Source organism: Streptomyces sp. NBC_01298, from assembly GCF_035978755.1.
Classification (GTDB): Bacteria; Actinomycetota; Actinomycetes; order Streptomycetales; family Streptomycetaceae; genus Streptomyces.
Map to the genome: position 1 here is coordinate 1 of NZ_CP108417.1, position 55,968 is coordinate 55,968.

General features: G+C 69.0%; 55 protein-coding genes and 1 pseudogene (1 of these 56 only partly in view). 22 read left to right on the top strand and 34 right to left on the bottom strand.

What is annotated here, in order from left to right; genetic code table 11:
- Positions 1 to 1,933, top strand: a 1,933-nt coding sequence (locus OG730_RS43525) for a helicase associated domain-containing protein (RefSeq protein ID WP_327310032.1), incomplete at its 5' end; no start/stop codon positions are given.
- Between the two features lie 364 nt (positions 1,934 to 2,297).
- Here the strand turns inward: OG730_RS43525 and OG730_RS43530 are convergent.
- The 3 genes from OG730_RS43530 to OG730_RS43540 form a co-directional block, all read right to left on the bottom strand.
- Positions 2,298 to 3,317 carry a YaaC family protein gene (locus OG730_RS43530; protein ID WP_327310033.1) on the bottom strand — a complete coding sequence of 340 codons (1,020 nt, stop codon included), beginning with the start codon at positions 3,315 to 3,317 and terminating at the stop codon, positions 2,298 to 2,300.
- A 9-nt stretch (positions 3,318 to 3,326) separates the two neighbouring features.
- Positions 3,327 to 4,190 (bottom strand): hypothetical protein, encoded by an 864-nt coding sequence (locus OG730_RS43535; RefSeq protein ID WP_327310034.1) that lies wholly within the window; start codon positions 4,188 to 4,190, stop codon positions 3,327 to 3,329.
- Between the two features lie 239 nt (positions 4,191 to 4,429).
- Complete coding sequence (locus OG730_RS43540; protein ID WP_327310035.1) at positions 4,430 to 4,867, bottom strand: hypothetical protein; 438 nt, start codon at positions 4,865 to 4,867, stop codon at positions 4,430 to 4,432.
- 274 nt (positions 4,868 to 5,141) lie between these two features.
- Between OG730_RS43540 and OG730_RS43545 the strand changes: the two genes are divergently transcribed.
- Together OG730_RS43545 and OG730_RS43550 are read left to right on the top strand one after the other, a co-directional pair.
- Positions 5,142 to 5,402 (top strand): DUF8825 domain-containing protein, encoded by a 261-nt coding sequence (locus tag OG730_RS43545; RefSeq protein ID WP_327310036.1) that lies wholly within the window; start codon positions 5,142 to 5,144, stop codon positions 5,400 to 5,402.
- Positions 5,399 to 5,782: a DUF6233 domain-containing protein gene (locus OG730_RS43550; protein ID WP_327310037.1), complete on the top strand. Its 384-nt coding sequence runs from the start codon at positions 5,399 to 5,401 to the stop codon at positions 5,780 to 5,782. The genes OG730_RS43545 and OG730_RS43550 overlap by 4 nt, the downstream gene beginning before the upstream one ends.
- Positions 5,783 to 5,949: 167 nt before the next feature.
- Here the strand turns inward: OG730_RS43550 and OG730_RS43555 are convergent, their stop codons facing one another.
- From OG730_RS43555 to OG730_RS43575, 5 genes are all read right to left on the bottom strand, one after another.
- Positions 5,950 to 6,363: a hypothetical protein gene (locus OG730_RS43555; protein WP_327310038.1), complete on the bottom strand. Its 414-nt coding sequence runs from the start codon at positions 6,361 to 6,363 to the stop codon at positions 5,950 to 5,952.
- A 116-nt stretch (positions 6,364 to 6,479) separates the two neighbouring features.
- Positions 6,480 to 6,782, bottom strand: a complete 303-nt coding sequence (locus tag OG730_RS43560) for a hypothetical protein (RefSeq protein ID WP_327310039.1) — start codon at positions 6,780 to 6,782, stop codon at positions 6,480 to 6,482.
- A gap of 109 nt (positions 6,783 to 6,891) precedes the next feature.
- A complete protein-coding gene (locus tag OG730_RS43565) occupies positions 6,892 to 7,176 on the bottom strand; it encodes a hypothetical protein (protein WP_327310040.1) in 285 nt (94 codons plus the stop codon).
- 252 nt (positions 7,177 to 7,428) lie between these two features.
- The gene (locus OG730_RS43570; RefSeq protein WP_327310041.1) at positions 7,429 to 8,160 is read right to left on the bottom strand and encodes a ribonuclease FAU-1 family protein; all 732 of its coding nucleotides are present in this window, start codon (positions 8,158 to 8,160) and stop codon (positions 7,429 to 7,431) included.
- 423 nt (positions 8,161 to 8,583) lie between these two features.
- Positions 8,584 to 10,035 (bottom strand): replication-relaxation family protein, encoded by a 1,452-nt coding sequence (locus OG730_RS43575; protein WP_327310042.1) that lies wholly within the window; start codon positions 10,033 to 10,035, stop codon positions 8,584 to 8,586.
- 657 nt (positions 10,036 to 10,692) lie between these two features.
- Between OG730_RS43575 and OG730_RS43580 the strand changes: the two genes are divergently transcribed.
- The 3 genes and pseudogenes from OG730_RS43580 to dksA all read left to right on the top strand — a co-directional run bounded on the left by OG730_RS43580 (position 10,693) and on the right by dksA (position 12,694).
- Positions 10,693 to 11,133, top strand: a complete 441-nt coding sequence (locus tag OG730_RS43580) for a hypothetical protein (RefSeq protein ID WP_327310043.1) — start codon at positions 10,693 to 10,695, stop codon at positions 11,131 to 11,133.
- A 371-nt stretch (positions 11,134 to 11,504) separates the two neighbouring features.
- A pseudogene (locus OG730_RS43585) lies at positions 11,505 to 11,969 on the top strand (transposase); the annotation flags it as partial.
- 362 nt (positions 11,970 to 12,331) lie between these two features.
- The gene (dksA, locus tag OG730_RS43590) at positions 12,332 to 12,694 is read left to right on the top strand and encodes an RNA polymerase-binding protein DksA (protein ID WP_327310044.1); all 363 of its coding nucleotides are present in this window, start codon (positions 12,332 to 12,334) and stop codon (positions 12,692 to 12,694) included.
- 544 nt (positions 12,695 to 13,238) lie between these two features.
- Here dksA and mobF read toward each other — a convergent pair.
- A complete protein-coding gene (gene mobF, locus OG730_RS43595) occupies positions 13,239 to 15,215 on the bottom strand; it encodes a MobF family relaxase (RefSeq protein ID WP_327310045.1) in 1,977 nt (658 codons plus the stop codon).
- Positions 15,216 to 15,452: 237 nt separating this feature from the next.
- On the bottom strand, positions 15,453 to 15,590 hold the full coding sequence (locus OG730_RS43600; protein WP_327310046.1) for a hypothetical protein: 138 nt from the start codon (positions 15,588 to 15,590) through the stop codon (positions 15,453 to 15,455).
- Positions 15,591 to 15,963: 373 nt separating this feature from the next.
- On the opposite strand from OG730_RS43600, the gene OG730_RS43605 reads away from it, so the two are divergent.
- Positions 15,964 to 17,673, top strand: a complete 1,710-nt coding sequence (locus OG730_RS43605; protein ID WP_327310047.1) for a hypothetical protein — start codon at positions 15,964 to 15,966, stop codon at positions 17,671 to 17,673.
- 40 nt (positions 17,674 to 17,713) lie between these two features.
- Here the strand turns inward: OG730_RS43605 and OG730_RS43610 are convergent, their stop codons facing one another.
- Complete coding sequence (locus tag OG730_RS43610; RefSeq protein ID WP_327310048.1) at positions 17,714 to 17,905, bottom strand: hypothetical protein; 192 nt, start codon at positions 17,903 to 17,905, stop codon at positions 17,714 to 17,716.
- Between the two features lie 557 nt (positions 17,906 to 18,462).
- Between OG730_RS43610 and OG730_RS43615 the strand changes: the two genes are divergently transcribed.
- Together OG730_RS43615 and OG730_RS43620 are read left to right on the top strand one after the other, a co-directional pair.
- Positions 18,463 to 19,611 carry a ParA family protein gene (locus OG730_RS43615; RefSeq protein ID WP_327310049.1) on the top strand — a complete coding sequence of 383 codons (1,149 nt, stop codon included), beginning with the start codon at positions 18,463 to 18,465 and terminating at the stop codon, positions 19,609 to 19,611.
- Positions 19,608 to 20,585 (top strand): ParB/RepB/Spo0J family partition protein, encoded by a 978-nt coding sequence (locus OG730_RS43620; protein ID WP_327310050.1) that lies wholly within the window; start codon positions 19,608 to 19,610, stop codon positions 20,583 to 20,585. Before OG730_RS43615 ends, OG730_RS43620 begins: the two co-directional genes overlap by 4 nt.
- 236 nt (positions 20,586 to 20,821) lie before the next feature.
- On the opposite strand, the gene OG730_RS43625 is transcribed toward OG730_RS43620, so the two are convergent.
- The 19 genes from OG730_RS43625 to OG730_RS43715 all read right to left on the bottom strand — a co-directional run bounded on the left by OG730_RS43625 (position 20,822) and on the right by OG730_RS43715 (position 35,587).
- Positions 20,822 to 21,352, bottom strand: coding sequence for a hypothetical protein (locus OG730_RS43625; protein WP_327310052.1), 531 nt, complete (start codon positions 21,350 to 21,352; stop codon positions 20,822 to 20,824).
- Positions 21,349 to 22,224, bottom strand: a complete 876-nt coding sequence (locus OG730_RS43630) for a hypothetical protein (RefSeq protein ID WP_327310053.1) — start codon at positions 22,222 to 22,224, stop codon at positions 21,349 to 21,351. The genes OG730_RS43625 and OG730_RS43630 overlap by 4 nt, the downstream gene beginning before the upstream one ends.
- The gene (locus tag OG730_RS43635) at positions 22,221 to 22,607 is read right to left on the bottom strand and encodes a hypothetical protein (RefSeq protein ID WP_327310054.1); all 387 of its coding nucleotides are present in this window, start codon (positions 22,605 to 22,607) and stop codon (positions 22,221 to 22,223) included. Before OG730_RS43635 ends, OG730_RS43630 begins: the two co-directional genes overlap by 4 nt.
- Entirely contained in the window at positions 22,604 to 23,560 is a 957-nt protein-coding gene (locus tag OG730_RS43640) for an AAA family ATPase (RefSeq protein WP_327310055.1), read from the bottom strand. Before OG730_RS43640 ends, OG730_RS43635 begins: the two co-directional genes overlap by 4 nt.
- On the bottom strand, positions 23,557 to 23,907 hold the full coding sequence (locus OG730_RS43645; RefSeq protein ID WP_327310056.1) for a hypothetical protein: 351 nt from the start codon (positions 23,905 to 23,907) through the stop codon (positions 23,557 to 23,559). Before OG730_RS43645 ends, OG730_RS43640 begins: the two co-directional genes overlap by 4 nt.
- Positions 23,904 to 24,416: a hypothetical protein gene (locus OG730_RS43650; protein WP_327310057.1), complete on the bottom strand. Its 513-nt coding sequence runs from the start codon at positions 24,414 to 24,416 to the stop codon at positions 23,904 to 23,906. Before OG730_RS43650 ends, OG730_RS43645 begins: the two co-directional genes overlap by 4 nt.
- Before the next feature lie 109 nt (positions 24,417 to 24,525).
- Positions 24,526 to 24,951 (bottom strand): RRQRL motif-containing zinc-binding protein, encoded by a 426-nt coding sequence (locus OG730_RS43655; RefSeq protein WP_327310058.1) that lies wholly within the window; start codon positions 24,949 to 24,951, stop codon positions 24,526 to 24,528.
- A 286-nt stretch (positions 24,952 to 25,237) separates the two neighbouring features.
- Complete coding sequence (locus tag OG730_RS43660) at positions 25,238 to 25,573, bottom strand: hypothetical protein (protein WP_327310059.1); 336 nt, start codon at positions 25,571 to 25,573, stop codon at positions 25,238 to 25,240.
- Positions 25,574 to 25,676: 103 nt separating this feature from the next.
- A complete protein-coding gene (locus tag OG730_RS43665; RefSeq protein WP_327310060.1) occupies positions 25,677 to 26,150 on the bottom strand; it encodes a hypothetical protein in 474 nt (157 codons plus the stop codon).
- A gap of 60 nt (positions 26,151 to 26,210) precedes the next feature.
- Positions 26,211 to 26,624 carry a DUF6197 family protein gene (locus tag OG730_RS43670; protein ID WP_327310061.1) on the bottom strand — a complete coding sequence of 138 codons (414 nt, stop codon included), beginning with the start codon at positions 26,622 to 26,624 and terminating at the stop codon, positions 26,211 to 26,213.
- Between the two features lie 16 nt (positions 26,625 to 26,640).
- The gene (locus OG730_RS43675) at positions 26,641 to 28,848 is read right to left on the bottom strand and encodes a P-loop NTPase family protein (RefSeq protein ID WP_327310062.1); all 2,208 of its coding nucleotides are present in this window, start codon (positions 28,846 to 28,848) and stop codon (positions 26,641 to 26,643) included.
- 6 nt (positions 28,849 to 28,854) lie between these two features.
- Entirely contained in the window at positions 28,855 to 29,226 is a 372-nt protein-coding gene (locus OG730_RS43680; RefSeq protein WP_327310063.1) for a hypothetical protein, read from the bottom strand.
- A gap of 11 nt (positions 29,227 to 29,237) precedes the next feature.
- A complete protein-coding gene (locus OG730_RS43685) occupies positions 29,238 to 31,037 on the bottom strand; it encodes a hypothetical protein (RefSeq protein ID WP_327310064.1) in 1,800 nt (599 codons plus the stop codon).
- A 120-nt stretch (positions 31,038 to 31,157) separates the two neighbouring features.
- Positions 31,158 to 31,715, bottom strand: a complete 558-nt coding sequence (locus OG730_RS43690) for a hypothetical protein (RefSeq protein WP_327310065.1) — start codon at positions 31,713 to 31,715, stop codon at positions 31,158 to 31,160.
- 284 nt (positions 31,716 to 31,999) lie between these two features.
- A complete protein-coding gene (locus tag OG730_RS43695) occupies positions 32,000 to 33,748 on the bottom strand; it encodes a DUF2637 domain-containing protein (RefSeq protein ID WP_327310066.1) in 1,749 nt (582 codons plus the stop codon).
- A 248-nt stretch (positions 33,749 to 33,996) separates the two neighbouring features.
- On the bottom strand, positions 33,997 to 34,281 hold the full coding sequence (locus OG730_RS43700; RefSeq protein WP_327310067.1) for a WhiB family transcriptional regulator: 285 nt from the start codon (positions 34,279 to 34,281) through the stop codon (positions 33,997 to 33,999).
- Positions 34,282 to 34,452: 171 nt separating this feature from the next.
- Complete coding sequence (locus tag OG730_RS43705) at positions 34,453 to 34,644, bottom strand: hypothetical protein (protein ID WP_327310068.1); 192 nt, start codon at positions 34,642 to 34,644, stop codon at positions 34,453 to 34,455.
- Positions 34,641 to 34,853 (bottom strand): hypothetical protein, encoded by a 213-nt coding sequence (locus tag OG730_RS43710; RefSeq protein ID WP_327310069.1) that lies wholly within the window; start codon positions 34,851 to 34,853, stop codon positions 34,641 to 34,643. The genes OG730_RS43705 and OG730_RS43710 overlap by 4 nt, the downstream gene beginning before the upstream one ends.
- Positions 34,854 to 35,017: 164 nt before the next feature.
- On the bottom strand, positions 35,018 to 35,587 hold the full coding sequence (locus tag OG730_RS43715; protein ID WP_327310070.1) for a hypothetical protein: 570 nt from the start codon (positions 35,585 to 35,587) through the stop codon (positions 35,018 to 35,020).
- A gap of 392 nt (positions 35,588 to 35,979) precedes the next feature.
- Here OG730_RS43715 and OG730_RS43720 point away from each other — a divergent pair, with 392 nt between their 5' ends.
- The 4 genes from OG730_RS43720 to OG730_RS43735 all read left to right on the top strand — a co-directional run bounded on the left by OG730_RS43720 (position 35,980) and on the right by OG730_RS43735 (position 39,369).
- The gene (locus tag OG730_RS43720; RefSeq protein WP_327310071.1) at positions 35,980 to 36,309 is read left to right on the top strand and encodes a putative quinol monooxygenase; all 330 of its coding nucleotides are present in this window, start codon (positions 35,980 to 35,982) and stop codon (positions 36,307 to 36,309) included.
- Positions 36,306 to 37,562, top strand: a complete 1,257-nt coding sequence (locus OG730_RS43725) for a helix-turn-helix domain-containing protein (RefSeq protein ID WP_327310072.1) — start codon at positions 36,306 to 36,308, stop codon at positions 37,560 to 37,562. Before OG730_RS43720 ends, OG730_RS43725 begins: the two co-directional genes overlap by 4 nt.
- A 203-nt stretch (positions 37,563 to 37,765) precedes the next feature.
- Positions 37,766 to 38,803, top strand: a complete 1,038-nt coding sequence (locus OG730_RS43730; RefSeq protein WP_327310073.1) for an AAA family ATPase — start codon at positions 37,766 to 37,768, stop codon at positions 38,801 to 38,803.
- Complete coding sequence (locus tag OG730_RS43735) at positions 38,800 to 39,369, top strand: phosphotransferase-like protein (protein ID WP_327310074.1); 570 nt, start codon at positions 38,800 to 38,802, stop codon at positions 39,367 to 39,369. The genes OG730_RS43730 and OG730_RS43735 overlap by 4 nt, the downstream gene beginning before the upstream one ends.
- A gap of 7 nt (positions 39,370 to 39,376) precedes the next feature.
- On the opposite strand, the gene OG730_RS43740 is transcribed toward OG730_RS43735, so the two are convergent.
- Both OG730_RS43740 and OG730_RS43745 read right to left on the bottom strand, forming a co-directional pair.
- Complete coding sequence (locus OG730_RS43740) at positions 39,377 to 40,216, bottom strand: DUF1932 domain-containing protein (RefSeq protein WP_327310075.1); 840 nt, start codon at positions 40,214 to 40,216, stop codon at positions 39,377 to 39,379.
- Positions 40,217 to 40,220: 4 nt separating this feature from the next.
- Positions 40,221 to 40,859, bottom strand: coding sequence for an HAD family hydrolase (locus OG730_RS43745; RefSeq protein WP_327310076.1), 639 nt, complete (start codon positions 40,857 to 40,859; stop codon positions 40,221 to 40,223).
- Positions 40,860 to 40,985: 126 nt separating this feature from the next.
- Here OG730_RS43745 and OG730_RS43750 point away from each other — a divergent pair, with 126 nt between their 5' ends.
- The 3 genes from OG730_RS43750 to OG730_RS43760 all read left to right on the top strand — a co-directional run bounded on the left by OG730_RS43750 (position 40,986) and on the right by OG730_RS43760 (position 44,558).
- A complete protein-coding gene (locus tag OG730_RS43750; protein ID WP_327310077.1) occupies positions 40,986 to 41,291 on the top strand; it encodes a helix-turn-helix transcriptional regulator in 306 nt (101 codons plus the stop codon).
- 932 nt (positions 41,292 to 42,223) lie between these two features.
- Entirely contained in the window at positions 42,224 to 43,696 is a 1,473-nt protein-coding gene (locus OG730_RS43755) for a helix-turn-helix domain-containing protein (protein WP_327310078.1), read from the top strand.
- 10 nt (positions 43,697 to 43,706) lie between these two features.
- Complete coding sequence (locus tag OG730_RS43760; protein WP_327310079.1) at positions 43,707 to 44,558, top strand: DciA family protein; 852 nt, start codon at positions 43,707 to 43,709, stop codon at positions 44,556 to 44,558.
- Between the two features lie 119 nt (positions 44,559 to 44,677).
- On the opposite strand, the gene OG730_RS43765 is transcribed toward OG730_RS43760, so the two are convergent.
- Positions 44,678 to 45,655, bottom strand: a complete 978-nt coding sequence (locus OG730_RS43765; RefSeq protein ID WP_327310080.1) for a hypothetical protein — start codon at positions 45,653 to 45,655, stop codon at positions 44,678 to 44,680.
- Between the two features lie 550 nt (positions 45,656 to 46,205).
- Here OG730_RS43765 and OG730_RS43770 point away from each other — a divergent pair.
- The 4 genes from OG730_RS43770 to OG730_RS43785 all read left to right on the top strand — a co-directional run bounded on the left by OG730_RS43770 (position 46,206) and on the right by OG730_RS43785 (position 52,248).
- Positions 46,206 to 46,646, top strand: a complete 441-nt coding sequence (locus OG730_RS43770) for a DUF5959 family protein (RefSeq protein WP_327310081.1) — start codon at positions 46,206 to 46,208, stop codon at positions 46,644 to 46,646.
- A gap of 161 nt (positions 46,647 to 46,807) precedes the next feature.
- Positions 46,808 to 47,638: a non-homologous end joining protein Ku gene (ku, locus tag OG730_RS43775; RefSeq protein ID WP_327310083.1), complete on the top strand. Its 831-nt coding sequence runs from the start codon at positions 46,808 to 46,810 to the stop codon at positions 47,636 to 47,638.
- Between the two features lie 1,198 nt (positions 47,639 to 48,836).
- A complete protein-coding gene (locus tag OG730_RS43780; protein ID WP_327310084.1) occupies positions 48,837 to 51,239 on the top strand; it encodes a trypsin-like serine protease in 2,403 nt (800 codons plus the stop codon).
- Between the two features lie 511 nt (positions 51,240 to 51,750).
- Positions 51,751 to 52,248: a hypothetical protein gene (locus OG730_RS43785; RefSeq protein ID WP_327310085.1), complete on the top strand. Its 498-nt coding sequence runs from the start codon at positions 51,751 to 51,753 to the stop codon at positions 52,246 to 52,248.
- Between the two features lie 459 nt (positions 52,249 to 52,707).
- Here the strand turns inward: OG730_RS43785 and OG730_RS43790 are convergent, their stop codons facing one another.
- On the bottom strand, positions 52,708 to 53,004 hold the full coding sequence (locus tag OG730_RS43790) for a lactococcin 972 family bacteriocin (RefSeq protein ID WP_327310086.1): 297 nt from the start codon (positions 53,002 to 53,004) through the stop codon (positions 52,708 to 52,710).
- Between the two features lie 791 nt (positions 53,005 to 53,795).
- Here OG730_RS43790 and OG730_RS43795 point away from each other — a divergent pair.
- Positions 53,796 to 54,092: a lactococcin 972 family bacteriocin gene (locus OG730_RS43795; RefSeq protein ID WP_327310087.1), complete on the top strand. Its 297-nt coding sequence runs from the start codon at positions 53,796 to 53,798 to the stop codon at positions 54,090 to 54,092.
- A gap of 147 nt (positions 54,093 to 54,239) precedes the next feature.
- Positions 54,240 to 55,968: the 5' portion of a bacteriocin-associated integral membrane family protein gene (locus OG730_RS43800; protein ID WP_327310088.1), read on the top strand. It continues 395 nt past the right edge of the window; the window shows 1,729 of its 2,124 coding nt (coding positions 1–1,729); its start codon is at positions 54,240 to 54,242; its stop codon lies beyond the right edge, outside the window.

The window sequence follows — 55,968 nt, forward strand, 5'->3', positions numbered from 1 at the left end:
GGACGAGGATGAGGCCGGCTCGCCGGGCGAGCTGGTCGCGAGCATGGACGACGACCCGGACGGCCCCTTCGGCAGCCGCTGCTTCACCCTCTCCCTCTCCGAGGCCATCGACCGGGGCATCTGCGCCCCCTACCAGGTCGTCTGCGTGGACGTCACCGACACGGCGCTCCAGGCCGCGCAGCTACTGGGCGCCGAGAGCCGTTCGATCGAGGTGCGCGGGGCGCGGCTCGCCGCTCTGCAGACCGCCCTGGTGAAGGCGTCGGCGGAGGAGGGCTTTCGCAGGACGCTGGTCTTCCACCACGTCGTCAAGGAGGCCGAAGCCTTCGCGGCCGGCCTCCCCGACGTCGCCGAGCAGCTGCACGCGAGCGACCGGGAGCTGTACCCGGCCACCGTGTGGGCCGACTGGCTGTGCGGCGAGCACGCGCCGCTCCACCGGCGCCGGGTGCTCGCCGAGTTCGCCGAGGGGATCGCCACGGACGGCACCATCGTGGAGAAGGGCTACCTGGGCTCCGTGAAGGTCCTCGGTGAGGGCGTCGACACCAAGAACTGCGACTCCGTGTACTGGGCGGATGTACGGGGCTCCATGCCCGACCTCGTCCAGGCGGTGGGGCGTGCGCTGCGGATGCAGCCGGGCGAGGGGAAGGTGGCCTCGCTGGTGGTGCCGATCCTCCTCGGCCCCGGCGAGACGGCGGACAACATGCTCACGTCCCGGGCGTACGGCGGTCTGGCCAGGCTCCTGGAAGCGCTGCGGGCCCACGACGCCCGGATCGTGGAGACCCTCGCCGAACAGCAGGCCCCGAGCCGCTACAAGCCCGTCAGCGAGGACGGCAGCGCCAAGAGCGGCAACGGGACCGGCAGCGGCTCGGAGGCCGTCAGCGGCCCTGCGAAGGCCCTGCTGAAGTTCTCCACGCCCCGCGACCCGGCCACGCTCGCCGCGTTCATCAACCTGCGCGTTCTCAACCCGGAGCACCAGCACTGGCGTCGCGGGGTGGAAGCCGCCGTCATCTACGCCCGCGAACACGGCGACCTCAAGGTCCCCTTCACGTTCCGCGTCCCGGCCGCCGAGGAAGCCCAGGCGTCGGGATGGCCGGCCTCCCTCGCCGGGTTCCCGCTGGGGCAGTGGACCGCCGACGCCCGACGCTTCTACAGCCGCGGGGACATGGACACGGACCGCGTCGCGCAACTGGAGAAGCTCGGCATGATCTGGTCGCACTTCGACGTCGCGTGGGAGGAGGGCCTGGCCGCCGCGCGCGGGTGGGCAGCCCAGCACGGCCACCTCCTGGCCCCGCTGGACGCCACCTATCAGGGCGCGGCAGTGGGTATCTGGCTGAAGAACGCGCGGGTCGCCGCCCGGAAGGCGAAGGAGATCGAAGAGCGGCGTGCCGAGGGGCTGCCGGTGGAGTCGTCAGCCGGGGCCATGACGCAAAAGCGGCGCGAGCAGCTGGAGGACATCGACGCGTCCTGGTGCCCGAGCTGGCCGGTGACCTGGCAACGCTCCTTCCACCTGGTCCGGCAGCACCTGGACGCGGGCGAGGCGCTGCCCACCGAGACGGACAAGGTCGTGCGCCAGGGCGAGGACCTCGGACGGTGGGTGACCTCGGTACGCCTCGGCTGGGACCAGCTCACCGGCGTGCAGCAGTGGATGTGCCAGCAGATCCTCGGGATCGAGCCCGCCACCGAGGAGGAGAAGCCGAAGCCGCGCCCCACGCAGGCCGACAAGTGGATCGCCCACCTCGGCGCCGCCCGGCAGTTCTTCGAGCGCGAAGGCCACCTGACCGTGCCCCGCAAACACGTAGAGACCGTGGCCTCCGCAAACGGCGGGGAGCTCCAGTTCCGTCTGGGGGCATGGGTCAACAACCAGCGCAGCCGGGCAGCCGCGCTATCCCCGGAGCGCGTGGAGCAGCTGTCCAAGGTCGGCATGCGGTGGGCGTGATGACGGTCGGCCTCACCGCGGCCGCCGCGCCCGCGGCCGGCTACCTGCTCGGACGGGTGCGCCCCGGGCAGTGTGCGGGCAACTGGGCGGCCGAGCATGTCCGCTTCACCGGGCCCTGGGTCCGGGGCGGCTCCGGCCACCAGGGCCTCGTCGTCCTGGTCCACATCGCCACCGCGCCCCGCGCCAGGCCGGCGCATGATGCGCGCCCCGGCCGTCCCCACGCAGGCACCGGTGCCCGTACGCCTACTGGCCGACCTCGAGTTCGTGTGGGGGCCGCGCATCCGCGTCAGCCGGTGAGCAACATGGAACGAGCAGCGGGGCCGGGCAGGGTGATCCTGTCCGGCCCCGCTGGTTTGTCCTTACGTCACCCTGAGACCTCGTCGACGGTGGCCACGATGAGGCCCGGGAGGAATTCGATGGCGCGCTTCAGCAGGCTTTCGATCGGCACGGCGTGGTTGTTGTTGTCCACGCTGATGAGTCCGTCCCATCCGGCCGGCTCGTAGCGGGCCAGCATGGAGAGCGTGTAGACGACCGACCACCAGGCCATCAGCAGGTGTGGTTCCCGGCCGGTCGGTGAGATCGCTGGCAGGAACCAGCGCGAGCGGCCGTGGCTCCGGGTGAGGCTGTGATGGTGTTCGCGGCGTTCTTCGACGAGGGCGTGTCCTTGGGGCATGAGCCAGCTGACTCGGAGTTCCCCGCCGCCGTGGTCGTAGCGGGTGAAGTCGGGTGGCCCGTCGGGGTGGGGTGTCCGTCGGACGTACTCGTGGCGCTGGGCGAGGCCCGGGTACTTCGCGAAGAACGCGTTCGTCGTCTCCCGGCCGCCGTTGTCGATGACCCAGTCGGGGATGTCGCAGACGGGGACGTGCAGCAGCGGGTGGGGGTCGCCGTGGATACTGCGATCGTCCGTGTACAGGGCGGGATGCCGGTTCCGGTCCGTGAGCGGGTAGTCGAGGTTGACCGGCAGCATGTCCCAGACATCTTCGAGGCGCACCGGGTCCTTGCCCCAGACCGGGGAGTCGAGCAGCTGGCTCAGTCGCACGAAGCTTGCCCGTGATGTCGAGGGGTCGGTGCGGATCTCGATGTCGGGGAAGGGCTTGTCGAAGCCGCTGGCCTTGATGCCGTGCCCGTCGAGTCGCCAGTCCTCGCCCTTGAGGTCGACCGCCGCCGCGGCGATGGCGCGGCCGGCCTGGCTGAGGCCGTAGAAGACCTGCAGGGGGCGAGTGGCCGGGCCCACCACGGCGGCCGCGCGGAACATCTGCTCTGCCTGCTCCAGTGCCGCCCCGTAGGTCTTCCGGCGCGCTCCGCCGCCGGCCTTGCCGGGCGGGTTCGCCCGGCTGCCGCGCAGCTTCTCCCACGCCTCGTCAGGATCAGCCTTCATGTACATGGGCTGACGCTACTCCTCGGTGCTGGCATCGGTCAGCGAGTTCGTCGTCACCCAGGACGTGATCGTGACGAGGGTCCACCCGGCGCGTGTCCAGCGGTACACGTACTCGCCGGCGTCCAGTGAGCCGAACCAGATGGTATGGAGGCTGTCCGGGACGTTGGGGCTGTCGGACGGAACGAATCCCCGCCGGAGTGCCATGGTGACGTCGAGCTGGCCGCGGTCGGCCCAGACGAAGAGGTGACCTTCGCGGTCGGTGTACCGAGCGAGCTTCTCGACCTTGTTCGCTCCTTGCTTGGAGCTGATGAAGTCATCGACGCAGGGAGAGATCGTGTCGGCCGTATGACGGGCGGTCCCCTCAGTCACTTCGAAGGGGAAGATCCGGCCTGATGCCTTGTCACTCCGTACCCTTTGAGCAGTCACGATCCTGAGGTGAGCGAGCTTTTGAAGCCTCTCCGCGTGCTGCTGCGTGGGGAACTGGCCGGGTGGCGTGCTGTCACTCCAGCCGTACAGGCTGATCCTGTCCACGCCATCCCGCTCCAAGTCCTGGAGAAGTTCGACCAGCGGCCTGGCCGACCGCTTGACGCGCGTCCCGGGGGTGAACTGCACCTGCCAGTCCCCTTGCAGGCCGGGGATCGGTCCGCCGTAGTGCTGGTCAAGGCCCTCCCACAGGCCCTGGCGGTCGGGATCAGTGGTGGAAGACACCTCAAGCACGACCTTCGGCCCGACTCCATCGACCGGGTCCAGGAGAAAGTCCGCCTTACCGGACTCGGTCTGGTCGTCGTAGTCGACCCGACGGGTCCCCAGCACCTCGTTGACCGCCGCCTCCGCCCGGAGCTCGTCCGGCGCCGGCTGCACCGGCTTCTTCTGCTTCATGCCGGTGACGGTAGGGCAGCCGCGGCCCCGGGAACGAGCGGTTTACCGACAGAGACGGGGGTCAGGGTGCGTCGCCGGACCAGTCCCAGCGGCTCCGCTCGCCGGGGCGCGGCTCGTACAGAGCGCAGCCGCCGTCGCCGCACTGCCCGAGCTGCTGCGCGCGGCGGGACGCGGATCAGGTCAGCGGGCGCGCCTCCCTCAGCGGGCCGGGCCGGTGAGGAGCGCTGAGGACGCAGCGGTCAGGGGGTCGACTTGTGATGGGCTTCGTGAAGGAGGTGCGCGCACACGTGGTCCAGGACGTCGGCGCAGTCCTCGTGGGGATCGGTGAGGATCCGGCCGCAGTACAGGACGATCGCCTCGGCGATGCCCGGGGCCGCGGCGGGTCCGGCCTGCGCGTACCAGAGATGGAGGGCGTCCATGAGACACCGGCCGAGTTCGAGGACGTACTCGGAGAGGATGACCGAGGCGTGCGGGGAGACCCCGTCCACGGGCAGGGGTCCGCTGGTGCTCCCCAGGACGATGCGCTGGGCGACCGCAATGAGTACGTCGGCCAGGGTCGGGTCCTGCGCGGCGATCTCGGCTGCGGTGGCGGTGTCTCCGTCCGCGACGGTGTGGAGGAAGTTGCGCGCGGTGATCACGGCGCCGGGGGTCATCGGGGCAAAGCGGATGGTGGGCATCAGTGACCTCTTCGTGAGGAGCTGCACCCTGCGGGGGTGCGGCGGGTGGGTTCAGTGAGGCGGCCCCGGTGAGCCGTAGAGGGCCGGGATCGCTCCGTTTGGTGGGGAAGGCGGGCCGAAGGGCGCCGGGTTCGGGGCCGGGGGCCTGCTGCTCCCGGCGTTGGGAACACCCTGCGGAGTTGAGCCTGTGGATAACTTCCGACGCCGCAGGTCCTTAGTCAGGCTAAATATTCTCGATTCGCACAAACATTCGATCCACTGGTTGAATGGATGGATGTCGCACTTCCCGTTCCCTGCCGACCTGGTCGCTCTCCAGCGAGAGCAGCTCCGCATCTACCGCCAGCTCGCCCTACAGCCCGCTCTCCACACCGCAGAGCTGCGGCGTGCGCTGATCCGCCTGTCCTGCCTGATCAGCGCGCACCCGTACTGGGAGCAGCGGGGCTGGAGCACCGCGGGCCGGGTGGAGCTGCGGCGGGCGGCCGAGGACGGACTTGATGCCGTCAGGGAGCCGGGGCTCGGGGCGCGATCGGCGTGAACGAGCTGGAGGCCCGCCTGGAGAGCTGGCGGGCCGTACGGGCCTATCTCGCCTGGCAGCAGCGCCAGGCCGAGCAGGCCATCCGCGACCTGGAGGCACAGCTGGCCGCGGCCGCCCGGCGCCAGCACGCACCTCCTCGACCCGGGCCCCGGCGACCTCCGCCGCCGTCCGTGGCTGGGGGCATGCCGGTGCCGCCGGACTGGAAGGTGGAATCGATGCGCGGCAGGGACGGGCCGGTGCCGATGTCCGTACACGTGGGCGCCTGCACCATGGGTGAGGGACGGGCGGTCAGCCGTGACGAGGCGCGGCGGTTGATCGCCGAGGGCGTCGAGCCGTGCCCGTTCTGCAGCCCCGAGAACTCGCTCGGCATGCCCGGCTGAATCCGGGGCTGCTCAGCGCCGGGCTGTTTCAGATCCTGGGCCGCTGTCGGCCGAAGGCACGAGTATGTTCGGCGGTACGGGCCGCGGTCCTGGCCACAAGGGGCCGCGACGGGGACCGCGGCCCCGGCCTCCAGACGACCGGCTCCCCGATCGCGCCGGCGCGCAGGCTACTCGGTGGTGCGGTCGGGGTCGGGGAGATCCGGCGGGAAGTGCCGCTCCAGGATTTCCACCCAGCTGTGCAGCCCGACGAAGCCGGTGGTGCCGGCCTGCTCCCGGACCAGCTCGGTCAGCGCGGCGACGAAGGGCTGCGCCGCGCTGTCGGCTGGCATCGCGGCCGCGGCCCGCTCCAGCCGCTCGTGTGCGGCGGGGAAGACGCCCTTGGCCCAGGCATCCTGCTCCCGAACCTGCTCGGCGCCCTTCTGCAGGTCCTCCCACGTGATCGCCTTCGAGCACTCGGGGCTGTGCCAGGTCTCGCTCATCCCGCCGCCCGCCTTGACGTAGGCGATCCGCATGTTGTCGCCGTGCGGCTGGGCAAAGCACTCGGTGCACTCGACGCGCTCCGGCTCCGGTCGATCAGACATGGTGCCCCCTTCTCTCTCGCAGGCCGAGCCTGCCATCCGTGCTCGCCGGTGACCACGGCTTTTCACCCGGGGCGCAGGTTCCAGCACCGGATCTCCGGCCGTTTCGTGAACAGTCGTCAAGGTGTGTCGCCGGAGTAGTACAAGCGGCACACAACACCCGGGCCACCCGCCGGGCGCGGCTCGCGGGGGCGCGGGTCGTACAGCGCCCGCCCGCCGGGCCACCGCCCCAGTTCAGTGATCAGCGCGACACCGTCCTCGATCTCCTCCGGCCGCCAGCCCGTGATGTCGAGCAGCAGTCCGTCCAGCGGCCCGCCGACGAGAACCGCGTACCTCTGGTGCGGCAGCGGGCCCGGGTTGGGGTCGTCGTGGTCACGGCCGTACACCCGGCCGCGCAGCAGCTGCTCGTCACCCTCGTTCATCCCGCCAGCCTCCCAGCCGCCACCGACAGCGGAAGGCCGGCGGCGCCCGATAGTCCGGCCCCTCCCGCCCGGCGGGAGGGGCCGGCGGGTCCCTCCCGCCTGGCGGGCGTCAGGCGCAGGGCAGACGGTCGGTGGCGGGCCAGGCGATGCGCACCCCGCGGCGGATCAGCGCGGTGAAGCTGTCGACCTGGCAGGTGGGCGGCTGGTCCTGGGTGAAGCGGCGCAGCGCCCGGTGCACGCCGTCGCGCAGTTGGCCGTCGGTCATCGTGGGCGCCTGCTCCTGGAGCTCGTCGAGGAGCTGCGCGGCGCGGGCCGCGCGGGACAGCGCGGCGTCGGCGAGCGGTCCTTCGGCGAAGCCGTCGCGGACGGACAGGCCGGGCTCGATGAAGGTCATGGTTGAGATTCCTTTCCGCTCGGCCGGGCGTGGTCTCCCGGGTGGAGACGCGGTCGCGGGACCGAGCGAGCGGGAACGTAGAGCACCGAGTTCGTTAGCGTCGCGTGGTCGCCGCCGGCCCGGGCAGTGAAGTGGACCTCTACCCCACGGCTACTGCGTGGGTAAGAGGTGTCGTCGGCACGGACAGGCTTGCCCAGCGGTGCTGACCGGGCACAACGGGGGGTGTCCGTTTTGCCGGGCTCCCACTCCCGGTCACACCTGCGGTCCCCCGCCGGAAGCAACCGTGCAAGCACCTGTCCAGCCCCCTTCCGGTGCAACCCTCCCGGCCGCCGGAACGGGGCCGGGGAGGCACGGTGTGGGCCAGGCCGGCTCCCATCTCCAGGCCGCCCACCGCTCCGCGTGCGCGAACACCCCGGCACGCTCGGCAAGCATCGCGAGGACTTGGGCGCGGGCGGCGTCCACGGCCTGGTGCTCGGTGTCGGAGACGATGCCCAGGCGCCGCACGTGCGCGTACTCGTCCTCGTCCTTCCACTCCCACCGGGCGAGGTCGGGCGAGACCACCAGGTCCACGGTGAGGTCGAAGGTGTCGAACCCGGCCGGGGTGCGGCGGGTGGGGTGCTCGAAGTTGACGTACCAGTTCCGCAGCCGGCGCCCGTTCCCGTCCGGGACGTAGAAGGCGTTGATGCTGAACCAGGCCGCCGGGGGCTTCCACAGCAGCAGGTCGGTCTCCTCCCACACGCCGGCCGCCAGGTCCCACCGGCCGGACGCCAGCGCCTCGAACGCCTCCGTACGCACCGACCGGTCCCCTTCGGTGCGGGCCTTCGCATACAGGGCGGGCCACCTGGCCTGTGCGCCGGGCGCGCAGGCGGTCACCAGTGCCTCGCCGGTGTCGGCGACAACCCGTAGCGCCTGTTCGCTCCATACCCGGCCCGACCGGTGGACATCGCGTCGTACGACCGTCTGGCCCGTCTCGAAACTGCGCACCGGATCCTCCTTGGCCTCCCCGGCCGGGAGGTCCGGCCTGGTCTGCCAACCTCAGCCCACCCCGGCCTGGGTGGGCAAGCCTCCGTCCAGGGGTGCTTGCCCAGGTGAGCCTTGGGCTTGCCCGCCCGACAGATCGGTCACCGGGGCGGGCATGACCGGTCTCCTTGGCGATCGGTCAAACTGCACGTCAGCGCAGGTGACCGATCCATGCAACTCCCCCGGTGACCGGTCACCCGCCCCCGGTCAGCGCCGCCTCGCTGAGAGACTCCGCGGCAGAGCTGTGACCGATCCCCTCCCCGCTCGGCGCGCTCCGGCCAGGGTGGGCAAGCCCCCGATCCCGACAGCTTGCCCAGGCTCCCCTTGGGCTTGCCCAGGGTCACCTAAGGCTTACCCACGCTGCCGGCGAAGGGGCTTACCCAGACGTCAGGGAGCTTGCCCAGGGTCGCCTTGGGCTTGCCCGGGGCGGAAGCGGGAGCGCCAGCCCCGGGCCTTCTCTGCGGTAGCGGCGGCCTCCGCTGCCAGGCGGTCGCGCTCGGCCTGGTCCGCGGCCTCGATGGCCTTGTCCTGGCACGGCTTGCACAGCGTCGGGAGCCACCGGAGCGCCGGCTCCGGGTATGCCTCGGCCGTCTTCCACCGGTCGTCGGGGAACTTCGCCCCGCACTCCGCGCAGAGCGGACGCCGGGCCTCCTGCTTGGCCTTGTTCTCCTCGGCCACCCGCCGCAGCTGTTCCCGGTACTCCTCCTGTTGGACCTTCATCCGCTCTCGCTCGCGAACGAGGACCGCGTCCCGGCGCGGGTTGCCGACCGCGTCGCGCAGGGTCTGCATCTCGGTACGGCCGAAGCGCAGGAACACCGGTCCAGCCGGGCCGTGGGCGCGCAGGTTGCGCAGGCCGGTCGCGATGATCGGGATCTTCCTGTCGTAGCTGCTGTATCCGCTCGAGGCCCGCTCGCCCGCCCACAACGGCCGGGTCAGCTCCTGGAGACGCGGGAGGGTGCGGTTGGGGTCGCGGGCGCCGATGTGGTTGAAGACGATCAGCACCGGCGGGTGCGGGACCTCAGCGGGGTCGGTGGTGTGGGCGAGCCAGCGGGTGCGCCACATCGGCTTGTCCTTGCCGTCGGTGTCCTTGATCGTTCGTTTGAAGAAGCGGTGGTACTTCGCGAGTTTCGCCGCGATCTCCTCGGCGGTCTCGTGGCAGTTGTCGACCTCGATGAACAACAGCGGGATCCCCGCCTGCGGGGCGGTGAGCACGATGTCGGCCTGGGCGCCGCCCTTCCCCGGAGCACTCCACATGCCGGTGGCCGGGAGCGGGACCTCGGTCGTGTACGAGGCGATCGTGCCGACGCCGGGGCTGGCGTCGACGGCGGCCTGCGCGGCCGCCTTCGCTTCGGCCGGCTCCGCGGTGAGCAGTTTCAGGTCGGGCTTGGGGCGGAGCAGCGCGATGACCGTCTCGTTGACGGCCATGGGGTGGGTGGCCCCGCTGGAACCCGCGCCACGGGCAGTGGCGCCCATCTCCGTCAGCGGGCGCCCAAGCTCGTAGGAGGCGGCCTCCAGGCCCTTGACGGTCAGGTTGCGCAGCGACTCCCCCGCCCGGCTGGTGCCGCCGTTCTCGGCGAGACCGTGCTTGCGTAGATCGGAGAGCGCGCCGGCGTGCGAGGCCGTGCGGGCGGTCTTCTGCTTGGATGCGCTCGACTTGGTGGTGTGGCGGTAGGTCAGGTGGGGTGAGGCGATCCTCTGGATCTGGTCGGCCGTGGCCACCTTCAGCACGCCGAGCACGCGCAGCACATCCCCGCGCAGGTCGTTCGAGGACCCTGCTGGATTCGTCAGCCGCTTGCCTGCCATCAGCTCCACCCCTTCGACGCGAGCGACCAGCCGCATCGGCCTGCCGTGAGGCGGACCTGACTGGTCGTGGAGGGCGCCGGGCCCCCCTGGAACCCGATGATCTCCTCCCATACGGACAACAAGAGGGGAGAAGAGGGTTGTGACGCTGCGGATTTCACGCCGATCTGGGCGGTGACCTGCATGTTTCCCGCCCAGTCGGGTGTCGGGCCCCCAAGTGGGATCCGAAGGAGGTTCCGAAGTGCCCCCTCAAGGAGCCCGATTCGGCTTACCCAGCCGATGTGGGGCTTGCCCGCTCCCCGGGCAGTGCACGGCCAGGCCGGCGGCCGTGGACGGCGGTGGATCGTCGCCATCGTCACATCTCCTTCGTCTTGTTCACCACCCCACACCGGGGCCGTGGAAGGAGAGCGTGCAAAAGGACCCCTTGACTGCGGTCTAACGGTGCCCGGCAGCGAGGCATGTCTAGGGGAAACAGGGTGCCCGCGGCCGCGCGCGGGACCCGGACAAGGGGTCAGCGGCCGGGATCGCCGTCGAGCGGGACGTCAGACAAGGGGGTCCGCTATGGCCCCTTGTCCGCAGGGTTTGTCCGTCCCACGGGGGAGGAGAAATCTCCGGCCGCTGTCCACAGGCCCTCAGCCCGACTCTTCTGGAGACGTCGCCGTGGCCCACACGGCGGCCGTGCGACAGGAGCCTTCGATGCACGAGAACATGCCGATCAACCGCGCGCTGTCCCCCGCCCAGGTACAGCTCGCCTTCGACTACGTACTGGCGCTCCACGCCCGCGACGACGACGCGGTGGACCGGCTCGCGACCGAGCTCCTCCCCCACCCCGGCCTGCTGGTCGCCATCGCCGAGGAACTCATCCTCCCGATAACCGCGCTGCCTGACGACGTCGACGACATCAACGCCGACTCCTTCGTCCTGGACCAACTCGGCGTGCTCTTCATGACGGCGATCCACATGTGGGCCCTTGACTGCCCCTCCAGCGCGGCGCCGACCATCGCCCACTCCATCGCGCACTTCGTCGCCCAGGTCTTCGTCACCGAACCCACGGACGTCGCCCATGCGCTGGAAGTGATACGCGACGGACGCCTGGAACTCGCCCGCGCCGTGCACACGACCAGCACGCACCGGTAGCCACACACCGGCCGTACTGAGTGGAGGCGCACCCACTCGGTGGAGCTACGAGTGGGCGCCACTCGGCAGCCCACTGAGTGGCGCCCACCCGGTGGCCTCCACTCTCTCCCTGACGACATCCACTCGGTGGATTCCACCCGATGGACACTCCCCCGAGTGCACGATGCGCGCCGTGGATGCTGGCGGGTGGAAGTGGCGCTCATCGGGTGGCTTCGGTGCGGTGTTCCGGGTCTCCCGGTGCGGTGCGTTTCCCCTTGACACGGGGCCTGTGACTCTGTTGGCCAATTCCGCTGTTGTCGTACGTGGCCCGGCGTCGTTGATCCGATCATCCGGCGTCGTTGCCGGGGACGGACAGCGTCGGGGAGGCGTCAGTGTCGTTGCGTACGAGCGGGCCGGGCTGGATTCCGGATTCGACGCGAAGGATCGCCCAAGCCGCGTTGCCTCAGGGGAGCCCGGCGATCAGGATGCGTGATGCGCTGGGTGAGCTGTTCCATGACGAGGACTTCGCCGATCTCTTCCCCCAGCGGGGCCGGCCAGCGCTGTCGCCGGCGGTCCTCGCTCTGGTGTCGATCCTGCAGTTCGCCGAGGGCCTCTCCGACCGACAGGCTGCCCTGGCTGCCAGGGCACGTATCGACTGGAAGTACGCCCTCGGTCTGAAACTTGAAGACCCGGGATTCGACCATTCAGTGCTGAGCGAGTTCCGAGACCGACTGGTCGAGGGCAGCGCGGAGACCCGCATCACCGACGCCGTGCTGGCTGCCGCTTCGGAAGCAGGTCTGCTGAAAACTCGGGGCCGCCAGCGCACCGACAGCACGCACGTACTGTCGTCGGTCCGCGGTCCGAAAGGAGCACGCGCCATGACGATCAGGCGCAGCGGCCTTAGGGCGCGGTCATGCCTGGCCGGTGTCCCGCCTGTCAGACTGCGGTGCGATCGGTCAAGGACTCTTTGGGCCGGAAGGATCTCGCCGGATCGCCCCGTACCTCGACTGCTCACACCCGCTGGGCGAGGAAGCAGCCTGCAGCGTGGCGGCGGTCGGAGAGGGAACGCGTGTCCCCTTGACGGGCGGGCCTGTTATTGCTGGGACTGTCAACAGATCGGACGGCCGCGCCAAACGGCCGATCCGCACCCAGCGCAGGAGGAATGTTGTCGGATTCAAACGCCTTGGAGCCGGACAAGGCAGTTGCCGGCGAGGAGTACATGAGTGAGTCCATGCTCACGTACTTCATGAAGCGCCTCGATTCCATGAAGCAAGAGCTGCTGCACAACGCGGACGCGACCACCAATAACCTGAGGGAGGTGGCCGCCAACGCCGTGGACCCGGCTGACCGTGCCAGGCGGGAAGAAGAGCTTGCCCTGGAGCTGGCCACCCGAGACCGGGAGCGGAGGCTCCTCAAGAAGGTCGACAGTGCTCTCCTTCGGATCCAGCACGGGAAGTACGGCTGGTGCGAGACCTGCGAGGGCGAGATCGGCCTCCGCCGCCTGCAGACACGCCCGACCCAAGAACTTTGCGTCGACTGCCGCGAGGTGGCGGAGGAGAAGGTGACGAAGTTCGGGGCATAGAGATAGTCCGGGTGGTCAGCCATGAAGCCGGATGAGGGGCCGCAACGAGGAGCGCGGCCCGCACTGCCCACCCCAGCCAAGCCATCGAACCGGAATCAGGTCGGCCAGTTGTCGCTACTGGCCGATCCGATCCCGGGGGCCGTGGTGCTCAGTACCGGGAAGGTCAGCGTGATGGTGAACTCCGCGCGCAGCCATCGCGAAGGCAGCCAACGAGGCCGGCCGGAGACCGACCAATCAGTCAAAGGATCGACTTACACATCGCGCGCCTTCTGACCTGCAGTGATGATCTCTGGCGGTGCGCAGAATGTCCCCAGGCACCCATGCCCAGACAGGCGACCAGTGGATTGGCCAACAGAGTCACGGGGCCTGTGTCAAGGGGAAACGCGGCGGGGTGCACCGGGGTGGATGCTCGGCATCGTCCCGGCGATGTCGTGCATCCACATCGCGATGTCGTGCACTCCGGGACGATGCCGAGCATCCATGCGGAGAGTGCACGACATCGTCGGTGCGCACGACCGCACCGAGTGCACGGCATCGGGTCCACTCAGTGGCCGGCCTCCCGGCCCCGGTGCGGTCCGGGCTCTGGCGGGCGATGCGCCTGCTGATCGTCCCTGCGCACCGGGTGCGCTGCGTCGGCGTCGTCCTGTTCGGCGTAGCGGGTCGCTCGGGTGCGGGAGTCGCCGGCCGCCTTGGCGAACGCTTCCTGGAGATGGCGCAGCCGCTCGGCGGTGAGGTCGAGGGCTTCGACGTCGGTGCGGGACTCCCGGAGGGCCCGTAGCGCGGTCATGTCGATCGCCCCGGCGCGTGCGGCCTCCGGCTCCTGGTCGTCGTCCTCTTCCTCGAGGTCGGCGCCCGGGGGCACGATCAGCTGCTCGGGCATCGCGGCCTGCTGGTGCCGGGTGACGTCGTACGCCTGGCCCCGCGCGGCGGTGACGGTGGTGGTGCGCAGCTTCTCCCGCACCGCCGTGCCAGCGAGGACGGCTCGCTCGTACTGCAACGGGAGGCGGGGTATCTCCCACTCCCCTGCGTCCGAGCCCGGGGGCCCGGGTGCAGCCGGCTCGCCAGGATCGGCCGGAGGGCGCCGGTCCGGGTCGGGGGCCGGGGTGGGTGGGCGGCGCCGGGCGGGGAGCTCGGACAGGGACCAGCGGGCGGTGTAGAGGCGGTAGTCCTTCTGCAGGCCGATCGTGGTTTTCGGCTCGCTGATGTCCAGGCAGTGGGTGGAGATGGCGGTGGCCACGATCTTCTCGTCCAGGCCCGGTTCGCGGCGGCGGCCGCGCAGGACGAGGGCGAGGTGACGGCGGGTTTCGGCGAGCAGGTGCCTGCGGTGGAAGCGGCCGCCTTCGTTCATCACGAACACGGTCGCGGTGACGTCGACGGCCGCCAGGGCGACGTCGAGGACGGCGGCGACCCGGGCCCGGATCGCTGCGGCCGCGGCGCGGGCGTGCTCGAGGAGGGAGTTGATGACGTCGATGGCCACCCCGGAGTTGAGGATCGCGCTCGCCTTCCACCAGACGCGCAGCTGCGCGAGCGGCCGGGTCTTCTGCTTGGGCGGGCGGGTCTTGCGGGCGGCTATCTGGTTCATCTTGGCGCGGGCGGTCTCGGAGACCACGGGCAGGAACTTCAGCTCGCCGTCGTCGTCGACGGCGGTGACGTACTCGTGCTCCAGCTCGGCGAGGCAGGCGGCGATCTGGTCGCTGCGTCGGGAAGTCCAGCGGATCAGCTCGTGCGGCACCCCGGCGATCTCCATCACGGGCCGGCGCCCCTCGGTGACGGTGCGCGGCTCGGTCGCCAGCCCCAGTGCCTCGCAGACCTCGGCGGCCACGAGCTCGTTGTAGAGCGCGGAGGCGGCCACGGTGTTCTCGTGCAGGGCCGTGGTGTGGATCGAGTTCCACTTCCCGTCCGGGCGCTGCCCCTTCACTGACAACAGAAGATGGTCATGGAGCAAGGGCATCCCGGAGCGTGCCTCGTAGTGGCGGAAGCGCGCGGCGACCAGACCGCCGGGCGGCGGCACCCGGTAGATGCCGTCCTTCCCGTACCGGATCACCGCGACCTCGTCCTCGATCCACTCCAGCACCCGTACGATCGCGCGCTCGTGCGCGGCCTCGATCACCAGCCGGGTCTCCTCATCCCCCAGCGCCCATAGGAGGTAGATCGTCGGCTGCGGCCGGAACACGAAGTCGACGCCCGTGACCATCACCTGGCGTCCGAGGGCGCCGGCCTTGAACGCCTTCTTCGGGGACGCGCCCTGGGCGAGAAGCTCGGCCTCGATCCGGTCCGCGTACGGGTGCCGGCCCCGCTCGCCGAACAGGTTCCGCAGCTGGCCCTCGGTGACTTCCTCGCCCGGCACGAGTCCGAGCACGGCCAGGCCGCGGCCCATCCACCGCCCGACCGGAACACCCGCCTGCTCCTGGGCCTCACGCAGCGGCGTGCGGGCCGGGCGGCGGCCGTCACCGACAACGGTCTGGCGCAGGTAGTAGCGGTACATCTGACCAGCCCGGACAACCCTGATATCCACTGTCATGGAAACCACGTCACACGGCTCTGACCTGCAAGAAAAGACCGATCAGCGGAACGTCCCGCCAGGCGGGAGCAGCGGCCGAACTTTCTTCACCGGCGCCCGCCACACGGGAAGCGGCCACGAGCCAGAAGCAAATGTCATCGCTCTCCGGCAGACCTCACACCACGCCCCGGACGACACCAACAAACACCACTGAGCACCACCAAGTGCCCAGGAACGCACACCACCAACGAGCAGCGCCTACATCAGCCCCCGGTACCCGCCGGGGGCTCCGTCGTGCTGCCCGAAGGAGACCACCGTGCCCACCTTCGAGACCCTCCCGCGCTTCACCACGACCTCCGTCACCTCACCCCCGCCCAGCGCCGGCGCTTCCGCCACGTCGTCCTAGACGCCTTCGTCCCCGACCTCCGCGCCGACCGGCCCTTCCGACCCGGGTTACGGGAACCGCGCGGGTTCCCAGAATCCTGAGCCGCCAAGCAGAGGAACCCGTAAGCGAAACCCGCATCAGCCCTGGGGACGTGTACGGGTTGGCTTAGCCAGGTCGGCTTCGGGGCAGCGCCGCCGTGGCATCCTGTGGTGGCTGGGGCTGAGGCACGAAGAAGCGCCGGAGCCCAGGTGCACGCGGTAATCGGAGACCTGCCTCGGCCAGCACAAGTCGTCCGCCACACGAACCCTGTCGCACCGCCCCTAATGCTCAGTAACTTGCGGCTGCACAGGGCAGTAGACGGTTGCAGCGTGGAATGATTCGAGCATGCGCGTACCGGACGGGCAGGACCCTCATCCCTTCGGCCAGGATGCGGTGGACGCGTTCGAAGACCTGCTCGGCGGGACCCTGCGCCCTCGGCTGCGACGCGATTTCCCTGCCTGGATCCTCAATGCGCCGTTCATCGAGGCGAACCGGGGCGTGTTCATGCTGCGGTTCCTGCCGAAGTGGCAGGAGTGGGCTGCCACCGAGGCGCAGCGGATTGGCATTGTCACAAGCGATGTCCTGACGGGCGAGGCCGGGTGGAACCAGTTAACCCTGCTGTATGACGCGCTGCGTGTTCAGTTGCGGCAGATCGCTGATCGACGTTCCGCGTTGAGTTGGCGGGTGATCACGAGTCGGATCAACCCTGTGGATCTGCTGCCTGCCGCCCGTGCTTCGTTCTCCGTGGCCGTGTTGTCGTTCGCCCTGAGTGAGGTGGGGTCCAGCCGTCGCCCGTCCAGGTCGGCCGAGCTGTTCACGAGCCGGTGGTGGCTTGCCCCTCATGCCCTGACCGATCTGGACGAGCTGTGCTCGGTCGGGATGCTGCTGTTCAACGTGTACAACGCCCGTAGGCGCGTGGCCAAGGGCCAGAGTCTCAGGTTCGGTGGTCCAAACCTGATCCCAGAGGTTGCCGACACGGACGACACCGTTGAGCGTGCGATCTGGCTCTACGACGGCCGACTGAACTTCACCGGAGGCCACGGTAACCACCTGGGCTCGTTTCCGAGCTTGGTTACGGACCGCCGCGAATCTGCGAACATCATCACCTGGGCGGACCTGCGCGGCCAAGACCTCGTCTCACGTGATGACGTCGCACGACTGCTTCAGAAATACGGCCCAGTCTTCCCGCTCGGCACGAACATCGAGGACCTCGCACCCGCGGCCTTCTCCAGCGGCGTCGGTCTGACCCTGGAGACCCAGGCCGCCGCCGCGGTCCTTTCCGCGGCTTGGACCTATCTCGCGGATCGCGGAGCAACCTGGAAGGCCGTTCCCGGAGAATGGTCCCAGTACGGCTATCTGCGCTGCCCGCGCGATTGGTTCATCGCTCGCTTGAAGGACGGTCCGGCACTGCCCGAACTGCTCGGCTCATCATGGCGTGAGGGCGCGTCATTTCGCGGAGTAATTACGCTACTGACCCGCGAGAAGGTGGTGCTTCCGGTCGGACGCTACTTCGTCGTCGATCTCACGGGTGCCACCTCGCTGCTGATGCGCAGCTTCGAGCGGGCCAGAGAAGGGGCCGCGGCCAACCACTGGGGCAGCTCGTTCGAAGCCGCCGTGCAGGAGGCGATCGACACCACGCCCTGGAAACCGACCGGCGCGCTGCGCTTGCTGATCGGCAAGAAGGTCAAGGACGAGAACGGCAATGTGATCACGGACATCGACGCCGTCGCCTTCCACGCAGGAACTCTGTGGCTGGTCAGCGCGAAGGCTTTCCAAGCCGGGCCAGACTACGCGGTCGGTGCCTACGACGCCGTCAGGAGAATTTCGCGCAAGGCGGTGGCGGCGAGCGAGCAGTGGAACGGCTACCTCGAGAGGATCCGCCGGCGTCCATCCGCGCTCGGGGTGGTCCTGCCTGACGGATGCACGCTCGAAGGCTTGGTCGTAATGCCCTTCATCCCGTACGTGCCAGTCGGTTCCTCGGCCGCACAGCCGGTGGGCGACCTCTGCCACGTCTCGAGTATCCACGAGCTCATCGCAGTGGCCTTGCGGGCGTAGGGCCGTCCGGATCCCGGCACCCGCCGCTCCACTCCTAACGTCACTTGGGCAGCTTCGCCGTGCGCTCGGGGTGAGCGGTGGTGACGTAGTGCATGGCGGCCTTCTCGGTGATCCCGAAGAGCCTCATCAGCCTGAGAGGGTCGGCGGTTTCGGCTGCCTCGTTGAGGATGCGGTCCTGGCGCAGGCCGACCAGGGTGAGCCCCTGGGGCACGTCGTCGCGAAGCAGGGTCATGCCGACGGCGGGATGGTCGGGGTCGAGCGCCGATCTCTGGCTGACGATCAGGCGGGGGTTGGTCGAGGCGGGCCAGCGGCGGTGGCGGTAGTCCAGCCAGTCGGCGGCGATCTGGTGAGTGAGTTCCTCCAGGTAGAGGGTGTGCCGTCGGAGGCCGCGGCGGATAACGAGGGTGCCGCGTGCAAGGTCCAGGTCGCAGTGAGGATCGTGCGGAGTTCGTGGACGGGCACGGCGTGGACAGCAGCCAGGACGAGGACCAGACGCCCGAGCGCGATCGTCCGGGGCCGGCCGCAGGCCCCACGGTCTGATCTCGTTAGAGACCTTGACTGCCAACGCGGTCGTCACACCCCAACACAATGGCGCCGGGGCTAGAGCGAGTTCCGCGTGTCCAGGCAGCGCGTCGGACCGCACGTCGTTCGAGCGTACTCCCGGCCCGGCTGCTGTACCACGGGCAACGAACCCCTCACGGACTCGGCGTACGAAGTCGCTGCAGATCCGTACGAATTCGGAGGTGTCTCCTCCGCCATCACATCGGGGACCTAGTAAAGTTCGGCCGCATGAGCATCCCAACCCAGAATGGGGGGCGAGAGAAACTAATCACCTCCCTCACTCCTCAGCTGCGCAGACTCCTGAAGATCCGAGCCTTCGAGCACGGCATGGACATCCAGGACGCCACCGAGCACGCCATCAAGGCGTGGTACCTGACCTCCGATGTACCCGAGGTCGACACCGCCAAGGCCAAGACGTGGGGAACCTTCCTGCCGCCCGGCGAACCGGAGAACTTCAAGTCAGTATGCGGAGACCGCGGGGTCACCTACATCCAGGGGCTCGCCCAGGCCGTGACGCTTTGGCTGGAGCACCATCCCTCCCCCACCACTCCCCTGCACGCGCAGCCGGTGGCCCGGGTGATAGTCGCCAACCAGAAGGGCGGCGTCGGCAAGACGTTCATCTCGTCCGGTATGGCGCAGGCCCTGGCCGAGGCCGGAAGGCGTGTGCTCCTCGTCGACTACGACCCGCAGGGCCACCTCACGGCCGAACTCGGCTTCGAGGACGTGATGTACGAAGACGACGTCGAGACACTCCTCATGCACATGGAGGGCAGCGCGAAGGGCGACATCCGCGAGCTGCTCGTCGCCCTGGACCAGAAGCGGTTTGGTGAGCGGCTGCACCTGCTGCCGGCTTCAGACGATGCGTTCCTCCGCGACGTGTCCCTCTCGAAGGTCTCGTTCAGCGAGGCGGCTCTCGAACGCGCTCTGGAACCGCTGGAGGAGGACTACGACGTCATCATCATCGACGGCCCTCCGAGCTTGGGTCTGAACATGGACACGGCGCTCTACTACGTGCGACGCCGGGACGGGGAGCTCGCCGACCGGTCCGGCTTGATCACTCCGGTCTGGGCGAACAAGGCTTCCCACAGGGCTTTCAAACTGCTGAGAGCTCAGAAGGAAGACCTCTGCCGTAAGGGTCGGATCCAGATCGACTACCTCGGTCTCGTCGTCAACGCCTACGACAGCCGCCGCGGAAAGCTGGTCAAGGAGAACAAGGACCAGTGGGAGAGGAGCACCTCCCCGGCGGTCCTCGCCGTCATCGGCGACCTCAAGGAAGGCCGGGAGGCAGCAGACGGGGAGATCCCGCTGCTCGAGTACGCCCCCGACAGCGAGCACGCCCAGGCGATGCGCGATCTGGCGAAGGAGCTCGCCGTATGACCACCAGCCCCCAGCGAGTCACCCGCGGCTTCGACATCAACGAGGACGGCTCGGAGACCAAGCCGTCCCCGCGGCGTGTGCGGACCCGGCAGCAGATCATGGCCGGGGAAGGGAAGCGGCCGCCAGCGGCGGTGGCGCTGTCCGCTCTCGCGCACAACCCCTTCAACCCGCGCGATGAGCTCACCGACATCGAGGAGACCGCCGCATCGCTTCGGGACCGCGGTCAACTCCAGCCGGTCGCCGTCGTGCGTACGGCGGCCTTCCTCGCCGTCCACGCCGACCAGACTGAAGTGATTGGCGAGGCTGAGTACGTCGTCATCGACGGCAACAGGCGCCTAGCTGCCGCGCACGCGGCCGGTCTAGCCGAGCTACGAATCGACGTCAACGACGCCCTCGCGGCCAGTGCGGCAGACATCCTCGAAGTGGCTCTGATCGCAAACGTCCACCGCGTGGACGTGCATCCGCTTGATCAGGCGAGGGCTATCCAGGAACTCACTGCCGTCCACGGCACCCAGTTGGCAGTGGCCAAGCGGCTCGGAAAGACCGCAGGCTGGGTCTCCCAGCGGCTGGCCCTCCTCAAGCTGCCGAGTGAACTGCAGGAGAAGGTGGATACCGGCGAGCTTCCGGTCCGTGAGGGCCGCCGTATCGGAGGGCTGCCAGCCTCACAACAGCATGACGAGGCCAGCCGCGTGTTGAACGCACCGAAGCCGGCGGCGAAGCCCCGCAGTCGCCGCGACAGCAAGGCAGCCGCTGCTCCCGCTCCTACGGTTGCGTTGCCTGACCAGTCGAAGGGCGAGCGAGCGACCTCCGCGCAGCCGAGCTCAGATGTTTACCCGGTGAACACGGGTGTGGAGTCCGGCGACGTGCCCGACCTTCCCTGGGCCGACCCACAGTGGTTCAACGCGCGGCTCCGGGAGCACATGTCTGCCGAGCACCGCGAGGAGCTCACGCTGTTGCTCATGGCTGACGCCTAGGGTCCAAGAACTCCGGTGTTTACCAGGTAAAGGTCGGAGTGCCGACGAAGACGGGGCTTGCCTGACGGTGAGCCCCGTCTTAGTCTCCTCGCACGTTTACCAGGTAAATATGCAGCGGCTGCGGGTCATAGCGTGAGGGCAACAACTCGCCGACAGCCTCCTGCTGGCCCAGAAACACCAAAAGCCCTGCCCCGGCACGTGCCGGGGCAGGGCTTTTGGTTGGTGGAGAGTCAGGGTCAGGCCGCCCAGGTCGCGGGCACCGGCCCCTGGTCGGGGCTGGGTATGGAAGCGGTTGTCGCCTGGGCGGCCGGGTACCGCATGACGGTGATGGGGATGGCACCGGGCTCGGCGGGCGGGGCGTAGACCAGGCGCCAGGTGTTCTCCCATTCGCATCCGCATGGGTGGTCGGGGTGCGGGTGGCTGAGGATCACGGCGTGGGTGTGGACGGCTCGCGGGATGCGGGGGATGAGCTCTGCCGGGTCGTCGCCGGGGTAGAGGTGCAGGTTTCGCCAGCCGTGGACACGGTCCATGTAGGCGGCTGCGGCCTTGATGACGGCGGCCCAGGGCTGGTGTCCGAGGGCGACGAAGGCGGCCGGGAAGGGCCTCTCGTCGTCGGCCGACCCTCCGATGCCGGTGATGTGCAAGCCGCCCTGGGTGAGGAAGCCGTACCTCTTGGTGTGCTCGTCGGGGGTCCAGATCTGTTCGGCGGGGTGCCTCGTGCCGTCGGCGGCTTCGGTGGTCTCGATCTCGTACAGGGCGCTGGTCATGCGCTCACCCCCGCGATTGCGGCGGCCAGGAGCTCGACGACGTCGGCCTCGTACGGGTCGCTGTAGTTCTCGCGGTTGCTGACGTCGAACGGGGCGCTCTTCGCGGTGACCGTGAACCCGGGGATGACGGTGGCCGCCCTTCCCTCCAGTTCGGTGGTGAGGCGGTCGGAGTCGCGGGAGGCGAGCCAGGTCTGGCTGTACGGGCCGAGGCGGAGCACGGTGAAGCCGGATCCGTCGGGCTGCCGTGCTTCGACGTCGACGCCGTAGTGGGCCGGCAACATGCCAACGTCGTCGGGAAGGTTAAGGCCCGAGGCAGCGTGGGAGAGCGCGGTGTAAGCCGGCTGCCAGAGGCCGAGGATCATGGCGGTCTCGCAGCGGAGCCAGCCCTTACGGGTGTAGCCGTAAACGTAGGCCGCGGCGTGCGGGGTGTCGGGGTGGACCAAGGCGACGGCGATCACGTCGGGTCCGTGGTCGTCGCCCGGCCGGGTGTGCGCCCGTTCGATGTGGGCACCGACCCGGACGGCGACGTCCTGGGCGCAGCCGGGGATCCAGGGTGCGGGGGTGCGCAGGGCGGCGAGCATCGCGCGGAACGCGTCGACGGCGGCCTGGTCCTCAGGGGCGAGGACGGTACCGGGCACGGTGGCGCAGCGTCGGAACAGGCGACGGATCATCGGGAGGCTCTCCTGCTCGGTGCGGTGGTCGCCGTAGTCACGGCGGGGGTCGTGGACGGTGCGGCGGTGCGCGGCAAGGCCGGCGGCCCCGCCCTGTACCGGCAGCTGGCATTCGTCGCAGCCGTACAGCCACCTGTCGCCGGCGGGCAGTTCGGCCGGGGTGAGCGGGTGCGGGTGCGGGCCGTCGTCGGCGCGGCTCACGGCCGGGACCCGCGGATGTAGTCGATGGCGCTGGCGACGTGTGTGTTGGCCATGAGGCTGCCGCCGGTGTCGATCCGGTCCCGCAGCTTGTCGAGCCGCGCCCACGCCGTCGTGAGCTGCTGCGCGAGCCATGCCTCATCGCCGGTGGCGTCCGTACCGAGCCGGGCTTCGATCGCGGCGAGGCGGTCGGTGTCCTGGCTGCCCGCCTCCAGGAAGGTGTCGGCCCGGCGGAGCTCGTCGACCGTGAACGCCTCCTGCAGGCGCCGGGCTTCGTCGGCCGGCGGGTCGTCGTCGTACGCTGCGTAGCCGCGCAGGTGAACCGCGAGGCGGGCCAGCTCCCAGTTGCTCCGGCCCGGCTCCCGGCTTACCTCAAGGAAGGTCATCGCGCGCTCCCGACGCTCTCGCGGAGCACTTCATCAGCGTGCTCGCCGAGCTCCTGGTCCGCGCCGTCGAAGCCGCCGTGAACGGAGCAGACGATGTCCTCGCTGTCGTCCAGGTCGCCGTTGAGCGCGCGGGCGAGGCAGGTGACGCTGTACGCGGGCGCCCAGGCCCGGCCGGTGCATTCGTCGTCGTGGGGGCAGGGGAGCGCGACGTCGAAGCCGTAGTCGCCTTCGCCGTCGACGTTCTTCCGGAGGGCGAGGGTGAGGTACTGCTGGCCGAGGCGGATCTCCGCGACACGGTCACCGTCGGCGGCCTTCGAGCCGGGCTTCCACCGCCACAGCGGGAGGATCTCCTCGCCGAACACCCGGCGGACGAGCAGCATCTCGCCCAGGCCGTCGCCGCCGTCGAGTCCGAGGTCGGCGTTCCGGGCATCGCCCAGGCGCTGAAGGAACGGGAGCAGCTGGCAGAGGCTGTCGGAGAAGACGACCTCGTTGAAGCCCTCGGCCAGCAGCTTCGGGTGGGAGCGGACCATCGCCGTGTGCTGCGCGCGGACCGTGTCGTCGGGCACGGTGCGGTTGGCCGGCCGCGGGCCCTGCCGCTCCACGCACACGGAGACCGGGGTGGAGACCATGACCGCGACGGCGGGCATGTTGTGGCGCTTGGCGGCGGCGACCAGCGGGGCCCTGGTCGCGGGGGTGACGCTCGTGGCGTCGATGACGGTGAACAGGCCCCGGCGCATCCGGGCCTCCAGGAGCAAGTGCAGGGCGGCGACGGCGTCGCCGGTCGCGTCCTGATCGCCCGCCCGGTCGCTGACGACCTCGCGCAGGGAATCCAGGGACAGCACCTGGGAGGCGGGCCAGGTGCCCGCGAGGGTGGACTTCCCGGCGCCGGAGGGGCCGATGAGGACGACCATGCTGTGCTCGGGCATCTCCGGGAAGAACGTCGGCTTGCTCATGCGGGATCTCCTTGCGGGTCGAGGTTGCGGGCGGCCCAGAGCAGGCGCGCACCGGCGTTGTCGGTGAGCAGGGCGGCGGAGTCGTGCAGGTAGTGGGAGGCGTCGCCGCAGCGGTCGGGCTGGACGTGCTCGGCACGGCGTGCGGCAACGGTGACCAGCTGCGCGAGGGCCGGGATGAGGCCGCCGGGCGGGTCGGTGTCCTCGATGAGCTCGCGCAGGATCGCGGCGAGCTCCTCCTGGCCGACGCCGTCGGCGGCGACGTCGTCCTGGATCTGCTGGAGGGCCAGGCAGGCGATACCGACCGAGGCGCGCACGCGCTCCAGGCGGGTGCGGGAACGGGCGGTCACCGGCTGGTCGCCTTGGCGGTGGCGAGCAGCGCAGCGGCCGTCTCCCAGCCGTGGTGCCACGCGGAGTCCAGCGCGTACGCGCCGTTGAGGCCGTGATCGGCCAGGCGGAAGAAGTTGCCCTTGCCGGTCGTCGTCGCGAGCCGCTCAAGGACGCCGCCCGGGACGCGGCGGTCGGCGATGTAGTGGGTGATGCCCGACAGGGCGAGCGCAGCCGCGGCGGCGCCCGGGTGCAGCCGGATGCCCAAGACCCGGGCGCCGGCCCCGACCACGACGGCCTGCGTGGCCGTGTAGGTCAGGCAGTGCCAGGCGCACGCCTTGATCCCATCGCGGGTGCCGTACGCGACGGGCTCGGCGTCCGGGTCGGCGGCGGGCATCAGGACCGGCTTGGCGTCGGTGGCGGCCTTGACCCTGGCGCAGTGGTCGTTCTGGACCCAGTGGTCACCGATGTTGGCGGCGGCGCGGCCCAGGCCGAGGACGGCGGCGAACAGGGCGGGACGGTGATGCGTCATGCTGGGTTCTCCTGATCTCGAAAGGGTGAGGGAGCAGGGCGCCGGCCTCTTGCCGATGCTGCGGCGCCCGTGATCTCGCCCCGGCCGATCCGGCCGGGGCGAGATGCGTTCACGCGGCCAGCCGGTGCGCGGCCGCCGGGGGAGCGATGTAGCTGGCGGGGTCGGCCGGGGTGCCGTCGTGGCACTCCAGGCAGCTCGCCAGGGACGTCGGAAGCACGAAGAAGTACCTTCGGCGGCAGGTGCCACAGGTCTGCCGCGCAGCCATCGCCTTGTCGAGCGCGAACTCCTTGGCGAGGGTCATCGGCCGCACCGGCCTCGCCTTCGCGACCTCATACAGCAGGCCGTTCTTCGGGCCGCGGGTCTCGACCTCGGCAACCGGCTCCTGGCCGCCGGGGCGCAATCCCATCGCCCTGAGCTGCCGTTTGGTCGCGTACCCCGACGGCGCGCACAGGCGCTTGAACACCGGGATCGTCGTCTCGGGTTCGGCCGGGGCGTAGGGGTCGACGTCGACCAGGTCCTCGTCCTGGCCGGCCATCACCGGCTCCAGGTACCGGGCAGGCGGCGCCGGGGGAGCGGGTAGCGGGGGCCAGGGGTGGTGGGGCGCGGGCGGCCGATCCTGCGGCGCGGCCGGGGGGTGATCACGATGAACCCTCCAAGTCGGGACAGTGGCTGGCACGTGCGGGGGCGCCCGCCGGCCCCGGGTCGGGGTGGCAGGCGCGGGGTAGGGCTGCGGCCGGTCGGCCTGCCCGGGTCACCGGAGCCGGCCGCCCCGGGTGCGGGGCGGCCGGGCCGGTGGCCAGGCGGGACGGTCGGAGCTGGGGTCAGAGGGCTGCGGAGATGACGCCGAGGACGAGGGCAGCCGCGCTGCCGAGGACGAGGGTGGCTGCGGCGGAGGCCCAGAAGGGGTGCCCCGTGCCCTTGGGGTCGCGGAGGTCGCTGAGCCCGTCGGCGATGCGGGCGTGCAATCCGATCAGCGGGCCGAGGGAGGCGTACCAGCGGCCGAGGCGGTCGACCTGGCCGGCGGCTTCGGCGTCGGGTATGTGCCCGCCGTGGAGCGTGAGGCGGTGGCCCTCGCTCTCGGCGGCCAGGTCCTCGATGTGGTGCACGACGGGGCTGGTGGTGCGGCAGACGGTGCAGCGGTAGGCGTAGCGGCGCACGGGCGGTGTCTCCTGGTGGCTGGGGTTTTGGGCAGGACAGTGCGACGCCCCGCCGGGAAGGTTCTCCGGGCGGGGCGCTGGGCGGGGCGGGTGGGGTTGGGGGCTACGTGTTCTTGCGGTAGTAGCCGGGCCGGACGTGTTCGATCTTGCCGACCTTGACCAGGGCGGTCAGGGTGGTGGAGAGCGATTCGCCGTGGAGGTTGGTGAGGGTGCCGATCAGGTTCTCGTCCATGTCCACGCCGAGAGCGTCGTGGAGGCAGGCGAGTACGGCGGCTTCCGGGGACGGCTCCACCGGTGGGGTCAGCACCGGGGCCGGCGCGATTGGCCTCCAGTAGTTCCGGACGGCGCCGAGCTTGAACACCCATTCCTCGGTCTGCGGGTCCTGCCACTCGTGCTCGGGGAACACGTAGTAGTGGGCGCGGAGCAGCCCGAGGGCTTCGAGGCAGGCCGAGCGGCCACCGGTGACTTCGATCTGGATCACCGGCTGATGGGAGCAGTTCCGGCTGGGCTCGTGGTCGCCGAGGGCGCCGCAGTTGCACGGCGCCTCGAAGTCGCTGATGCCCTCGCTCGGTTGCATGGCTTCATGAAACCGCAGCCGGGGCCCCTGCGCCCAGGGGTTACTTGAGCCCGAGTTGGGTCAGTTCGCGGCGCGGAGCAGGAGGTCGAGGACCGGGCCGGCCCACCGCTGGCGGTTGTTGAAGCGGGGGAGCTCGTGGGGGTCGGCGGTGCCGAGGGCGGTCATGAGCCGGAGCTCCGCCGCCTTCACTTCCCGTGCCCACACGGTCGGGTCGTAGGCGAGGGCGGCGGCCTGGACGGAACCGAGGAGGCACAGGCCGTTCTGGTCGCAGAGGATTCCGCGGGTCCAGCCGTAGCGGATGATCAGTTCCCGCGCGGTGCGCAGGGTGTGGCGGACGCTGGGCTCCGGGTAGCCGGACGGGGCGCTGGCGTACACCGCCTCGACCTGACCGATCAGCCCCTGCACGGCTCGGGCGTCGGGGCCGGGAGAGAGCGGCCTGGGCGGTTCGGACGGCCGGCGCAGATTTCCGATCATGGTGCGTGTCTCCCTTCTACGTGTTCTTCCGGTAGACGCCGTTCTTGACGCGGTCGATGGCTCCCTTCTTGACCAGCTCGGTCAGGGTGTTGGAGAGCGTCTTTTCGTTGAGGCCGGTGAGGGCCAGGATCGTGGCCTTCGGCATGTCGACGCCGAGGGCGTCGTCGAGGCACTCCAGGACGGCGACGTCCGCGGCGGGTTCCGCCGGCGCCTTGAAGCCGCCACCGGGCGGAGGCTCGTATCCGCCGCTGCCCCAGCCCGAACTGCTGCTGGCCGGGGCTTCGCCGTCTCCGTTCACGGGGGTGTCGGCGATCTCGTGGCGGTCGTCCCAGCCGGTGAAGTCGCGGGGCCAGATGATGGCGTCTTGGTCGATGTAGGGGGCGGCGGATTCCAGGACCCAGGTCCGCATCATCTGCACCGGTTCGCCGGGCGAGCCGACGTAGCCGAGGCCGAACGTCCGCTTCGGGTCGTTGATGGGTACGTCGTCGGACCAGATGAGCGGCTCGTCCTCGACGTTCCAGGCAGCGGGGATGGCGCCGGGGTCGATGCCCTCGAAGCCTTCCACGGTGACGAGGTTGGACTGTGCGCTGTCGGTGCGGAGCATGATCATCGCTCCGCCCTGAATGACGTTGGTGCGGATCGCGGTGTCGCCCCCGAGTTTGGCCGCGTTCACCGCTTGGTTGACGATCAGCAGCGTCATGCCGAGGTTGCGGCCCAGCGAGGCGAGCTTGTCCAGGATGAACGCCGCCTCCTTGCCGGTCTCGGTGGCCACGTCGGTGATCATGTGGGTCTCGTCGATGATCGTCATGATCCACGGGCAGTCGTCGGTCGCCTTGAAGTTCTTCCGGCCCAGGCGCGCCGACTCCGCGATCCGGTGCTTGAGGATGGCGTATGCCAGGCGCAGGGCTTTGATCGCGTCATCGCCGGTCGCCGAGTAGGCAGCCATCTTCTCGACGTCGGGGTTGCTGGAGCCCTTCGGGTCGCCGTAGATGATCGCCATCCCGAAGAGGTGCGCGGCGAGGGCGATGATCTGGACGGCGCCGCCCTTGCCGGAGCCGGTGACCCCGGCGATGAACACGTGCTGCGCGCCGAGCTTGGGATCGATGAGCTGGAGGCGGGCAGGGCGGCCGGAGACGCCGCGCCCGATGGAGATGTACCCGCCCTCCGAGGGCTTCAGCGCCTGCGGGCCGGGGAAGGGCACCCCGTCTTCCAGGGGGTTCTTCTCCATGATGTGGATCTTCGCCTTGCGGGGGTCGGACTTGTTGGGCTGGTAGTCGACCAGGGTCATGGTGGACCGCAGCGCCCCCACGAGGTCCGTGCGGTTGGGAACGGGGAGGGCCGCCTTGTCCTCGTCGGCCACGACCCACGCGACCCAGCCGCCGGTCGCCGGGTCCACCTGGGCGTCCTTGAGGTGGGTGCCGGGCATGACGGTGGGCCGGACCAGGCGGGCCCACATCCCCTCCATCGTGGTGGGATCGAGCTCGGCGGGCGGGGTGCGGCGCACCGTCACGTACTGCTCGCCGGGGTGGTGCCCGGCGGCGAAGGTGACCCACGCGGCCGGCACCCGGTACGCGGAACCGATGGCGTCGGCGGAGACGTTCACCGACCGGCCCTGGGGGGCCTCGATGATGCCCTCCCACCGGTCTCCGGCGTCGTTCACGCCGACGAGGTGCTGGCCGGGGTGCGCGCCGCCCTCGCCGGAGATGTGGTCGGACCACACCTTGTAGAGGCCGCCCGGCCCCGGGGCGGCGGCCGGGGCCGCCTCGGGGGTGGGGGCGGTGATACGGACCTTGCGGGCGGCCAGGGCGGGGCGCAGCTTGATGGCGAGGCTGGCCCACATCGCCCACCACGCGGTGGAGACGACGCTGGACACCGTGAGGGGGTCGAGGAACCCGGTCATGAGGGCGTCGGCGTAGGCGGGGCCGAGGAACGCTCCTGGCACGGCGGCCATGGAGGTGAGGAGGCTGGAGCCCAGCAGGGTGGAGCGCTGGGCGGTCAGGACGTCCCCGATCCCCGTGGCGTCCAGGACGCTGGCGGGGATGCGGCCCACGTAGTGGGTGGCGAACGCCGCCGTCCCGCACACCGTGGCGGCGGCGGTGAAGGCGGCGAGGCCGGGTTCGAGGAGCGGGGTGAGGGCGCCCAGGGCGGGAGGGGCGATCACCGAGACGAGCGCGGGGACCTGGTCGGCGATGTGCGGGCGGCGGGTCACGGTGATCTCGGACATGCTCGGTTACTCCTGTTCGTAGAAGGCGGCTCGGGCCATGGGGACGGTCATCGCACCGACCTGCTCGTCGATGCCCTCGTGGGACTTCTGGGCCTGGGCGTCAGCGGCTCGCGCGGCGCCGCCCACGGTGTCGGCGGCCGACGCCGCGGCGATGGCGACCTGCGAGAGGCCGCGCATGATCCGCGCCGTGTCCTTGGCCTCGCCGGTCGTGTGGGTGTCCACTTCGAGGTTCGCCAGGTCGTCGGCGATCTGGGCTACGCGCTGGGCGTTCTGGTCGGCGCGCTGGCCGATCCCCCGGATCAGCTCGCCCTCCTTGGCAACGGAGTAGGCGACCTTCTGTACTTCCGCGCGCAGCGCACGGTACGTGGTCTCTGCCATCTGGGGGCTCCCTATCGGGCGTAGAAGGCGCGTTCGGCGGGGCTGGTCTCCGGGGAGTCGGCGACGGCCTTGTAGACGCCGCCGTGGCGCACCTCCGCGTTCTTGTTGAGGGTCTGCAGGGCGTCGATGCCGCGCACCGCGTTGGCGTGCATCTTGTCGGCCTCCCTCGCCTGGGCTTCGGTCGCCTCGTGGAGCCTCTGTAGGGAGGCGACCAGGTGCATGCCGCCCTTGATCTTCGGGTCCTGGCACTGCTCGATCAGCTGCTGGATCTGCTTGACGCGGTCCGCGGAGACCTCCTTTGCCTGCTTGCACTCCTCGACGATCTGGTGGGTCTGCTGCTCCTTGCCGTGAAGGAACCTGGTGAAGGCGCGCAGGTTGAGGACCTCGCCGCGGGTCAGGGTGCTGCCGTTGGACAGCTGCACCGTGTCGCCGACCAACTTCGCTCCCAGGGGCGTCACCTCCGGCGGGGCCGGAGCGGACGCGGGGGATGCGGGCGGGGCCGGCGGGGCGGGGGGTGTGGCGGGCACGGGCGGAACTCCTCGGGTGCGGTCGCGGGCGGCGTCCATCTGCTGCTTGTCTCGGGCGGCCTTGTCGCGGATGGCCTGCTGGCCGTCCGCGTAGCCGTCCTTCCACGCGGCCTTGTCCGCTTCGGCGGTGGCCTCCTGCGCCCCGGCCTTGAAACCGTCCTCGCGGGCGGGCTGGGCGGTGTACGGGCCCTTGCGGAGCTTGACCTTGCTCTGCTTGCCGGTGGGAGCGGGGCCGGCCGGAGCCGGAACAATCGGTGCGGCCGGACCAGCCGGCGCGGACGGACCAGCCGGCGCGGCAGGGCCGGGCGCCCGAGGGCTGGATACGGGCTTGGTGCCCGGCTTGTTGGTGGCCGGGTCGGGCTTCGCCAGCGTGGGTTTGTCCCCCGTCTTGACGGGGGCGGGCGCCGTGGCCGTGCCGGGGGCCGGGGCCTTCGGCGGCGTGTTCACGGCGGCGGGCTTGTTCTCCGGCGGCTGCCGCCCGCTCGTGTCGGTCTTGCGGCTGGTCTTGTCGTCGCGGCCCGTGCGGTCCTGCGTGTCCGTGGACGTCTTTCCCGTCTGCTGGCGGGTGTTGTGGTCCTTGTGGTCGTCCGAGGTCTTCGCGTCGCGGCTGTTCTTGTCCGCGGTGCTGCGGGTGTCGGAGGACTTCGCGTCGCGGGTGTTGCTGTTCTTGTCGGCCTTGGCGGTGGTCGCCGCGGTCTTCGCGTCGCGGCTGTTCTTGTCCGCGGTGCTGCGGGTGTCGGAGGACTTCGCGTCCCGGCTGTTCTTGTCGGCCTTGGTGCTGGCCGCCGAGGTCTTGGCGTCGCGGGTGTCGGCGGTCTTGGCGGACTTGTCGCTCTTGCTGGCGTGGGCGGTGGTGGCCGTGCGGTTCGACTTGGTGTCGGAGGTGGCGCCCTTCTTCTCCGCGACCTGGTGGTTGATCTTGCGGTCGGTGGACGATCCGCGGATCTCGCTGATCGTGTGCTGGACCTTGATCTGCTGCTGCGGACGGTTCGCGATGTAGGCCGCGATGCCCTTCCACATACCGGGGCTCGACGTGTTCTTTTCGGCCTTGCCGGGCTTGCCTTCCGTACCGCCGCTCTCCCCCTGCGAGGCGTAGGCGGCGGACCCTCCGGAGGCGTCCCGGGTGGGGCGCGCGAGCGCAACCGGAGCGAGAACCCCGCCCCCGGCGGGGGGTGCCGGAGCCGGGGCGGGGGCCTCCGCAGGGGGCGGGGCCGGCGCGGTGGCCGGGGGTGCGACCGTGGGCGGCTCAGGGGGCATCGGGGGCGGGGCGGGCGGGGTCGTCACTGCGGAATCCTCACTTTCTGTGACTTCCTTCCTTCCTTCCTTCCTGAGGAAAAGGCCCGTTCACGTCCTCTAGGAGGTCGGGAACGGGCCTTCTGCCCGGGAAGTAAGGAAGGAAGGAACTTACGCGGCGTTAGCGCTCTTGTTGGCCTTGCGGACCATGTATCCGACCCCGCCGATCGCGACCACGGCGACGATGAGCCCGCCGGTGACGCCGAACCCTCCGCCCTGCTCGGTACCGGAAACGGAAGATGCGTTGACCGCTCCCCTGGAGCCGCCGAGGTCCACTCCGCCGGGGGCCGGGAACGCCTCGGCGCAGACGTCCTTGTTGTAGCCGGCCTTCTCGATGCACTTCTGGAATCCGGCCATGCGACGCTCTTCCGCTTTCGCGTCCGGAGCGTTCAGCTTGGCCTTCTCCACCTCGAGCTGCTGGGCCTGGAGCGCGAGCTCCTGGGCCCGCACCTCGGCCTGCCCGGAGGACGCGCTGAAGGCCGAGACGCCGACCGCGCTGGCCCCGACGATGACCAGTCCGGCCATCGCGATCAGGGCCTTCGCCTGCCCGGTCATCGGGGCCTTGACGGGCGGGCCGTAGGGGGTGGGAGCGGGCTGCTCCCACCCCGCGCCCGTGGTCAGGTGGGTAAATTTCTGGTCGATGTAGTCGCGTTCACGGTCGTGGGTCACGCTGGGCTCCTCCTTGGAAGGGCGGGTGCTTTGTTGTCATTTGCACGTCTCGGCGAGAGCGCGACAGCTTCGTCGGGACCGGCCGATACCGGCCTCGCCGTAGCCGAAGACAGAGGAGGTCCCAGTACGGGAGACCGGCCTGCTGAAGGCGGTAAATCTGGTGTACTGGGCGGGCTGTGGCTGCTTCCGGCAGTTGCAGCGAGGTCCAGCCCGATTCACGCGGGCTGGACCTCACTGGTGGTGCCGGACACCGTTGCTGACCAGGTCAGCGGGAGATCTGCGGATCAGGCGGCCGGGGTGTAGCCGCCAGCCAGCAGTTCGGCGGCTTCCTGCCGGTATTCGGAGGCGGTGCCGGGGGAGGCGACGGCCAGCTCGTGCTGGATGTCGGCGAGCGGAAGCTGGTCGACGCCGCCGACGGCGAGGATCATCCGGGCGACCCTGCGGACCGCGCGCTCGCGCGGCTTGAGCTTCGCGATGTCCTCGGCTTCGACCGCGCGCCGCTCGATTTCGGCGGTGACCCGCCGCGTTTCGGCAGCAGCCCGATCAGCTTCGGCAGCCTCCTTCTTGGAGCGCGCGATCTGCGCGACGGCCTCCTCTTCGCGGCCCTTCTCCTCCGCCTTCTTCCGGTTGGCTTCGGCAGTGGCGCGCGCCGCTTCGGCAGCGGCCCGCTCGATTTCGGCAGCGGCCCGCTCGATTTCGGTGGCGACCCGGTGCGTTTCGGCAGTGGCCCGCCGGTTCTCGGCGATGGTCCGGGTCTCGATCGCCCGCGCCTCGGCAGCGGCCACCTTGTCGGCCTCCGCCACTTCCTTCCGCTTCTCCGCCGCCTGGAGCTCAAGCGCCGCCGTACGGAGGTCCGCTTCGGCCTCCGCCTCACGCTCCTCGGCCGCCTTGCGGCCGGCCTCGGCCTCACGTGCGGCGGCCTCGGCGACGACCGCGTTGTCCAGGGCCTGCTTCTCCATCGCGGCCGCCCGCTCGGCGGCGCTGACCTGGGCGCGGGCATGCGCTCGGGCCTGCCCGGTCTGGCCGTCGACCTCGGCGCGCACCGTCTCGACCTTGCCCTTGGCCCGCAGCCGGGCTGCCTCGGCCTCGGCGTCGGCGATCTCGCTGCGGGTCTCGGCGTCCCTGCGTCGGCGCTCGGCGTCCTCGGCCCGCTTCTGAGCTGCCTGTTCCTGCTCGTCGGGCATGGCCAGGGCCTGCGCGACGGTGTAGCCGTAGGGCGCCATCCGCATCGGCAGCAGCTCGTCCTCGGTGGCCTCAGCGAGGTCGCCGTCGTACTTGCGCTTGAGCCACTGCTCGTAGGCGATGAGCTCCTGGTCGCGGCGGGTCATCTCCGGGTACGAGTTGACCCCCCACAGCCGCATCCGGCGGAAGATCCTGGCCGTCGCCCCCGGGGCGAGCGTCCAGCGGATCCACGGAATCGAGTCACGCTCGCTCCGCTCGGGCCGCACCATGCGGTCGATTGCGTCCCGGCCGAGCTCCACCACCGCGATGAACAGGACCGGGACCAGGCCGTGCGCGCCGGCCGCAACGTAGTCAAGCAGCTCCCATCCCCGTCCCTTGGGCGCGCCGGAGGCGGCGTTGAGGACGACGGTGGCCGCAGTGAGCAGCCAGACGGGGTAGCGGATCCAGCTGATGGGGCGCTTGAGCCAGGCCATCAGCAGGTCGACCGCGATCATGATCATGATGCCGACGTCGACGCCGATGGCGAAGAGCTGGCCCTTGCCCAGCGAGCCGAAGCGGAGCCTCTCGAACGCGAACACCGCGACATGCTCGAAGGACAAGTACAGGCCGATGCCGGCGAGGACGAGCGCGGCGGCCACGATCGCCCCGGTCGCCCACTTCTGGCTGCCGGTCAACTTCATCCCGGAGGGCTTGCCTTCGGTTCCGTTTTCCGTCTCGGAGACGGGCTCCGGCGCGTCCGAAACGGTGCCGGTCGCCTGCGAAACCGGCTCGGGCGTTCCCGAAACGGCGGCCGGTCCGGCCGGGTCGAGGTTGGAGTCGGCCGCGGTGCGCGGCCAGTCGGTGAGCGTCATGGGGGCCTCCAGGAGGGATCGTTCAGGGCGTGCGCGAAACGGCGGGGGCTGGCCGCGAAACAAGCTGGGCCGGTCTCGAAACGGCGGTCGGCGCGGATCATCGTCGGGACATCGGACACCGGCTCTACCCGACTCAGACGCACGAAAAGGCGGCGGCCCGGGGGGCGGGAAGCCGGGTGCGCGAAGTGCCGTTGGGCGGGCGCGAAACTGGGGACGGCTCCCGCGTGCCGGGCGCGAAGTCGAAGCGGTCAGGCGGCGTCGGCGAGGTGGCCGCGGACGGCGCGTCGCTTGAGGGCGCGGCGCTCGTCCTCGGTGAGCCCGCCCCACACCCCGTGCTCCTCGCCGCGCTCCAGGGCGCCCTCGAGGCAGGACGCGACCAGCGGGCAGGTGGCGCAGATCGCCTTGGCCCGTGCGATCTGCAGGGTCGACAGTGCGTGCACGAAGAACAGCTCGGGGTCGGCGCCGGCACAGGCCGGACGGGGCTTCGGCGCAACGACGGGCGTGCTGGACGGGGTGCGTACGATGGTGCGCATGAGGGCCTCCAGAGGGTCCGTGCGTACGAGACAGCCCCGGGGATGCCGCCCCGGGGCTGTTCTGTTTCTGCGGCCGGACGGCCTGAGCGAGAAGAAGGAGCGGGAGCTCCCGGCGCTCTCCGCCGGCCCCGCCCGGATGAAGGGGCGGGGACGACGGGCAGGGCCGGAGGGTCAGGTGCGGCGCTTCGCGGACTGCCGGGCCTGGTAGGCGTCCTGAGCCTTCGCGAAGACCGTGTGGATCGGTGCTCCAACCGCGCAGGGCTGGCCATGCTGGCAGGCCGTGCAGTCGCGGGTGTGCAGGGTGGAGGCGCTGAACGTCTCCATGTAGCGGATGTAGACCGGGTCGGCCTTCGGCGCGGTCATCGGCCGCTTCCTTCGGACGACCGTCGGTTGATCTCGGCGAGCTTCCGGCTCAGCTCCTCCTGGTCGTCGGCCATCAGCGGGCCGACCAGCTGGAAGAAGCGGTCGGTCTCATCGCGCTCCGGGCCGCGAGCGTTGTCCTCGTCCTCCATGTCGCGGTAGGTGCCGTTCGACGGGGTGGCGGGGAGAGGGCGTGCGATCATGTCGAGCATCAGGTCCTCCATGGGGTCCTGGACAGTCCGAGGGGCGCAATCCCAAGGGCTGTCGCGATCACTCCCCTTGCCGGGGAGTTGGCTGCTGTACGAGCAGCCACGGCCCCGGCCGCCCCTCTGTTGAAGCGGGGTGGCCGGGGCCGTGGTCGTTCGTCCGGGGCGGATCAGCGCGCGGGGCGCTGGGGGTGGAGCGTGTCCCGCGGGACTTCGGGACCGTCCATCGGGGCGTCACCGGCGGGCACCGCCCGGCGCTTCTTGTCGGCGGCGGCCACGCGGAGCAGTACCGCGTTCCAGTCGGCCAGGCGCCCGGCCGCCGTGCGCTCGGCACGAGCTCGCAGGGTCCGGTCGGTCTGCGGGCTGAACGCCTTGGGCAGCACCGTGGTGGCGGTCCGGCTGGCGGTCTCGGCACCGCCGTCCTCAAGCCGCTCCTGCCACTTCTTGACCGTCACGTCGACGGTGACCAGGCGGTTGCTGCCCAGGTGGCAACGGACGGCCGCGTCCTTGCCCGCACGGCCGGTGTCGTGCGGCACGACCTTGGGCTGCTTGGTCTGGAGGCCCGTGATCGGCACCCACGTCCTGCAGTCGGGGCAGACCAGCGACGCGCAGGTCGGCCGCAGATCGAACTGGTGAGGCTTGAGGGTGGAGATGACGAGCGCCGGGCGGGCGTTGACCGTGCGGGAGCGGGTCCGGCTCCGTCGGGTGCGGGCAGTGCGCTCAAGGGTGGAAGCAGACATCTGAACTCCTTAAGGACGGAGTGACGGGGAGCGCGTCGCGATGCTCTCTCTGCCCTCCAGGCCGCACGGCACAAGGCCGGCGCCCGTAGGACAGACAGCGCACAGCGCTGCGACGTGCACACAGTGGTCGCGGCCGTCAGGCTCCGGAGGAGTTCGATGGTGCTCTCGCGCCCTCAGCGAGTGAGGACTACTCCGGCCGCCCCGAAGGGCGAACAACTACTGCGGTGATGCGTTTGGGGGTCGCGCTCATGCCTCGACTCTTGAGGAGCCGAACAACTCGAACCGTACTAGCACTGTTAGTGCGAGTCAATACTCGAAGTGCTAGCTAGCACTGTTGCTTTAGATGTGAGAATGTGTCCATGACTACGCGATGCAGAGAGGAAGGCGGTCCCATGGCCAGCGGATATGCACTGACAGTGCGGTTTTCCTTGCGAGACGCCGAGGCCGCCGGGCTGTTCGACGCCCTCGTATCGAGGACCGCTGAGGGAATTCGCTCCGAGCCCGGAACCCTCGTCTACGTGGTTCACACACCCGTTGGTGAGCCACTGGTGCGGGTGTTCTACGAGCTCTACGCCAACCGTGAGGCCTTTCAGGCTCACGAGGAACAGGCTCACACCCGGCACTTCCTGACTGCACGCGAGGAGTACCTGACCAGCACCGATGTCGTATTCCTGGACGAGCTGCAAGAGCTCAGCAAGCGTCCAGGAGTTGAGGAGTCGTGAAACCGACCGGCAAGGACGTGGATCCCCAGGACCGAGGCTTCGGCCAACGCGTCCAGAAGCTCCGGAAGGAGCAGGGGCGCACTCAGACCGAGCTCGCGGCCACGCTCGGAAAGACAAGCAGCTGGTTGTCGCAGGTCGAGCGCGGCATCCAGCCCGTCCAACGCATGGACTTGCTGCAGCAGATCGCCGATGAGCTGGGCGTTCCCGTGCAGCAACTGCGTCCTGGGGCTCCGTCCGACGCCGGCGGACCGTCGCAACCTGCTGCGCCGTTGTCGTTGTCCAACGATCTGGACGAGACTAGACGGCTGATCTCTGGCCACCCGGCTCTGCAGACGCTGCTGGCCGGACTTGAGAATGAGGAATTGCGTCCCGTTGATCTTCTCCGCAGCGACGTTGACGACCTCTGGGAACTGACCCACGCAGGACACATGGCGCAGGTCAGTGTCCTGACCGTGGAGCTGCTCCCCGAGCTCGAAAAAGCTGCTCGCACAGCGCAGGAAGGATCCCGGAGCGAGCTGTACCTTCTGCTCTCTCGCACGTACCAGGCACTGTCTGCGGCTTTCGTTCGCCAGGACGAGGCTGATGCCGCTTGGGTTGCCGCTGACCGAGCCATCTTCGCTGCGGAACGCTCCGGCGATCCGCTGAACGTGTGCGCCAGCGTCTTCCGCATGGTGCAGGCGTTCGTACGTCTGCGCAGCCTCGGGCAGGCCGAACACGCGGCTCGAACTGCCATCGACGCCCTGGTAGCCCAAGACGGCCGATCGCCAGAGGCGCTCTCCGTCCTCGGTTCGCTTCACCTGGCGCTTGCTCTGGTTCACGCGCGGGCGAGTGCCCGTAGCGAGGCGAAAGAAGAGATCTCCCGAGCTCGCGCCATCGCGGCGCGACTGGGCGAGAACCGGAACGACTTCAACCTGGAATTCGGACCGGTCAACGTCGAGATCCAAGCCGTGAGTACCGCGGTGGACCTCGGTGATGCTGGTGAGGCTCTCGACATCGGCCTCGCCATTGATGCCGCCGGGCTGTCCCCCGAGCGCCAAGGACGGCTGCTGATGGATCTGGGGCGAGCGCACGCGCAGAGGCGACATGGGGGAGAGGCCCTCGACTGCCTGCTGCGCGCTGAAGCCATCGCGCCAGAAATCATCCAAACGCATCGGGCCGCTCGTGCCGCCATTCGCGAGCTGGTCCTCGTTGCCGGCTTGAACGCGTCGCGTGACTTGCTGGAGCTGGCCGAGCGAGCTGATGCCTTGGAGTAGGCCACCGCCCCATACATGTTGATCGTCAACAGCCACTGGATCCCTCCCCCTACGAACGCCCTGTTTCATGGGGCCCATCACACCGGGGTCGGGAGGATCGCAACATCACAACGGCTTGTCGAAGCGCGTGCGCAGATTCATTCACGGGTTTTCAACATCTGCGTACACATGGGTTTTGAGGGGCTGGACCTAGGCTCGCGGGCATGACTACGGCGGAGGGGCAGAGGGTGGGGAAGTACCGAGCGGGGTGGGAGCCGGACCGGCTGCGTGAGCAGCGGGAGGCTCACGGGCTGACTCTGGAGAAGGCCGGGGAACGTCTTCGGGAGGTCGCCGAGCAGGCAAAGTTGAAGGGCATCCCGGCGGCGAATCCGCAGACTCTGTGGCAGCACGAGCAAGGCGAGGTCTATCCGGGTCCGCACTACCGGCGCGCCTACTGCCTGCTCTACCGAGCCACCGAGCCGGACCTTGGTTTCAGAAACGCCCTGCCGGGTGAGGAGACGTCCTTCAAGCTCACGCCCATGGATGACCGGCTCAACGGCGCGCAGGTCCTGGCTGTTGAGCGAGCGATTCATCGGATCGCACCGGGCAGTGACAAGGCGGATCATTTCGATCTTCAGCAGCGGATCATTGACGCCTGGAAGCGGCGCCACACTGGCGGCGACCCGCACCGCCCGGTGCTGATCCTGGTCGGTGGATACGCCGGCAGCGGTAAGACGGAGCTCGCCCGGTTCTTCGTCCAGCTCACCGGTTGGCCGCTGCTCGACAAGGACCCGCTCACACGGCCGCTGGTGGAACGCCTGCTGGTTGCGTTGGGCGGCGACCCTAACGACCGGCACACGGAGCTCTACAGGGAGCGTGTCCGGTCGGTGGAGTACGACTGCCTGATGCAGTCGGCCATGGCCAACGTGAAGTGCGGGATCAGCACGGTGCTCAGCGCGCCGTTCATCGCGGAGATGACTGACCCGGCTTGGATGCAGCGCTTGGCCAACCGCGCCGCGTCCATGGGCGTCGATGTTTTCCCCGTCTGGGTGCGCTGCGACGAGGAGTCGATGCGGGAGTACATCACCTTCCGCTCCGCGGCCCGGGATGCGTGGAAGCTCCAGCGCTGGGACGAGTACATGGCCACGATCAACCTGGACCTGCGCCCTGCGGTTCCGCACCTGGTCGTCGACAACCGGTTGGGCACTGCGGTGAGCCTGGCTGATCAGGCCCGGCAGGCGATGGGGGCGATGTACGCGTGACCGCGAAGCAGGGGGTCGTCCTCTACGGACCTCCGGCGGCGGGCAAGGACACCGTCACCAACGCGCTCAGCGAGCTGCGCTCGACGTACGCGCAGTTCGAGCGGCTCAAGGTCGGATCGGGTAAGTCCGCCGGCTATCGGATGGGCACGGCGGAGCAGCTGTGCGCGCTGGAGGCCGCGGACGCCGTCGTCTATGCGAACTCCAGGTATGGCAACACCTACGTCATCGATGCGCCGGGTCTGGATGCCGCGTTCGCGGCCGGGGTGCCGGTGGTGCACCTCGGGCAGGTCGACGGTATCCATGCCCTGATCAAGGGCTACGCAGCCGACTGGACCGTGGTCCTGTTGTGGTGCCCGCGCGACGTGACCGGGCAGCGGTCCGCGGGCCGGGGCGACAGTGACACTACGGCGCGCTTGTCGGCGTGGGATGCGACCCGCGACGACGTGACCGCGTACCCGGGCATGGTCTGGGACCTGACCGTGGACACCACGACGGTATCGCCGCAGGACGCGGCGCTGCTCATCGACAAGCTGTTGGCGCAGCGGTCGGGGGCGGCGACGGCATGAGCGCGGGTTACGGCTGGGCGAGGCGGTCTAGGGCGTCGGTGAGCGTGAGCTCGCTGTCGTCCTTGACGTCGTTCCACCGTGCCAGCGTGGACGCGGCGGCGTACAGCATCTCGGGAGGCAGCCCAGCGGCCTCGAGCGTGTTGGCGGCTTCCTCCAGTTCTGGTCCCCATCGCCAGGCGCGGGCCGCCGTCTTGGCGATGTACTCCGGCTCTGCGAGGTACGACTCGGTTCGCCGGGAGGCGATGTCGATGAGTTCCTGGTCGACACCGTGCTCACGCGCCATGCCGACCGCGAGCGCGACCAGCACACGACTCGTCTTCTGGAACGACGCGTACGACAGCTTCAGCGCGGAAGCCTTCCCGACCTCCGGGCCCAGCATCTTCGTCTTCACGGCGGTGCCTGCGAAGAGCGCCTCGATCCTCGCCGTCGCGTCGGCCGGGCCGGACAAGTACAGCGTCGGCGTCTTGCCGCGCACGGGCGGGGAGCCGACAACTCCGCCGTCCACAACGGTGGCGGCCGGTTCAAGTAGTTCGGCAATCCGAGACGCCCGCTCGGGGCTGATGGCGTTCGCCTCCACGTACACCCCGGTGAAGCCGTGCGCGGCGATGTCGCGGGCCAGGTCCTCGGCAGCCGCCGGCGGGCAGAGGCTGATGACGACGTCGCTGCGCTCGAGCAAGTCGGACAGCGTGCCCACCGGGGTCAGGCCGAACTGCTCGGCGCGCGCCACGGACGCGGTGCTGCGTCCCGCCGCACACCAGAGCACGGCGGTGGCGTTGGCCGCCGCGCAGGCGGCGATGGCCGCGCCCATGCTGCCGGGGTGGAGGATGCCGACGGTGGGCTGGTCCACGGTGCTACTCCGAGCTCTCGTTGAGCAGGATGGCGATGGCGTCAGTCGCGTCATCGACGGTGTGGTCTGCGGGGGGAAGTCCGTCTGGCCAGGGTCTGCCGCGAATCCAGATGGTGCACAAGCCCGCGTGGTGCCCACCGCCGATGTCCCCGGTCGGGTTGTCGCCGATCATCCAGCCCCCGTCGGTCAGGCGCCGGCCGCAGCGGCTCGCTGCGAGCTCGAAGAGTTCGCGGGCCGGTTTGCGGATCTCCAGGTCGCCCGAGGCTGCGACGCCGTCGACCAGGTCGGTCATGCCGGCTGCGACAAGTTTGGCCCGCTGGATGTCTCCGCCCCCGTTGGTGACGACGCCGATGGTCCATTCCGCCGCTCGCAGTTGACGGAGACCCTCGAGGACCTCTGGCCTGCAAGTGACGGCCTCGGCGATCAGGTGGACGTACTCCTGCCACAGCTGCTCGGCGGGCACCGTCAGTTCGAAGTCGATGCGCAGGCGGGCGAAGTCGCTGAGGTTCGCGCGGTCGACCAGCGCGGCGAGCAGCCATTGTTCGATGGGGGCATCGAAAGCATGAGCGCGGCACATAGCGGTCACGGCATCACTGAACGCGGCCTGACGGTCGATCAGCGTGCCGTCCAGATCGAAGAGCACGAGTCGGGACACGATCTTGGACCTTACCCGGCATCCCCCGCAACGCCGTTCGTGGTACCAGCATCCCCGTTCGCGAGTACTTATCGTGTATATTTCAGGGACCTATTGATCATGGGAGGCTGCGTCATGTCCGAACCGGACCGCCTGAAGCAGGTCGACGACTTGCTCGACGGCCTGGACGATGTCCTGCCTCCACCTCAGGTTCGCGTGCAGCTGCGCCTCGCAGCAGGCTTGACGCAAAAGGACATCGCGGAAGCCATCGGCGTGACGCGAGTTGCAGTAACGCGCTGGGAACTGGATCAGGCCCAGCCCCGGCGCCCGCAGCGCAATCTCTACATTCACCTGCTCCGCGGCCTTGCGGCGCGCTTCCCCGAAGCCGCGAAGGCGGATGAGGGCATGCCGACGCCGGCCTCCGAAGGGGGATCGGGATGACCTAATGGCCATCGACCGCGCGCCAGAGGCGGAATAACCACCCGCTGGCCGTCGCGCGGCCCGTCTACCGACCGGATTAACCACCCGCGTCGGCCGCTCAGGTCCCAGTTAGAGCTGGTCCTGAGCTGCGGCTCACCGAGCCGCTCGTTTTCTCCGGCCCCTAACCAGGGCCACAAGCAACACCAGGCCACTAACCACGGCCACCACAGCTGTAGCTAGCAGTTGCGTCACCCGCGGGCCCCGACCAAGGGGCTTCGCGGTTCAGCAACACCAAGACGAGAGGAGAAATCTCCCCCCACCCGGTCGGTGTCTGCCCCGCTTCTCACGAAGGGGGGCTCACCCACACATCCGATATGGAGGTCGGTCCAGCCCCGAGGGGCCGTGGCCGGTCCAGCTATATGGAAGGCAGGTCGTTCTCATAGTGCACGAGAGTGGTGTCCCTTGTCAGCTTGACCTTGTCCGTTTCACACCGGTTCAGGCCCGGCAGACGTCCCGCTTGTCCGGATCGCGAGGCGGTTCATGCGCGTTTGTGGAGTTCATCCCGGAAATTAGATCTGCGGCACGGGGCTCCAGGGGCCGCGCTTTCGGGGTGGGCTCGGTGCGCGCGGTCGCGATGCCGGCCGCCCCGGTCATGCACCCGCTTGCGGAGCTCATCGACAAGTCCGTCGACGGCGGTATCCGCGAGGGCGGCGTCCCGTGTGGCGGGACGGGTTCCAAGATTGTTGCCCGCAGCGCGGGAGCGCCGAGGGGTACCGGGGCTGAGCGGCCTCTGTCCACAGGCTGCCCGGTGCAGGGTCGGCAGAGATGGATCACGAATCAGCTCCAGACGGAGGTGTCCGCTTTGGCGCGTACACCTGCCGGATGGCTACTCAGACGGCGTTCGGCAGTTCGGCTTCTTCGGTGTTCACCGCTCCGGTCGGGGCGGTGAGCCGGTGAGCGGCGTGGCGGCGACGGCCGCCGTGCTGCTGCCTGCTCCTCGTGCGTCGGTCGACGATGTCGCGGTCACGGTGCTGCCTGGGCTGTTCGTGCCGGAGGCGTCGCAGTGGCTGTCGGCGACGGCGGGCCGGGTCGCGCTGGAGGGCTACAGCTGGATGCAGGCGGTCCACTGGGTCGCCGGGTCCGGCCTCTACGAGCCGCGCCGCTACCGGTCACACGGGCCGCGCTCGTTCGGCGTGACGACGGTGCGTGTCGCCCAGGAGCTCGCGCAGCTGTCGCCGTGCCGTCCGGGCATCAAGTACCTGATGCGCCGGGTCGGCCTGTCGGAGCGGGCGGTGCAGGACCACCTGCGCATGCTGCGGGAGACCGGTCTGCTCGTGTACGTCGTCAAGGGCACCCGGGTCGCGGAGGAGGGTGGCCAGGCGTCGGAGTTCGCGCTGATGGTCCCGCCCGCGTTCGATGCCGCGCTGGGTATCCGTACGGTGCTGCGGGACGAGGCCGCGCCCGCGTACACCCGCGCGATGACCGGGATCGCGGACGCCGGCCGGGAGCTGATGGCGAAGCTGGCGCGCAAGGCGTCCAGGAAGGTCCGCAAGCCCCGGAAAGCAGCTCCGAAGGGCCCGGCGAAGCCTGTCCGGGACGGGGTTCTCGGGGCGTCTGAGACGGCTGTTTCCGGTGAGGCCCGTTGCACCCCAATGCAGGTGGGTAGTTCTAGTTCTTCTTCTGCGGCTACTACCTCGATTCCCTCTGAGACGACAGGCATCGCCAGCGGGAAGAGCGAGTTGTCCATCAGGAAGGTGTCCGGCGACAAGGCCCGTCGTGGGATCAACAGGGTGGGGCGCCGTTACCAGCTGGCCGCTGAGCTGATTCGGGAGATCCCCTGGCTGGGCCGGGCCTCCACGCCGAGGATCGCCTGGGTGGTCCGGCACGTCGCTGATGCTGGCTGGAGCGCTGCAGAGGTCCAGGGATGGCTGCACGCCCGCGGCGAGGTCGACACCGTCCACCGCGCCTCCGGCCTCCTGGCCACCCTGCTTTCCGGCGCCCACGAGATCGTCTCCACCCCCGAGGCCCGGGCCGGGCTGGTCTCCGGCTGGCGCGATTCACGGATCGCGGCCGCCCGCCGCCACCAGGAGCTCGAGGCCGTACCCCAGGGGCCGCGCAGCCAGGCCGCGAAGGCCGAGTGGCTGCGCTACGACACCGTCCGCCAGGCCCTGCCCTCCGACTACGACAAGACCTCCGGGACCGTCGTCGACCAGCACGTCGGCCACGCGATGAGCGCCCAGGAGGCCGCGGAGATGCGGGCCCTGGCCAAGGAGGAGTACAGCAACGGCAAGAACGACCTGATCCGCGTCATCATCACCGACTTCGGGCGGGGCGCAGCCGAGGTCATCTTCGGCGCCGAGCTCGTCCGCCGCGCCCTGAACATCCCCCGCCCCACCCGCCCGATGACCTCTGCGAACCGCTGGTAAGGAGCCCTCGATGACCGACACGATCAACACCGCGCAGGCCCCGGCAGGATCCGGTATCGACCTCGCCCGCCAAGCCCTCGCCGCCGCCCGCGCCGCCGCACAGCAGCGCGGCGACCGGCCCAGCGGCTCCCGCAAAGCCCACCGCCCCCGCACCACCCGCCAGCCCGACGGCCGCGAACCCATCGGATTCGCCGCCCTCCTCGCCAACCTCGTCACCGACCGGGCCTGGGAACTGCCCTCCGCCGGCGGCTCCCTGAGCGATGAGTGGCAGAGCATCGCCGGCGACCTCACCGGCCACGTCGCCCTCGCCGGCTACGACGCCGGAACCGGCGAACTCGCTGTACGCCCCGTATCCAACCCGTACGCCACCGCCGTCCGGCTGCGCACCCCCACGCTCATCGAGGCCGCCAACAAGGTCATGGGCAACGCCACCGCCGTGCGCACCATCCGCATCCTGCCGCCCGGCGCCGCCCCCGCCCTCCCGCACCCGGCCCGCGCACTCCAGGCAACCCCCGCACCGGCCCCCGCGGACACCGTCCCGTCCGTGCCTTCGGAGAAGCCCGTCGGCTACCGGGAGGCCATAGCCAAGCATCGTGCCCACCGCTACACCCACCCCCTGGACGCCCGGATCGCCATCGCCCAGCGGGAGCAGATCCGCACCCGGATCATGGAGCCGGAGAGCGCCTTCGCCGAGGGGCGGGCCGAGGCCGAGCGACTGCGCGAGCAGGCAGAACGGGAACGGGCCAGGGGAACTTCGGAGGCCCGCGCCCTGGCCAGGGCCCGCGCCGAGAAGGCCGGACTCACCCACCTGCCGAGCCAGACCACTGTAACCGCGCCCGAGTTCCTGTACCGCACCGCCTGACCCTGGAGACAACGTCCAGAGATGGTCAGCATGCCGCCGCGACAGCCGGCAAGACCCCTGTCGGGTTACTGGCGGAGTTTGTGGGGAGGCCCGCGGATGAGGGCCTCCCCACAGGTGCCTCAGTCCTCGTCGATCCCGGCGTGGCCGAGTCCGTCGTCCAGGGTGATGCGAATGGTTTCCCCGGAGCCGGTGGCGCCGGCGAGTTCGGCCGCGATCCGGTTGTACGCGGTGGTGGCCAGCGCCCAGTCGGCCTCCAGTACGGCGGCGGCGGTGCGGGTGTTCCAGAGCTCGATGAGGACGGCGATGAGCGAGCGCCCCGAGAGGGCGGCCTGGATGCGGCCCTCCTTGACGTCCTCGACGGCGGGCGGGGTGCGGAAGTGGCCGTGGTCGACGGCGAGGGCGGAGAGGAACTCCCAGGTGTCGCGGTGCAGGACCAGCTCGGCCGAGGCGACACCGGCCGCCTTCAGCAGCAGGACCCCGTGGGCGACCTTCGGATCCTCGGGCTGCTCTTCGGGCGTCTGCCCGGAGGTGGCGGGCGCGGGTACGGCATTGGTGGCCGTGCCGCGGTAGGCGGCCTCGATGGCGCTCTTCAGCCCGGCTTCCACCGCCTCGCTCCCGGCGTCCTTCTGCGGATCCTGGCCCTCGGCGTGCTCCATGTTCTCCCCCTGGTCCTCATGATCGGGCAGTGGCTGCTGTACGGACGCTCCGGCGGCTTCCGCTGTGCCGTCCTGGGCAGGCCCGGCGTCCACCCCAGCCCTGGGCACCAGCTGCTGCGGAACGGCAGCCGGTGCTGCGGCTGTGGCGAAGCCGCGCAGGAGGTCGCCGAGGTCGCGCAGCAGCTGTATCTCCTCCCGCACTTCCTCCCGGCCCTCTTGCAGATCGGCGATCATCTTTTCCTGGCGGCGGCGCAGCTCCCGGTTCTCTTCGCGGAGCCCGGTGACGCCGTTCTGGACAACCTCCTGGATCTTCATCCGGGCCTGCGCGAGCTCGCCGTGCAACGCGGACAGACCCACCGTCGGATCGTCCAGACGCTCCAGCTGCTTGCGTGCTCCCCTCAGTTCCCCCAGCGCCTCATCGAACGCCTGTTTCCACCCCACGTGACTCCCTGACTACGTTCAGCTAGCGGACCGCTCGTATCTCCCCATAAGCAGCTCAGCCGACACGATGCTTTCCGGCCCTTCCATGGCTGGCAATCGAGAGATGAGCGCGGGGCCGGTGCCGCCTGGTCTCCCGCCAAGACCGCTTCCCTACGCCGGGTTCAAATCGAGCCCGCGGTGACCGCCCACCCCGGTCGGGGAGCCGACGATCCCGGCGCTTCCCATCACGCGTCGCACCGCCGACGGTGCGACGCTGGACGAAGGGGACCGCAGCGACCTGGAGGTGCTGGTGCCTCGTCCCATCTGGTCCGGAGCGACCTCCTTCGGCCTGGTCACTTCTCTGAACTAAGGGTCGTGGCCTCAATCCGAGCTACAGCGGGCAGGCTCACAACCTGCCCGAATCCACGGAGCTGGCGTAGGGGGCCGTGACCCGTCGCTCATTGGCAACTCCAGCCCAAAACAGCTCCTGCGACCCCACGCCGTCACCCGACCGCAACGCCTGTACGCTGCACGGCAAAAAGGCTGGGTAGCCAACATCCTGGGGTGGGACATGGAAGATCGTGAGCGGTTCACTCTGCTACGGATCACTGGCAAGTACGGCGGCAGCGTGGCCATTGAACTCGACGAATCCGGAGCGTCCGGCATTCCGGACACCAGCGGCGAGCTGATGGTGCACAACGACTTCGTGGCCGGACTCACTCGCACCTACGTCGAGCCGTACGACCTCGCTCCTTGGGAGCACGTGCTGGACGAGGTCGAGGCCGGCCGAGACGCGGTGTGGCGCGAGTGCGCCCGAGTAGCTGAGATTGGCATCCAGCTCGTGGACAGGGAAGACGACCAGGACCAGATCACTGTCACGGTCGCCGACCAGCAGACAACACGGGTGGCCATCAGCCTGGAAGTGAACCGCGGTTGGATCGAAGAACAACGTGAGCTGCTCCATGGAATCCGCGAGGCTTGGAAGCATGTTCACCCGACCGCACTGCGGTAGCTGCCCCGGTACAGCAGCGGAGTACCGCAACCTCTCAAGCGACCCCAGGTCGACCGTGACCGGCGCAGCAGGCCGCTGACTTGGCTCCTTCGCCCAGCGGCGACCAGTCTTTGACCTGAGAATCGCACAAGTCAGTTCAGTCAACACGGCCGATCAAGGTGGTGCCGGCCACCGAGTCGCACGACATCTCCTTCCGGCAGATCCACACCGCCGACGGCGGGCGGGTCCGGTACCGCAAGGTGTGCGAGCTCGACGGCCAGGAACTCCGCCAGGACGAGATCGTGCGCGGCTACGAGACCGCGACCGGCACGCTGATCCCGGTTACCGACCAAGACCTCGACGCCATGCCGCTGCCCACTGCGCAAGCCATCGACATCGTCACCTTCGTGCCCGCGGCCTCCATCGACCCGATCCAGATCGGCGCCTCCTACTACCTGGCCGCGACCGAACCCGTCTCCGCGAAGCCGTACACGCTCCTGCGGCAAGCACTGGAGCGCAGCGCGAAGGTGGCGGTGGCGAAGTTCGCGCTGCGCGACCGGGAACGGCTCGGGCTCCTGCGGGTCAAGGGCGATGTGATCATGCTGCACGCGCTCCGCTGGCCGGACGAGATCCGCTCACCCTCTCAGGTCCCCGTCCCGGACACCGCGGTGTCGGAGGCGGAGGTGGAGGCGGAGGCGGCCGTACGGCTCGCGGAGATCCTCACCGGCACCGACCTGTCAGACATGCGCGACACCTACCGGGACGCGCTGGAGGAAGTCATCTCCGCGAAGTCCGCCACCGGCGCCCTGCCCGCGGCAAGCGGGGATGAGGCGCCGCCGGCGTCGGCGGAGGTTGTCGACCTGATGGGCATGCTGGAGAAGTCCGTGCAGGACGCGAAGAGCACCCGGGCCGAGCCCGCCACCGTGCACCCGCTCCCCGGCAAGAAGACGGCCGCGAAGAAGACCACGCCCAAGAAGACAGCAGCGAAGGGAAAACCCCGGCGAAGCGCCTGACACAACGCCCCTGCGGGGGTCCTTTGCGACGCCTGGACACCCAGCCCCTCGCCCCCGAAGGGACGCCCGCAACCTGGGTTTCGCGAAATCCCCTGCTGCTCGATGTAGGGGAACTGGTGCAGGACGTGCACGTCCTGTGTGGCGAGCACCATGTTCAGGCACGGCGTCGGGCTTACGACGGGCAGCTCTCAGGCGGTGTCCCCGTCGTGCTCCCAGGCGAGGACAATCTCATCTGCGCCGGTGAATACTCAGGAACTGGAGTGTCAGCGGGGGATGGAGGGGTGCCAGTTGCCTCCTGTGGCGCGGACAGTGGCGCGCCACGCCTCAGAGCCCGGCCTTGATTTCAGGATTCGGCTGATTGGCGAAGAGGTGAGGGCTGAAGAGAGGCGCCCAAAGCGTGACGGGGCACCTGCCGGACGGCTTGATCCGGAACCAATGCAGGTGCCCCCCGGGGAGGCTCCGCTTCCCCTCCATCAACGTAGCGGCTCGGGGGAGTAGGAGTGGACGCGGCAACTCGCCACTCCAAAACTTTCAGGACATTGACTACGGGTAGTTACCAGCCAAAATAAAATCCCCCACAGGTTCGACGTGTAAGGATCGGCGCTTCTGCTGAAAGAGAGACCGCCTTCGGTTCGGCCGAAATTCCGGAAGTCGGTTTCCATTTCCTTGCAGATGAGCGACGGATTGGATGCTTCTTTTCCGTTAATCGACTAGGGGGATCTGCGTGTATTTGAAGAGACTGTTGCCGTCTGCGGCAGCGGTGATCGCTGTGTCGATGCCCGCCGCGGCGTTCGCCGCGCCATCGCCGTCCGCGTCACCAGGTACTGCTTCTCCAGTTCAGGGCGCTGGGCTGGGTCAAAGGGACCTCTCCTCCATCCTGACCGCTGCGGGGGTGCCGACGCCTGGAGGACCGTCGGGTAGCCCATCCCCGTCCGGGACCCCGGATGCAAGGAGCGGGTCTGCGGCAGCCGAAGAAAAGTTCTGGACTCCTGAGCGGATAGCCCAGGCCAAACCAGTTGACGAGCAAGCTGCGCGCACGGCAAATCGAAACCTCCCAGCACCTGCTAAGGGTTCCGGCATCCCGGATGCCACGGGGGTTTCCGAGAAGAATGACCAAATCGGACTGTTCTTCTTTGCTGCTGGTGGTGGTTACCGTTTTTGCGCCGGCACCGTAGTTCCGTCGCAGGGAAAGAATCTGGTGGCCACGGCCGCCCACTGCTTCGACGGGTCCACGCCCGCCAAGCACCTGGTCTTCATCCCCGGCCACGCGGAGAGCACACCCCGCCCCTTCGGTGTCTTCCCTGTCGCACCCTCGAAGATCCACATGACCCCCGCATACAAGGCCCTCGGCGGGTCCCACACCGCAACCGACACGGACTTCGCGTTCGCCGCCACCGCGCCCCGGGCCGATGGCAAGAACGTGGAGGAGGTCGTGGGCTCGGTCCCTCTCGCCTTCAGCGCCGGCTTCGACCACCCCAGCACCAAGGTCGTCGGCCTTGAGCCGAACAAACCTCTGACCGAGTGCATCGCCCCGATGAAGCAGTTCACCACCGCCACGTCAGGAGACTGGGCCGGCGGCACCTTCAGCCAGGTCAACTGCGCCGAATCGGCGCAGAGCACCTCGGGCGGCCCCTTTATCGTCAACATCGACGGCCACTCCACGCTGGTCGGCGTCGTAGGCGGCTGGAAGACCGGAGGCGACGAGCCCGGCGCAAGGTACGGCTCGTACCTCGACGACGACGCCAAGAACCTCTACGAGGAAGCGGCGCAATCCCAGCCACAGCCCGCGCCCTTGCCCTCGGCCAGCACTGCTCCCGGATCCACGAGCAAGCCGACCAAGAAGCCAGACGTGCCTACCGCGACGCCCAGCCCTACGCCGGTGAACCTTCTGGCAGCTGAGCTGGAAGCGTTCTGGACCCCGGAGCGTATGCAACAGGCGAAGCCGGTGGCCGAACAGGAGGCACGCGAAGCCCTGCTTCCTCCGGAGGCGCGCACCCCGGCCACCACCTTCACCTCCCCGTCGAAGGAGTTCGGAGGACTCAAGGAGGTCGGAACGTTCTTCTACGCCCAGAACGACCAATACCGTTTCTGTGCCGGTACCGTCGTTCCTTCCCCCGGCAAGAACATCGTCGCCACCGCCGCGCACTGCTTCGACGGCAACGACCAGACCACCAAGCTGGTGTTCGTCCCGAAACACAATGGGACGACACCGCGCCCGTACGGAGTCTTTCCGATTGCCGTCGGCCAGATCTACATGGACCCGGCCTACAAAGCGCCCAACGGTGACCACACTGCCACCGACCTCGACTTCGCGTTCCTGAGGACTGGTCCGCGGGCCGACGGGAAGAACCTTGAAGACGTGGTGGGCGCCATCCCACTCGCCCTGAACCAGGGCTTCACCCACCCGGACACACAGGTCATCGGCTACCCCTACCTGCCCGGTGACGACAAGTACAAGCCGAACCAGAACCCTCTGACGTGCACCACGCCCACCAAGAAATACACCACCGCCAACGCGGACGGCTGGACGGGCGGCACGTTCACCGAGGTCAACTGCCAGGGCTACGTCTCCGGCACCTCCGGCGGCCCCTTCCTGATCAAGATGGGCACCGGGCGCGGCCTCGCCGGCGTCACCGGCGGCTGGAAGACCGGAGGCCACTCACCTGACACCTCCTACAGCTCCTACTTCGGAGACGACGTCAAGCGCATCTACGACGCCGCCGTGGCAGGCAAGCAGCCCCAGCCCAAGCCCGGGTCCGCTCTGCCGCCCGGCGAAACCTGGCGGGACTACACCCGGGGAATCGCTTCCGGCTACTTCACCGTCGACGGTGACGACATCGACGAAGACCGCATGGACATGTTCGTCTGGTGGAAGGACGGCGAGGTCAGCCTGTACCGCGGCGCAACTCCGCAGAAGGGCTACTTCGACAAGGAGATCCGTGTCCAGGCACCGAACTCCACCTGGCGTGACTACGCCGTCGAAGTCACCGCGGGGAACTTCACCGGCGATGAGGGATCAGACATCATCGTCCGCTGGAAAGACGGCGAGGTCACGCTGTACCCCTCCGTTGACGAGAAGGGGTTCCACGGCGAGATCCAGCTCCTCGCGCCCAACGACACCTGGAAGCAGCACGCCCAGCAGATGACTACCGGCCGCTTCTCCAGCAACGGCCGCCAGGATGACCTCGTCGTCCGCTGGTCCGATGGCGAGGTCAGCCAGTACACCGACGTCTCTGAGCGAGGCATCGGAACAGAAACCATGGCCCAGGCCCCGAACGAGACCTGGACACACGCTGCGGAGATCGCCTCGGGCGACTACACCGGCAACGACAACTGGGACCTGATCATCCGCTGGAGCGACGGAGAACTCACCAACTACCAGGACTTCAAGGGCAACCTGGCCGCCTCCAAGGAGAACCGGCTGCAAGCGCCCAACTCGACCTGGAGCCACGCCACCATCCTCTCCGGCGGCGACTACACGGAAAACCCGTGGCCCGACGACACCATCGTCCGCTGGACCGACGGCGAGATGACTCTGTACGCGGACGGCAACGGCACCACGATCGGCGCGGAGAACAAGCTCGTCAGCCCGGCCCTCTGACCTTCCGGACACCCCAGAGCGGATCTGGGGCCGCTCCAATATCGGACCTATCAGCAGGGAGAGAAATGAATCGCATGAAGATAGCCTCGGTCGTTGCCGCCTGCACCCTCCCCATAGCGGCTCTGCAGGTCGCCGGCGCCGGTACGTCGACTGCAGCCCCCACCGCAGTCCCCTTGGACTGCGCCACCTGGGTCAGCGGTCCCGGCCAGTCGGGCAACGTCACCTGCACGACGAGTGTGACCTCACGTTTCCGTGCCAAGGTCTACTGCTCCCGTAGTGGCGGAAGCCAGTTCATCGTGTGGGGACCATGGATACACGAGGGCGTTTCCATGGCGACGTGCTCCCTGAACGGAACGGCGGGCGTGGCGTACATCGCCTATGAGACCGGCAACAAGGGATGAGCGCTCCTGGCCGGTCGATGGAAGGCGGCGTCCTGTCGGCCGGCCAGGGAACCCACAGGCCGAGTACTACGTCTCTCCTCGCAGGAGAGCCGCCAAGGGAACGGAAGCGTATGAACCTCAGCGACCAGAACGGCTCCGCTTCCTCTCGCGCTGCCGACAAGGAGCCCCGCTACGCCAACCGGCGCCGCCTGACCAGAGTGGGCGCGATAGCCGTGCTGCTTGTAGCCAGCACCGCAGTGGCGTGCAGCAACCGCAATGACGATTCCGCAGACGCTGCGCCTGCCACGTCCTCGCCCGCTTCGAACTGGCCAGGCAACGGTGATCCCGCTACGGAAGCCTTCCGCACCCATCTTGCGAGAAGCGAAGCGGGCAAGGAACTCCTGGCAATCTCCATGCACGTGATGACCGAGGAAGCCGGTCCGCCTCTGGCCATCCGGATCGTCACCAACCTCGACCGTGAACTCCGGGACTCCGACTCACCCGACGTGCCGAAGGCAGTGAAGATAGCCAAGGCCTTCGCCGACTGGCACACCGACGAGTTCAAGGACCACGGGACAGTCAAGATCGGCAATCCTGCGACCGAGGTGATGGCCACAGTGAGCTGGTGACGGTGGGAATCCCCATCGGCGGCCTCTCCATACAGTGCTCGTCCAGCAGCCAGCAGACTGACTGATGAGCACGTGCGGGAGGTCGAGCATGGCTCGATGCGGAACCCGCGTCGATGCCCCATTCGCCGAGAGCGGCCTCCGGCCGGACTCACCGTGCCCAGGCGGCGCGGCTGAGTGCTGGGAACGGCCGTAGCCGTTCGCGATGGCCGGCGCGTAACTGCCACCTGTTCCGTGCCCAGCTTCCGGCCCCCTCCCGGAACAGTCGGAGGTCTTGCCGGGGGCGTCCTTCCTGCAGGTGAGCAGGCGGGCCCGAAAACCTCGTCGGGCTCGCCTCCTTCGCGGCGGTCGGTGTGACCGCTCTGCGAAGTAGCGAGCCCGTGGCCGTGTACAGGGTTTCGCTGTCCACGTCTGGAGGCCATCTGCTGGTCGCCATCATTGAGGCGCCCACGGCCTGAATCTTTAGCCGCAGCTGGAACGGTAGTACGACTCGTTGCCCCACAGCGCTTCAGCGGCCGACGCGTACGAGGTGACGCCGGCCTTGACGTCGCCGCTCTGCGCGAAGTACTTGCCCTTCACCGAAGAGCCGTGGCAGTTCTTGCCGTGGTAGAAGTTCGAGTAGACCTGGTCGCTGCTGTTGGTGCCGTAGAACCACTTGCCACCGCTGACATCGACCGACTGTGCCAGGGCCGGCGTGGCAAGACCTACGACGATGAAACCAGCCGCGACGGCAGCCTTGATACGGGTACTGACCTGCATGTTTGTAGCTCCACTCAACTTTCCGGTCACGGACATGACCGGGAACGAGCCCTCATAGTGCAGACACGTAAACCCAAGATCAATCAAAATATGCGTTTGGCTTGAACAGCACTTCCAGCCCCCTGGGGGGGCTCAGCCCTAGGGGTTGCCGGGGTTTGCGGGGCCAAAGTTCACCAGAAATGGACGAAGCCCCTCTGCACTGCTGGCTGAAACAAGCCGTCACCATCGCGCCCTCAACGCCGACTTGAGCGCTGAGAACCAGCTCGGCCCCACTCGTAGCCCGTCATCCCTGTCCGACCCCTGCGAGGCCGACGAGTCCGCGCTGCAGCTGCTCACATCACCTTCTGGCTGGTCAGCGATCGGGCGCGTGCTGAATCGTCCGCTCCTCGATCCACCGAATCGCGGCCCACCCAACCCTGCGCAGCATGTGGACGCAGAAGTCGGCGGCCGCACAGCCGGCGCCGGCCAGGCCCTTCTCTAGCGGCCTGAAACTTGATCGCTTCGGAGATGTGTGGCGCGGAAGGGGGGCGAGGGCGGCATGCCCCGGTGGGGCTCACAGCAGCACGAATCCGCCGTCACTTCTCAGCCACCAGCCCGCGCAGGCCAGTTGACCTGCGGAAACTTGCCGAACCCTTACAGGGCTAGGGATGCACAGACATCGGCAGACCCGTGAGGTGAGGGCTGTTTCTAGCCATACCAAATATTTGTATTGATCTTGGGTTTACGTGTCTGCACTATGAGGGCTGCCCCGGTCGTGTTTGCGACCGGAAAGTTGAGTTGGAGCTACAAACATGCAGGTCAGTACCCGTATCAAGGCTGCCGTCGCGGCTGGTTTCATCGTCGTAGGTCTTGCCACGCCGGCCCTGGCGCAGACCGTCGAGGTCAGCGGTGGCAAGTGGAGCTACGGCACCAACAGCAGCGACCAGGTCTACTCGAACTTCTACCACGCCTCGAAGTGCCACGGCTCGTCGGTGAAGGGCAAGTACTTCGCGCAGAGCGGCGACGTCAAGGGCGGCGTCACCTCGTTCGCGTCGGCCGCTGAAGCGCTGTGGGGCAACGAGTCGTACTACCGTTCCAGCTGCGGCTAAAAACTAGGCTGCGGGCCTCCGGTAGCGATGCCTGACTGTCGCTAGGGGGGCGGGGACCGGTCCCCGCCCCCCAGCCGGGGCCATCAGCCCCATAGAAATGCGTTGCACGCAAATGCAACCAAATCCCCCCACGCGCTCCGAACTAGGTTGTCGATGCTGCACCGAGGTATCAAATTCATCTACGCCGCCGTCTTCGCGTTCTCCGCGGTGGTGGCGTTCCTGTTCGTGCGGGGGCTGGACGAGGACTGGGTTCTCGGCCACTCGTCCGTAGTCTGGGTGCTCGACGCCGACGACTCGGTCAGCGGGGCGCAGGTGGCCCGCGACATCACCGCGTTCGCTGGCGACCACAGACTTTCGGTAGCCCGCGAAGTACCCGATCTGAAGGACCCCGATGGCCTTCGGCACCTGTACCTCACCTCGGGCGACCCGGGCTCAGAGGCGGCGTCATGGCTGAACGAGGGCTACCCGTCCTTCGGCCGTGACTACCAAACCGAGGTGCATCCGCTCACCGATATCGGGCAGCGAGACCCCCGGGGCTTCTACTACGTCTTCGGCCCGGAAGGTTCCGACGAGGCACTGGTGGCCCAGTTCAAGAGCCTCGGCCTGCGCGCCAGCGCCCACCACCCGCTGTCTGTCGCGGAACTGACCCCCTTCTACGCGGACGGGGTCCTTGCCTGGTCTCTCCTGGTGGTCGCTCTCGCCGCCGTGACCATGACCGGAGCCAGTGTCCTGCTCAATGCCAAGGCGTACGGAGTACTTCGCCTGCAGGGCAGATCCTTCATCGACATCCTGCTCCGAGACCTGCGCCAGCTGGCAAGGTTCGCCGTGATCGCAGCCGCCGCGGTGGCAGGCGGGGTCCTACTGCTGCTCGGCTTCTACAACACATACGCCTGGCTCGGCCTGTTCACTTCGGTGACACTGGGCCTCGCGGGCATCCTCATCGTCTTGATCCTGGCGACCCACGCGGCCGTACTCGCCCTGACCTTCAGGACCGATGTCCTTCGCGCTCTCAAGGGTGAACTCCCCGCCCGGGCAGCATCCCTTTCGGCCTACCTCGTCCGCATACCCGCTCTGGCGCTCGCACTCAGCATCGCCACCTCCGCCGCCTTGGCCGGCCAGGACGTCCTGGCTCGCCAGGACAGCCAGGAGATTTACGCGCAGGTGGGCGACACCGCTGCCATCCGCCTCAATGGCAGCCTGGGTGGAGACGACGAGATCAAGCAGATGCAAAAACGCGTGGGCGGATGGCTTCGGCAATCCGACGCGGCGGGAAAACTCATCGTCGCCGGGCGCAGAGAACTCCACGACATCGCCCCCGGTTCCGGCCTGCCCCAGGGCGAGATGCTCATCGTCAACGAAACCTTCCTCACCAAGCAGTCCCTCGTTGACCTCACCGGACACCGGTACGCCCCCATGCCCCAGGACGGCAAGAGCCCCGACAAGCATGCCGTGCGGCTCCTCGTGCCCGAGTCCCTCAAGCAGCACAGCGCGACCATCGCTGCGGAGCTCCCAGGCATCCTCAGCCCGGCCGATCCAGAGCGCATCCGCCAGAGCCAGGTACAGACATTCCCGGCGAAGAGCGGCCAGCGCGTCTTCGGCTACAACCCCGGAGACCAAGCCCACACCGCCGCACGCAACACGAAGGAAGACCGCTCACTCGTGGATGATGCGGTCCTGGTAGTGGTCCCCAACGGATCGACCTACCTGACCGACAACGCCTACACCGCGTTCGCCACCCAGGGCGGAGTGGTCTTCCCCAACCCCGCCGACATCCAGGCCGGCATCGACACAAACAAGCTGCAGAACGACGTCATAGCCATCAGGCCGGTCGGCCAGAACGCAGCCCTGCAGATGCGGGACGCGGTCAACGACTTCC

Bases quoted from the DNA above. Each gene is read 5' to 3' on its own strand.
- OG730_RS43565 (WP_327310040.1), bottom strand. From the start codon at position 7,176: ATGACCTTCATCGAGCCCGGCCTGTCCGTCCGCGACGGCTTCGCCGAA.
- OG730_RS43625 (WP_327310052.1), bottom strand. From the start codon at position 21,352: ATGACCAGCGCCCTGTACGAGATCGAGACCACCGAAGCCGCCGACGGC.
- OG730_RS43530 (WP_327310033.1), bottom strand. From the start codon at position 3,317: ATGTACATGAAGGCTGATCCTGACGAGGCGTGGGAGAAGCTGCGCGGC.
- OG730_RS43580 (WP_327310043.1), top strand. From the start codon at position 10,693: ATGCACGAGAACATGCCGATCAACCGCGCGCTGTCCCCCGCCCAGGTA.
- OG730_RS43555 (WP_327310038.1), bottom strand. From the start codon at position 6,363: ATGTCTGATCGACCGGAGCCGGAGCGCGTCGAGTGCACCGAGTGCTTT.
- OG730_RS43670 (WP_327310061.1), bottom strand. From the start codon at position 26,624: ATGATCGGAAATCTGCGCCGGCCGTCCGAACCGCCCAGGCCGCTCTCT.
- OG730_RS43730 (WP_327310073.1), top strand. From the start codon at position 37,766: ATGACTACGGCGGAGGGGCAGAGGGTGGGGAAGTACCGAGCGGGGTGG.
- OG730_RS43770 (WP_327310081.1), top strand. From the start codon at position 46,206: ATGGAAGATCGTGAGCGGTTCACTCTGCTACGGATCACTGGCAAGTAC.
- OG730_RS43720 (WP_327310071.1), top strand. From the start codon at position 35,980: ATGGCCAGCGGATATGCACTGACAGTGCGGTTTTCCTTGCGAGACGCC.
- OG730_RS43680 (WP_327310063.1), bottom strand. From the start codon at position 29,226: ATGGCAGAGACCACGTACCGTGCGCTGCGCGCGGAAGTACAGAAGGTC.
- OG730_RS43540 (WP_327310035.1), bottom strand. From the start codon at position 4,867: ATGCCCACCATCCGCTTTGCCCCGATGACCCCCGGCGCCGTGATCACC.
- OG730_RS43620 (WP_327310050.1), top strand. From the start codon at position 19,608: ATGACCACCAGCCCCCAGCGAGTCACCCGCGGCTTCGACATCAACGAG.
- OG730_RS43700 (WP_327310067.1), bottom strand. From the start codon at position 34,281: ATGCGCACCATCGTACGCACCCCGTCCAGCACGCCCGTCGTTGCGCCG.
- OG730_RS43640 (WP_327310055.1), bottom strand. From the start codon at position 23,560: ATGAGCAAGCCGACGTTCTTCCCGGAGATGCCCGAGCACAGCATGGTC.
- OG730_RS43675 (WP_327310062.1), bottom strand. From the start codon at position 28,848: ATGTCCGAGATCACCGTGACCCGCCGCCCGCACATCGCCGACCAGGTC.
- OG730_RS43560 (WP_327310039.1), bottom strand. From the start codon at position 6,782: ATGAACGAGGGTGACGAGCAGCTGCTGCGCGGCCGGGTGTACGGCCGT.
- mobF (WP_327310045.1), bottom strand. From the start codon at position 15,215: ATGACAGTGGATATCAGGGTTGTCCGGGCTGGTCAGATGTACCGCTAC.
- OG730_RS43715 (WP_327310070.1), bottom strand. From the start codon at position 35,587: ATGTCTGCTTCCACCCTTGAGCGCACTGCCCGCACCCGACGGAGCCGG.
- OG730_RS43695 (WP_327310066.1), bottom strand. From the start codon at position 33,748: ATGACGCTCACCGACTGGCCGCGCACCGCGGCCGACTCCAACCTCGAC.
- OG730_RS43635 (WP_327310054.1), bottom strand. From the start codon at position 22,607: ATGACCTTCCTTGAGGTAAGCCGGGAGCCGGGCCGGAGCAACTGGGAG.
- OG730_RS43750 (WP_327310077.1), top strand. From the start codon at position 40,986: ATGTCCGAACCGGACCGCCTGAAGCAGGTCGACGACTTGCTCGACGGC.
- dksA (WP_327310044.1), top strand. From the start codon at position 12,332: ATGAGTGAGTCCATGCTCACGTACTTCATGAAGCGCCTCGATTCCATG.
- OG730_RS43535 (WP_327310034.1), bottom strand. From the start codon at position 4,190: ATGAAGCAGAAGAAGCCGGTGCAGCCGGCGCCGGACGAGCTCCGGGCG.
- OG730_RS43615 (WP_327310049.1), top strand. From the start codon at position 18,463: ATGAGCATCCCAACCCAGAATGGGGGGCGAGAGAAACTAATCACCTCC.
- OG730_RS43610 (WP_327310048.1), bottom strand. From the start codon at position 17,905: ATGACCCTGCTTCGCGACGACGTGCCCCAGGGGCTCACCCTGGTCGGC.
- OG730_RS43650 (WP_327310057.1), bottom strand. From the start codon at position 24,416: ATGACGCATCACCGTCCCGCCCTGTTCGCCGCCGTCCTCGGCCTGGGC.
- OG730_RS43710 (WP_327310069.1), bottom strand. From the start codon at position 34,853: ATGCTCGACATGATCGCACGCCCTCTCCCCGCCACCCCGTCGAACGGC.
- OG730_RS43665 (WP_327310060.1), bottom strand. From the start codon at position 26,150: ATGCAACCGAGCGAGGGCATCAGCGACTTCGAGGCGCCGTGCAACTGC.
- OG730_RS43655 (WP_327310058.1), bottom strand. From the start codon at position 24,951: ATGGCCGGCCAGGACGAGGACCTGGTCGACGTCGACCCCTACGCCCCG.
- OG730_RS43705 (WP_327310068.1), bottom strand. From the start codon at position 34,644: ATGACCGCGCCGAAGGCCGACCCGGTCTACATCCGCTACATGGAGACG.
- OG730_RS43785 (WP_327310085.1), top strand. From the start codon at position 51,751: ATGAACCTCAGCGACCAGAACGGCTCCGCTTCCTCTCGCGCTGCCGAC.
- OG730_RS43575 (WP_327310042.1), bottom strand. From the start codon at position 10,035: ATGCGGCTGGTCGCTCGCGTCGAAGGGGTGGAGCTGATGGCAGGCAAG.
- OG730_RS43545 (WP_327310036.1), top strand. From the start codon at position 5,142: ATGTCGCACTTCCCGTTCCCTGCCGACCTGGTCGCTCTCCAGCGAGAG.
- OG730_RS43795 (WP_327310087.1), top strand. From the start codon at position 53,796: ATGCAGGTCAGTACCCGTATCAAGGCTGCCGTCGCGGCTGGTTTCATC.
- OG730_RS43760 (WP_327310079.1), top strand. From the start codon at position 43,707: ATGACCGACACGATCAACACCGCGCAGGCCCCGGCAGGATCCGGTATC.
- OG730_RS43790 (WP_327310086.1), bottom strand. From the start codon at position 53,004: ATGCAGGTCAGTACCCGTATCAAGGCTGCCGTCGCGGCTGGTTTCATC.
- OG730_RS43605 (WP_327310047.1), top strand. From the start codon at position 15,964: ATGCGCGTACCGGACGGGCAGGACCCTCATCCCTTCGGCCAGGATGCG.